Below are 57671 nucleotides of genomic sequence, written 5' to 3'. Positions count from 1 at the left end.
CTGAATTCCATCACAAATACGGCGCTTGTCTGTTTGTCTTCTGACTCATAGCGCAAAAAAGAAGGTTCATTGTAGAAGAAAGCGTTAGCACTCCCAAGCCAAAATGCACGTTTGCACAATATGAACTTTGATTTTTTTGATACGAACCGCAAGATACATACCAGTTGGATTAGTAATAGCCCTAATGCTAATATCGCTTTGCGAAAATCAGGTCTTCAAAACCCACAATTATTCCATCTGATATAAGATCAGAAAAGAAGCGGAGCTAAACATGGCGTTTCAACTTCCCGAACTTCCTTATGCCCTCGACGCCCTCGAGCCACACATCTCCAAAGAAACTTTGGAGTTCCATTACGGCAAGCATCACAACACCTACGTTGTAAAGCTGAATGGTTTGGTAGAAGGTACTGAGCTGGCCAACAAATCTCTGGAAGAGATTGTTAAAACCTCAGAAGGCGGCATCTTCAACAACGCGGCCCAGATATGGAACCACACTTTCTACTGGCACTGCCTGAGTCCAAATGGTGGCGGCAAGCCAAGTGGTGAACTGGCGGCGGCTATCGACAAAGCATTCGGTTCTTTTGATGAGTTCGTTGCCCAATTCTCCGACAAGGCCGTGAACAACTTCGGCTCTTCCTGGACCTGGCTGGTAAAAAATCCAGACGGTTCTCTGGAAATCGTCAACACCAGCAATGCGGCAACTCCGCTGACTGGCGAACAAAAGCCTCTGCTGACCTGCGACCTGTGGGAACACGCTTACTACATTGACTACCGCAATGTGCGTCCTGATTACCTGAAAGCTTTCTGGGCTTTGGCTAACTGGGAATTTGTTACCGAGAACTTTGCTGCATAAGCACTATATTGTCGGATAGCCAATTAGTTGGAAAGTAAACGATAAATAGATCCATGCTGACTGTACAATTATCAAACAATCAGTGTGGGTCTATACCAAAATCAAATATAAGGAAAGCTATATATTATTTATCTGAAAATCCATATAAGAAAGATAAATAAGCGATTGCACTTACATTGATTGACTTCTAGCCCATTCCCTCCACTTGCTTAACAGATTTTTATCCACATGTTAAGCGACCTAAACTCTCCATAAAATACAACTACCTCCAAATAAGGACTGCTAAATTAACAGGGTAAATCCAATAAAGCTGTCGTTTTGTTTTGGGGACTGGTTCGTTGAGCATTAACAATAAAGTTGGAGTTTTATCACTTTCTGCCGCCGTGATCAGTGCCATGATTGGCGGAGGAGTTTACAACCTGCCGCAAAACATGGCTCAGGAGGCTTCTGCTGGAGCTATTCTCATTGCCTGGGTCATCACCGGCGCCGGTATGTGGTTTATTGCCAATACCTTTTGTACATTAGCTGACATTCAACCTGAAATGACAGACGGAATCTATGGCTATGGTGATATAGGCTTTGGCCGTTTAACCGGCTTTTTGATGGCATGGGGCTACTGGCTTTGCAATATCTGCTCGAATATTGGCTTTGCCGTTCTAATGATGGGGGCGCTGAATTATTTCTTTCCACCCTACTTAAAGGGTGGAAACACTGTTTATGCCGTTATAGGAGGCTCCATTGTCATTTGGTGTATGCACTTTGTCGTTCTAGCCGGTATTAAAGAATCTGCACTTCTAAACAACATTGCGGTTATAGGCAAACTTGTACCTTTGTTTATTTTTATTCTCATCATGCTTTACCTGTTCGACTCTTCACTCTTTACCAGAAACTTCTGGGTGCAAGCCAACATTCCCGACGTTCAGGACAAACACCTTGGCAGTGTATTTGAGCAGATAAAAAGCACAATGATGATGACTTTATGGGTTTTCATTGGCGTGGAAGGCGCTTCGGTTATTGCCATCCGAGCTCGCTCACAGAGAGATGTTCGAAGTGCAACCTTAGTCGGATTCATCACCTGTCTGATTTTATACGCTTTGCTGTCACTACTCCCTTTAGGTGTTCTGACTCAAGAGGAAATCAGTATAATGAGAGCACCCTCAACCGGTGTAATTCTTGGAAAAACAGTTGGTTACTGGGGAGCTATTTTGATGAATACAGGCGTGCTGGTCTCTGTTCTCAGTTGCTGGCTGGTCTGGACAGTGATGCTTATATCCATGCCTTATGAAGCGGCGCTGGATGGTACCTTTCCCAAGGTATTTGCCACTGAAAATAAAAATGAAACCCCCTCATTTTCTCTTCTTGTGTCGTCTATACTAATGCAGGGATTTATGGTCATTGTCTATTTTGCAGACAATGCTTGGAACCTGATGCTGAGCATTACCGGCGTTATGGTTCTTCCCTGCTATCTGGTTTGCACATTGTATTTGTGGAAACTGTCCCGGCACCCAGAAAGCCTTCATGCAATATCACAAAAGAAAGTTCATCGAGCGATGAAAACTGGCATTCTCGGGTCAATTTACGCAGCCTGGCTGATTTATGCGGCCGGTCTCACGTATATGATGGTCGCAGCTGTGATTTATGCGCTGGGTCTTCCTTTGTTCTGGTGGGCAAGGAAAGAATCTAACGACCAAAGCCCTTTATTCATTTCATCAGAAAAGGTATGGATGGGCACAATTGGCTCTATCGCTGTAGCTGGGGCTATTTATTGCGTTAAAAACGCCCACGAATTACTCGGTTAAACCGGTAGCCAAAATGTTGAACATTGAAACTGGTAAAAACCGCATTCCATTACCAACACTAATAGCTGTCTGGTCTATTTCTGCAGTGATATCGCTCCCAGGCTTAGCAATATCCCCAATACTTGGGCATCTAGACCGTATATTTCCCCATGTTTCTGACTCCGATCTGCAAATGATGACCTCCCTGCCATCAATACTGATTATTCCTTTTATTCTACTTTCCGGACACTGGGGAAGCAGAGAAAACAAACTGATTCTTCTAGCAATTGGGCTAACGATATTTATTCTTAGTGGTGCCAGCTATTTTTACATTCAGAGCATGAATGAACTACTGTATGTCAGCTTGCTGCTGGGTGTTGGGGCAGGTCTCATCATTCCACAGTCTACCGGATTAATTAATGACTTATTCTCTGGGCCATACCGCATACATCAATTTGGTATCAGTTCATTCATAACCAATTTAACACTGGTTGTAGCAACCGCCCTGACTGGATGGGTAGCCGAATACGACTGGCACTATCCGTTCATTGTATATCTTTTCCCTGTGCTGCCATTGTCATTGCTCTACTTCCTATCAAACCAATACTTAAAAAGAAAACAAGGTGAAATCAAGGGCGAGCAACCCAATGTGAGTGAGACAGGGTCTCCATTGCATAACAAAAGAGCCTTACATAATGGCCTGTTTACTATCATGGTCGTTTACTTTTTCGCCACGGCTATAGTTTTGGTTATTCCATACAACTTACCCTTTCTTTTGCAGAATGATCATTTTAAAAGTGATATATCAGGAGCATTAATTTCGACATTTTTCACAGCAATGATGCTTCCGGGCCTAATGATTAACAGACTGATCAAATGGCTGTCCAAACAGCTAATTACCATTTGCTTTTTCGGTATAGCAATAGGACTTATTTTTCTTACTCTCAGCCGGCACTGGCTTTTTCTTGCAGCAGGTGTTGCTGTGACAGGTTTTTGTTATGGCACTATTCAGCCATTTCTCTATGAAAAAACGGTAGCTACATCAGCTAACAAGCGTGCAACTTTTTCTCTTGCTTTGATGATGTCCATGAATTATACAGCGATTGTGCTGGCTCCCTGGGTATTCAACAAAATTCCGCTATTGATGAGCAGCAGTAACGGTATCCCATTATCATTTTGGATCGCTTCGATCATGGCCTTGACAATGAGCACACTATCACTCGGCCTAAACAAACGCATAGCTTTTTGATTATAAGCATTCTCCCGCTCAGATTTTCACCAATCCATACTTGCCAAGCCAGTGCATTGAGTAAGACACTATGCAGTTCTGATCCTACATCGTAACCCTGTTGTCATGCCAAGAGCCAATACCGAAGACTTTCTCTCCCTTTTTCTGGATGACATTCCTTTAATGGATGTGAGAGCGCCCGTTGAATTTGAAAAAGGCAGCTTCCCCGGTGCCACTAACCTGCCCATTCTGGACGACCGCCAGCGGGAAGTTATTGGCACCTGTTATAAACAGGAAGGGCCGGATGCAGCAGTGGCACTTGGCTATAAGCTGGCTACAGATGACGTTCGCAAGGAGCGCTTGGAAGGTTGGCAACGCTTCGTCAAACAACACCCGGAAGGTTATCTTTTTTGTTTTCGTGGTGGGCAGCGTTCCCACATTACTCAGGAATGGCTGGGTGAGTCTGGTCACCCATACCCGCTAATCAAAGGCGGTTATAAAGCGTTAAGACGCTTTTTGATTGATGAACTTGAACGCGCCATTGAACAAGTGCCTTTTATTATCCTCAGCGGTAAAACTGGCACAGGCAAAACCTATTTAATACAACAGTTGCCCTACAGTATTGATCTGGAAGGTCTGGCAAATCATCGAGGTTCCAGCTTTGGTCGTCGCTATGGTGGTCAACCAGGGCAGATCGATTTTGAAAACCGTTTGGCCATTGCCCTATTGAAACACCACCATCGTCACCCGGGCATGCCAGTACTTTTGGAAGATGAAAGCAAGCTGATTGGCCGCTGCAGTTTGCCTCAAACCATGAAAGATAAAATGCAGGAATCACTCCTGATTCTTCTGGAAGAAACCATGGCAGAGCGAGTAAACATCGGCCTGAAAGAGTACGTTACGGAAAATCTGGCAGAGTTTGTCGATGCCTATGGTTATGAAGAAGGCTTTGAACAGTTTACCGAAGGGCTTCATGGCAGCCTTTATCGAATCCGACGCAGGCTTGGTGGCGAACGCTATCAGCAACTCACTGATATTCTTAATTCTGCCATCGAACAACATAAACAAAACGGCGTAATAGACGGCTACAGCCCATTGATCAGCGAACTGCTCAGCGGTTACTACGATCCTATGTATGACTATCAGCTGGAGCAGAAAGCGGGTGAGATTGTGTTCCGGGGCAATCGTCAGGCCATTAAGGAAAACTACACAGAATCGTTTCTGGCAACTGTAGCGAAGAAGCATATAATAGGGTCTGCTTAAAAAGAATAATGCTAAAAGGAAAGTACAGTGAGCATCGATTTCGATAATGTCATTGATCGAACCAACACGTCCAGTCTCAAGTGGGATCGCTTCGCTTCCGATGTGATTCCCCTCTGGGTGGCGGATATGGATTTCAAATCGGCTCCTGAGATTATTGAAGCACTGCATGAGCGTATTGATCACGGAGTCTTTGGTTACACCATGCCTGATGGTGAGCTGGAACAGCTGGTGGTTGAGCGCTGTCGAAACCTGTATCACTGGGATATTGAGCCAGAATGGATTGTCTGGATGCCCGGATTAGTCTCAGCCCTCAATGTTTGTGTGCGCGCCTACGCCGGGAAAAGAGAAGGCGTTATTTCGCCTATTCCCGTTTATTACCCTTTCCTGACAGCACCAAAACTCGCCAACCGAGAGCTTATTGGTGTTGAATGGATAAAGAGTGATGGTCGCTGGATGTTGGACCTTGACGGGCTGGAAAAGAAAATCAACAGTTCCACCAAATTGTTAATGCTGTGCAATCCACAAAATCCTAATGGCAGAGTCTTTACCCGGGATGAACTGAAAGCACTGGAACAGTTCTGCAAGAAGCACAATCTGATTGTCTGCTCCGATGAAGTGCATTGCGATCTGATTCTTGATCGACACGCCGAGCATATTCCCTATGCGTCGATCAGTGATTACGCACGGGATCACTCTGTCACTCTGATGTCACCATCGAAAACCTTTAACCTTGCGGGTTTTGGCTGTGCTTTCACCATTATTCCCGATGGCAAAGTACGACATCAGTTTAATGCTACCCGCTCTGGTATTGTGCCATCACCGGACAGCACATTGATCGGTTATGCCGCCACCAAAGCGGCTTATCGACACGGTGAGCCATGGCGGCAGTCGCTACTGGATTACCTCCGTGGAAATCATGATTACCTGATGGAACAAATTAACAGTATTCCCGGGCTGTCCATGGAGCCTTTACAGGCAACCTATCTTGCCTGGATAGACGTCAGTGAGCTTCAACTGGAAGATCCGCACCAGTTCTTTGAGCAAGCAGGTGTTGGGCTTTCACCAGGAAAACAATTTGGTGATGCAAACTACCTTCGACTGAACTTTGGCTGTAGTCGCTCTATACTGGAAGAAGCCATTGGTCGAATCAAAACGGCCATCATCAACAGATAACCATCCTCTTGACGTTCATCACTACCGACAATTTAGGCTGTCGATGGTGATGAGCATCTCTTCTATACAATACCCGTCGTTTTTCAAGTTGCTACTTTGTTGGCTGCGTTTATGACCTCCGGTGCTTGGTCACTCCATAATTTAAAAGCGCCATTGGTATAACTAAAAAAGTGCGATACATCATCACCAATTGATCTAACCAACCAGACCAATTCCGACTAATACTTGATTGGATAATAAGTACCTTCAGGTGTCAGTCATGAAAAGTCGTTTGTATTCACTGATAATCAGCTCTCTTATTCTCTATTCCGTGGAATCTAACGCTGAACACATGCTCAATATCAGTAACCCAGTGATTGTAAAACCGGAACGATGGCAACCAAAAACACTGCTGATATTTGGAGATAGCCTCTCAGACAGTAATGGCGATGATTTTCATTCTTCTGAAGATGCCCCTTCGACTTTTAACCTTCTACGATCACTCAAAGGGGATATCAATCCACAAACCGGTGAGCCACCCGTAGACCTTAGCCAGTTTTTTTCCCGTGCCAGTAGCATTCGCAATATTGAAGCGACATTTGACTTGTATCGAACGGAGCTTCAGGCAGAAAAACGAGAACGAAGTTTCCTTAGACGACTCATGACCGGGCTTGAAGAACGAGTGATCAACAAGCTGGAAGATTTAATTACCAGCCTTGTGGACAGCCTCAAATCCATTGAAGACCGAGTAGATAATCACCTGCTTGGTCTGATTGAGCACACTCACTACTTTATTCGCAAAATTGAGCACTCCTATCTTGCCCAGTTAATTACGCCAATCAAAACCATCACCAAGCTCCTTGGCAACAAGCTCCAGGCATTAAGCGAACTTGTGAAAGATGATCTGGTTTCTGAAATACCCGAGCTGGCTGAAGACACCCTACTGGCCACTACCCGCCGTTTTGCAGGCCAGATTCCTCTGGTACCCGACAGTCAACACTATGAAAAAGGTAAATGGACGACAGGGAAAGCCATGGATCTGATGTGGCCTGAGGTGCTGGTGAAAATGATGTCATTCCCTGAAGAAAATAAAGTTCAATTGGATAACCGTGCTATGGCCGGCAGTTGGATACTCTGTACTGAAAGTAAACTGGGTAGACCTGGTGCTTTTCTTCGCTCGGTTGGCGGTATGCTCGATGCTGTAGTCACTGCCTTTCAAGGTAGCCTACTACCACCCTGCGAAGGTTTGATTGTGCAGTCTTATCTTAATGAGCGCCGAAACGCCGTGGCTGAAACAGGTGTGGCAGAAGTAGACATCCCCCTCCGTCTAATGCCTCAGGATGCTCTGGTTATCTTTTTCAATGGTGGCAATGACTTCCTGAATAACTGGGATGACCCAGATGATATCGCCCAGGAACAAGCACAGGATATTTACAATGTCCTTCAGGCTGGAGCTCAACGAGTGATTGTCTTTTTACTGCCCGATATTACCGCAGCACCGCGGTTTCTCAATTCGCCCATGAGAAGTGAGCTTCACGAAAAATGGTTGAAATACAATGCCAGCCTGAGCATGAGGATCAATCTATTAAGGGAAGCATTTCCTGAAAACCATGGCTACCGGGTAATGAAAATCGATGGTGAAGAAGTCTTCTCAACACTAAGGAAAGATCCACAATGGGACTTCGTCCACCCTATTCTGGACATCCCGATTCCCGGCATGGATGACGCAGAAGCCGTTGAAATTGAACGCAATGCTTTCATTACTGAAAAACGTCGAGAGGCTGAAGAACAAAAGAATTTTGTCAGCCAAGAGTTGTTAAACAATGCCGCGTTCGACGACAACTGGCAACCAACTGGTGAGCGTTTCTCGCAGGTTACTCCACTGAAAACGGCATTTTACAGCGACAGTGTGCATCCAAGTGCAGAAGCCCATTACGCCATTGCTGAGGAAACCTGCGTGATGATTTCGGAGCGATTTAACATCCCCTGCGACACCGGTAATTATCCAAAAAATCAGGCGATTAAAGAGGCCTTGAAAAGAAAACCATAAAGTAAAAAGGCTCCGGTAATCGTTCGGAGCCTTTCGTCATCTTTATCGTCTGGTCATACGACGGACAAGCGCGAGTAACAGGATAGCCAGCAACAATACAACGCCCCAGCAAACCCAGACAATCGCCGTGGCATTAGCGATCAAGTCCGCCGGCTTCATGCTACTAACACTCTGCATTCTCGATGAGGTAATCCCTTCTTCAAGAACAATGTCAGAAATGCCATCGCCGTTAACATCCGGCAACTGGGCAAAGAAGTTCACCTGTGCTTGCCAGTTTTTGTATTCCTGGACGCCAGACGTCAGTGGGCCTTTATCAATAATACTGTCGTTAAAATCCACCACGGGGTTGCCATCACGATCTTTAGGAACAATGTTCACCAAACCATAACTCAAGTCAGAAATGGTCCAGGCAAAACCGCCCACATAACTGGTCGCCGAGAAACTGTACAAACGGGTTTCATCGGAGAGATCCAGTGGCTCATAACCTGTTTCCTCAGAACCCAGCTCAATAGAAGTGATACGATCCAGCGGTGGGCGCAGTGAGTTGTAGGTGAAACGCAGACCCGAAAAACGCGGGAAGTAATCATCGCCTTTTACCTGCCAGGCGAAGGACATCACTTCCATCAGGCCCCTGATTTCCTGAGCGGTCATCCAGATTTTTATCAAAGGATAGCCAGGTTGATCATCCGGCCCAACACCCAGAGGTTGGAGGCGAAAAATATCCGACACTGACTGAACACCCGATTCACCGGCCATCATATCATCACGAATCAGACTATTGGTTGTGAGCGCAATATCACTGCCGCTGGCATAACGAATGGCATCGGCCACCAGATTACCAAGCGCATGATCGGCATAATCTCTGGTCAGAGTTTCAGGGGTTTGAACCAGCGGCTGATCAAAAGAAAAATCACCAGTCATGACTTCCTGGTTGATCAATGTTTTAAACCTATCGACCTGGGCGGTCACTGCAGACTTACCAACGGTGCTGTCATCAATTTTATGAAGCTGATACTGCTTCACACGAACATCGCCAGTGTCGCTTACCACCAGATTCAACTCACCCAGAAAACGGGTATCAGAGCCGGCCTGAACAATGGCTGTGCCATTTTCCATAATGGGTTCAAACAGCGGTGTATGACTGTGGCCACCGACGATAACATCAATACCTGACACTTGACGGGCATATTCAACTTCTTCGCCACCCCAGCTGCCATCTTCCATTTTGATCACGCCACTGTGGGACATCAGAAGAACGACATCTGCCTTTTGCTCATCTCTCAAGAGCTTAACCATCTCTTTCGCCGTCGCTATCTGATCAGCAAATACCGATGGGTTGTGATCCGGAGCCAGTACTTCGGCGGCATCTCTGCCCATCAAACCAAACAGGCCAAAGCGAATGCCATTCTTTTCAATAATCTTCCATGGAAGAATGGTCCCATCTTCCTGAAGATGTTTTTGAGCTTCAGGCAACGTCAGGTTAGAAGACAGTATTGGTGGTAGCTCATCAAGGTGATTTTTAGCGGCCTCCAACATCATGGAGACACCATCGGAACGAAAATCGAACTCGTGATTGCCCAGAGTGATGGCGTCGTAACCCAACTGTTTCATCAACCGGAGTTCAGGCGCATGCTTACGGTACAGTGTATGGAACAATGTGCCCTGACTGATATCGCCACCGTCCAGCAATAGCACCGGCTGATCGCCCAATGCGTTGCGACGCTCATCAATCAGAGTGGCTAGACGTGCCACGCCGCCAATGGTTTGATCGTCATTAATCGTATTCGGGGTATATTCGGAATTGGGGCCAAAACCCAGCAGGCGAGACTGCCAATCATTGGTGTGCAATATGGAGAATTGGGTTTCTTTCGCTTTCACTTCCTGGGGCATAAGGAATGGTGATATCACCAGACTGAGAAGGAGAAGTAATCGAGTCATCATTGTCATTATTATTATCGCTTTGCGGCTGCTCAAAAATTGTTGCTGTTTGTTTCGGCAGTGTACCTTCAGAAGACCATCGTCGCAAAAGAAACAGGCATCATCAGAGAGTTGCTAATTGCCAAATCAAACGGCATGATAACGAATTCTCCAGATACACCATTCCGATTGTGAAAGAAGATATTTCCTCCAGCCAGCCTTCTGCTTTTCAGTTTGAGCCAATTGGTGTTATTCGCTCCTGTTATCGTCAGAAATTCGGTATTCCACGCCAGCCGGGTATTGTCACCGCGGCAGAAGCCACACTGGAATTGTTGCCGCCTTATAATCAGGAAAATCTGGTTCGTGGTCTGGATGGTTTTTCCCATATCTGGGTTCATTTTATTTTCCATCAAACCATGGATGAAGGCTGGCGCCCAACCATTCGGCCGCCCAGGCTCGGCGGTCGCCAGAGAATGGGGGTGTTTGCTACCCGCTCTACCCACCGTCCAAACCCCATTGGGCTTTCTGTGGTTGAGTTAAAAGGCATTGAATCCGGTAACGGCAAGCTCAAATTACATCTGGCCTCGGCAGATTTGCTGGATGGCACGCCGGTAATCGATATCAAACCCTACCTTCCTTACGCCGATGCTCTGCCCCACGCCAAAGGTGGCTTTGCGCCGATCCCCATGCAAATGGCGGATGTTGAATTTACCGATGAGGCCATGAACCAGTGTCTGCGCTATGAAAAACGCACTGGTCGAAACCTTGTGCTGTTAATCGAGCAAGTGTTAGGACAAGACCCCCGCCCGGCGTATTTGAGAGAAACCTCAGAACGCCGGCACGGCACAGCCCTTTGGGATATTAATGTGGTGTGGGAATACACGGGGCACCACTTTCTGGTGAAAGGGCTCGAGTCTCTGAACTCAAAAAAAGAGATGGATAAATAATGATTATTCCCTGGGAGATGCTGGAGCCAGAAACACTGACCAATTTGATTGAAGAATTTGTCAGTAGAGATGGAACGGATAATGGCTATGATGAATCCTTAGCCAGAAAAGTAGAGCGAGTGAAATCAGTGCTCAAATCCGGAGAGCTGGTGATTGTTTTTGATCAGGAGAGTCAGACGCCTAACCTATTACCAAAAGATCAGGCGAATCTTTTACCCAGTGAATTCGAATAACCCGCTTATACCAATGTCGTTTTTAAATTGTGGAGTGAGCAAGTTATTTTGGGCGACTGGGCAAGACGAAGCGACGAGTCATAGCCGTAGCTATGGCGAGGAACTTCAACGCAGATCCAGTCGCCCAAAATGGCTGCGCAGCCCATAATTTAAAAACAGAATTGGTATTACCACTTGGCGCCATTAATAAATCCTTTTTCTCCCTCCCTTTGAATGTAGGATTTTTCAAGGGGCGTACTTTCTCTGTTAAGCACCTCATTCCTATGGGGAAAACGACCAAACATATAAATCATTTGATAATGTTGAAATCCTTTTTCCATTGCTTTTAAAAAGGCATAAGGTGTTGATGCGTTTTCATTCAGCGCTTTCAAGTACTCAATGGATTTCACCTGTGAATCAAGGTGCTCGTGATGCATCATCGGAAAGACAACAAATAATTGCTGATATCCCGTGAAATAGTGTTTATAGAGTTTTTTCTCAAGATTTATTTCAGCAGCAACCCGCCCAAGGGCATCATGAGCATAGGCGCGCTCACTTCCTCTGAACATATTTCGACTGAGCTGGTCTGTCAAAATAATATAGGCGAGGTTATCAAAAGGGTTTTCAGAAACATTCCATTGATGCTGACCGGCAACCACCTGATCATACAAACCAAGAAAATTTTCCCGACTGGCTTGATCAACCACTTTACTACCACTGGTGCCCTCAGGGCCGTGAGGAAACCACTTTTCATTGTAACGACCCACACCACCGCGCTGAATATCCAGCTCCCATTCTTCAAACCAGAATCGCAGCACTTTAAGCGCGTCCGGGTGAGTCTGGCTCAACCAGGTCTGAGTATTTTCATTAGATGGGGAATGCTGATTCAACTGCCGTTCAGCACCAGATACCACAGCAGCTGCAAGACAGGCGGCCAGAAAGAAGTAAGTAAATGAAGGAAGCTTCACATCCTTGAAGAGTAAACCCATGAAAAACCTCAATTATTCTATTTATAAGTGGTTAGACTAATAGATTGAGGTTTAGTTCCAGATCGTACTCAGAGGTTACATTTTCGCAGCTGCTCACCATAGTTGCTGGCTCGACGCTTTACCGAGCCTGCCGTCGCCAACAACCAGGATTTCTTTTTATAACTGCCCTTACGGTAGCCATACCAGCCTTCGTGATAGTTCAGATACTGATGGTCTGCCGCCCAAAGTGACGTGCCATTCAGTTTGCGGGATTTGTTGGTGTACCAGCCAATAAAATCGATGGAATCACCAAAATCTTCACGGCTGGAGAAAAAGCCACCGGCTTCATCAACGTACTCATCCCATACAGGATCTTGCGCTTGCGGATATCCATACGCACTCGAATTTCGTGGCAATGGAATGAACAGAAACCATGGCCGGGGCGGTCGAACATCATGACGGAATGAGGATTCCTGATGCATGATGGCCATCATAATCTGAATTGGGGTACCCCAACGATCATTGGCTTTTTTGGCGTCTTTATACCAGCTGCGCTTTTCTTTGAAAATACTGCATAAATTACTGGGTTTGGCAGGCGGCCTTGTGCTGGCACAGCCTGTCAGAAAGACCACCGTTATCAGAACAATCCACCATCTGTGAGTTGCAGCTTTCACTCGCCCCATGCCTCTCGCATTTTTATAAAGTCTTCTTCGGTATACACCTTTACACCGAGCTTTTCGGCTTTTGCCAGCTTAGATCCGGCCTTTTCACCCGCTAGCAGAGCCGAGGTTTTTGCAGAAACTGAACCCGTTACCCTGGCACCCAGTCTTTGCAGGATCTCTTTCCCTTCATCCCGGGTCATAGACGTCAATGAACCAGTAAGCACCCAGATTTCACCAGACAGTGGCTGACTATTACCGTCACTGACAGGAGCCACAGTTTCCCACTCTACCCCTTTAGCCAGAAGAGATTCAATCACTTCACGATTATGTGTCTGCTGAAAGAATTTTTCGATATGCCCTGCCACAATGGGGCCAACATCATCGACGGTTTGAAGATCTTCACTGTTTGCCGCCATCAGTTTGCTCAAATCCTGATAATGACCAGCCAACCCCTGAGCCGTGGCTTCACCCACTTCGCGAATGCCAAGCGCATAAATAAAACGAGATAATGTGGTTTTTCGGGATGCTTCCAGAGCAGTAATTAAATTTTCTGCGGACTTTTTCCCCATACGCTCAAGCCCGGAGACTTCATTAACCGTCAGCGAGAAAAGATCAGCTACAGTTTTTATCAGCTGGCGATCCACTAGCTGTTCAACCAGTTTATCTCCAAGACCATCGACGTCCAAAGCCTTACGAGATGCAAAGTGTTTAATGGCTTCCTTACGCTGTGCAGAACAATAAAGTCCACCAGTACAACGCACCAAAGCTTCTTCCCTTTCCACTTCGGAATCACACACCGGACAACGAACAGGCATAACAATATCCCGAACCGTTTCGGGCCGCTGAGAATGAACCACTCTGCTGACTTTGGGGATCACATCACCGGCTCGGAGGATGACAACCTGATCACCGATTTTAATATCCAGCCGTTTGATTTCGTCCATATTATGAAGCGTGGCATTACTGACCGTCACACCACCGACAAACACCGGCTCAAGGCGAGCTACCGGAGTAATCGCCCCAGTTCTGCCCACCTGAAACTCCACATCTTTGAGTGTCGTTACTGCTTCCTGTGCAGGGAACTTACGAGCAATGGCCCAACGGGGAGCCCTTGCCACAAAACCAAGGGACTGTTGCTGAGCCAATGAATTCACTTTATAGACAATGCCGTCTATTTCATAAGGCAGGCTTTCACGTTTTTCGGCCATCGCCGTGTAATAGTCTTCACAGGCCTGAACACCGTTTACAACTTTCAGCTCTGGGCTGACTCTCAAGCCCCATGTTTTGAACCGCTCAAGAATCTCACTGTGTTTTTGTGGTAATTCACCACCTTCCACAATACCGGCACTGTAGCAATAAATAGTCAGCGGGCGTTTTGCCGTAATACGGGAATTTAACTGCCGAAGACTGCCCGCTGCCGCATTGCGTGGATTTACGAATACTTTCTCATCTTTAGCTATCGCCTGCTTATTTAGCCGTTCAAAGCCAGCTTTGGGCATATAGACTTCACCACGCACTTCCAATCTCTGAGGCCAGTCATTACCCAACAAGCGCAGTGGAATAGACTCAATAGTGCGAATATTCTGGGTGATATCTTCTCCAGTTGTGCCATCCCCACGAGTCGCTGCACGAATAAAAAGACCATTCTCGTACAACAGACTGACGGCAATACCATCCAACTTGGTTTCACAGGCGTATTCAATATCATCACTGGTTTTGAGACGCTCTTTAATACGGCGGTTGAAATCAGCCTGGTCTTCCGCATCAAAAGCATTATCAAGAGAAAGCATGGGCAGTTCATGTCGAATCTGACCAAATGCTTTTAAAGGTGCACCACCCACACGCTGCGTGGGCGAATCCGTAGTGACCAGATCCGGATAGTCCTTTTCCAACTGTTTAAGTCGGGCGAACAAACGATCATATTCGCTGTCCGGCACCTCTGGTTCATCCAGCACATAATAACGATGGTTGTGACTATTGAGCTGTTCCCGAAGCTGCTGGACTTCCTGTTCAATGGATTCGAGAGAAGGTGTATCTGAAGAAGGGGGAATACTCATGAAACTCATTTTACAGTAGGTCGGTTTTCAAAGAGAAAGCCGACAATTTTCTGATATAGATTGTCGGCTTTCCTTCGGAAAACCGACCTACGTAATCAATGGGAAGGTTGTGTCGCCAGACGCTTGCGCTCGTATTCACGAATACGCTGACGACAGTGTTCCAGTGTTTGCTGAGTCATCACACTGAACTGCTCATCCTTCAATTCACCGCCCAGGTCGAGAGCCAGACGTCTTGCGGTCTCTTCCATTAATGCAAAAGCCTGCATGGGCTTTTCAGGGCCAGGAAGGCTCATAAACATACTGAGGGCAGGCGTTTCAGTAGCTTCGAGATTATTAATATCGAACGTACCGGGTTTAACGCCATTCGCCATGCTGAAGAGAATCTTGCCTGTACCATCACTGTTGGAATAACGATGAAAGATAGACATATCGCCATAGCGCATACCCGATGAGAGCATGGCCTGCATCAGTTGCTCACCGGAGAAAAACACACCGCCACGGGAGAGCACGTTAATCACAATAACGTCACTGGCCGCTGGGCGATCTTTCAGTTTTTCCGGTTTGCTGGTTTCCAGCTTTAACTCAGTTTGTGGATGAGCAGGCCCCTCAGACACACGGTCTTTTTGCAGAGTCTCGCCATCTGCTTTTTGGGCCCTTAGGCTATCATCCGCTGAGATAGAATCTCTATTCGACACGTTTTCACTCCCTGAAATGTTCTTTGATGAGACATCCAGATTCATCAAAACAGGTGGTACAGGCTCGTCTATTTCCACAGTACTCAAATAGCCAGAATTGTCTGACGACGCTTTAAACTCTGAGCGTTCAACACGAGCTGAAGACGCATTTTGAGTAGTCGTGGGAGCCGCCTTTACCGGTGCTGGCTTTGCTGCTCTACTCTCATAGGCTCTACTCTCATAGTTCTCATCAACGCCATCATCCGCTGAAAAACCAGGCTCCATTCGCTCTCGAGTCACTTCCCTGCAGGCAAGTGAACGGGCGCCACCATTGGGTAGCTCACTGGAAAATTCATCCTCACCACCATTGACATCTTCGAGGCCAAAGTTCAGCTCAGACGACCGTTTTCTGGCCAGCCGCATCCTGCGATAGCCATCAGCGAGCACGCCGATGATTACCAGTATTCCTATCAGTATTAGCCAATCTCGCAGATCCATATACCTGCCTGTTCCATAAAGCTCTAGACAACAATGTTATTGCAATAGCATGCAATAATCTTAGCGTTGCAATATATCAATAAAAACGCAATAAATTAAGCAAAGACATTAAGGTAAATATACCCATTTATCGCCTGCACCCTTCTGCCTGAGCCCTTCTATAGTTCGGCCATTGCCGCCGCTTGTTCAACATCAACAGAGACTGGACGGGATACACCAGGCTCGTGCATGGTTACTCCGACAAGCTGACTGGCCGCCTGCATAGCGATTTTGTTATGAGTAATGTAGACGAATTGCACCTTTTCGCTCATCTCTGACACCATCCTCGCATAACGTCCCACGTTAGCATCGTCCAATGGCGCATCCACCTCATCCAGCATACAGAAAGGTGACGGGTTGAGTTGAAAGATAGCAAAGACAAGAGCAATCGCCGTCAGTGCTTTTTCACCACCGGACAGCAGATGAATAGTACTGTTCTTCTTGCCTGGGGGCTGAGCCATGATAGCGACACCGGTATCCAGTAGATCTTCACCGGTGAGTGCCAGATACGCCTGACCACCACCAAACACCCGTGGGAACAATTCCTGCAGACCAGAGTTCACCTTATCAAAGGTAGTCTTAAATCGTTGTCTGGTTTCTTTATCGATTTTTCGGATCGCGTTTTCCAGCGTATTCAGCGCAGACGTCAGATCCTCATTCTGCGCATCAAGATAACGCTTTCGTTCTGACTGAGTTTCGTATTCTTCAATAGCGGCAAGGTTGATTGCGCCCAGTCGTTCAATTCTGGAGGCGATGCGTTGCAGCTCCTCTTCCCACTGGGATTCTGAAGCCTCTTCCGGCAAATTTTCCAGAACCGTTTCCAGATCAAACTGATCCTCTTTCAACTGATCTGCCAGTGTCGTGCGACGAACCTGCATGCCCTGCCAGTCCATACGGAGCTTTTCCAATCGCTCGCGAACTTTCTGCGCTTCCTGCTCGGCTCCGTGACGAATCTTTTCTCCGGCGCGAATTTGTTGCTCAACTTCTTCCAGCGCGATCCGTGCTTGCTGCATGCGCTCTTCTTCTTCAAGACGACGGCCCAGCAATTCTTCCAGCTGCGCTTTCAACTCACCTTCGGGTGAGTTTGATTCCGACACCGACTCCAGCAGAAACTCTTTACGCTCACGAAGCTTGGTGGCTTGCTGACTCAAACGTTCAATAGCCGCTTTTAAAGACGCTATCTGAGTGTTAATAGACTGTTGTCGTAAAGCCAGCTGATGAGCACGTTCTTTATCAAACCGTGCCTGATGACGAACCTCTTCCAGCCGCTTCTGCAATGTTTCTTTCTGCTCCTGCAATACTTCCCGACGTTCAATGTCGTCTTCCATATTGTCGAGCGCTTCCTGCAGGCGCATTCGGGATTCGCCAATCACTTCCTGCTCAAGCTGATACTGTTCCCGCGCTTCCTGAAGCTCACTGTCTAATCGACGACGACGTTCGGCAAACTGTTCAAGTCGCACTTTACGGGCACCGAGGTCAGCCCTGACTTCGCCCTGAGTGCGGTTCAAACCGGACAGTTGCTTTTGCAGTTCTTCCCGCTGCCCTTCCTGTTTTTCCAGTTCTGCTCTCGCTGTCGCCAGCTGTGCTTTCAGAGATTGACTGCTGTCTTCCAGCGTGATGATTTTTTCTGCCAGCGCTTCCATCTCTTTCTGTCGCTCAAGCACACCGGCGTGACTGTCCACACCTCGGCTGACACGCAACCAGTTGGAAGATAACCAGATACCTTCCTGGGTAATGATGGATTCACCCGGTTGCAGTTTCGTCCGCAGCGACATGGCAACACTCAGGGAATTTGCAGCATACACACCTGCCAAGAGAGTCAGTGCATCCTGTCCACTTTGAATTTTCTCCGCCAGCAGCGGTAACTCACTTAATGAAGGGTTGTGCTGTTGTTGGCCTGCTGCTTCCAGCAACACCAGTGAACCCTGCTCCAAACCATTGAGTGCTTCTGACACGGGATCAAGACTGTCCACACAAACCGCCTGCAGACTGTCGCCCAACACCGTTTCAACGGAACGCTCCCAGCCACTGTCTACCTGTAATTTATCCATCAGGCGACTGTTGCCTGTCAGACCCTGCTGCTCCAGCCACTCGATCGTGCCGGTGTCTTCATTCATGGATGCCTGATGCAGCGCTTCCAATGATGCATGACGACCACGCACCATACTCAACTCATCACGGTTGCTGTCCAGCTCGGCGGTGAAGTTTTGAGATTGCTCACGGTATTTTTCCAGCGCCTCAGAACACTCTTCGATACGCATCTCGACGGTTTCGGAGGTCAATTCCAATTCTGTGAGCTTTTCGGAAAGAATCGTCAGTTCTTCGAGATCCTCATCACCACCCAGAGCTGAGGCTTCTTCTCTTAAACGGCTTTCCCGCTCCTGCAAGCGCCCCATCACTTGTTCAGCATGATTAATACGGGACTGCTCGACTTCAGCCACCCGTTTGGGCTCATGGGATTTCTGGTTAAACTGATCCCACTCCCGCTGCCAGCGCTGCATATTGTCTTCAGCCTGAGCCAATACATCGCCAGAATCCGCTTCCTGATCCTGTAACATGGCCAGCTCCGGCTCCAGCTCAATCAGCTCTTCCTGAAACGCTTCCAGTTGTTGCTGATCATCCGCCAGTTGCTCCCGGGCTTCTTCCCAGTTTTGTTCTACCTGTCGCAGGTCACTGCTTAATTCTCTGGCACGCTCTTCCCGGTGCTGCAATGTCTGCTCAACCCGGGTGACTTCATTACCGGTGGCATAATAACTGGATTGGGTTTCGTGGAATCGATCGCTCAGCTCCATCTGCTGCACACGATCATCTTCCATGGCCGCATCAGCAGAACGCTGTTGGCTGATCGCCGCTTCCAATTGAACTTCAAACTCGCGAATCGCGTGCTCCTGAGATTCGGCGCCTTCATTAATGGTTTGCCAACGCAACGCTTGCAGCTGCGCTTTTTTCAGTCGTTCTTCGGCTTTGAATTCTTTGTATTTTTCTGCAGCCTGCGCCTGTCGCTGCAGATGGCCAAGCTGACGGCCGAGTTCATCCCGAAGGTCAGTCAGACGTTCGAGATTCTCATTGGTTCGGCGAATACGGTTTTCCGTTTCCCGGCGACGCTCTTTATAGCGGGAAATACCGGCGGCCTCTTCAATAAAGACACGAAGCTCTTCCGGCTTGGATTCGATCAGGTTGGAGATAATGCCCTGTGAAATAATGGCGTAACTTCTCGGACCCAGACCGGTGCCCAGAAAGATATCCATAATGTCTTTACGGCGACATTTGCTGCCATTGAGATAATAGGTGTTTTTGGCATCGGAATTCACAGTTCGCTTAACGGAAATCTCCCGATAAGCCGCGAACTCCCCCGTCACCCGACCTTCATTGTTATCAAAAATCAGCTCTACCGCTGCCTGGTTAGCGGGCTTCCGACTATTGGAACCTTTGAAGATAACGTCGGTCATGGATTCGCCACGCAGGTGTTTGGCGGAAGACTCCCCCATTACCCAGCGTGCGGCATCGATGATATTGGATTTACCACAGCCATTCGGCCCAACAACCCCACACATATTGGAAGGGAAGTGCACAGTGGTAGGATCCACAAACGATTTGAATCCGGCCAGTTTGATGGATTTTAAACGCATCGTTTCCTTTTGCTCTTAACTGTCGGGCCCGTGTTTGACCAGTATTTGATGGTTTCCGCTATCTCTACTTGGGTAAACCAGCCATTACCGTTTTCGTTTCGGGCTCCGGTTCCTTGTTATAGCGATTCGATGTTGAATTTTATACGTTACCACAGTTAATAGAAAAGTCGCCTTTTCCGAATTTAGAAAGGCATTTTTTGTATTGGAAGTGAATAACACTTTACAGCTGCATTTCAGATAGGTTCAAGGTTTGCAGCCATAACCTGCTCATAATCCTGAATTATCCGAAATGCGGCCTGAGCTCCCAACCCCGGGCCCTGAAAGTCAGTCTCACCCTTCGCATTATGCCGTACGATACATTCTCTTGTATAATCCAGACACAGTTTGTGTAGCTCTGATTTTTGTTCAGTAAAATAATTGAAACAATACTGTTCTAGTTCTGTTTCTGGTACATACTTTGCCCTGCAGGCTTCTCCCACACCACAATGTCTGCACTCAAGTGCTTTTTGCACACTTCCTTGACCATTCACTTTCTCATATGCCTGAACATCTACAACTTCTTTGGACAGGTCAACGCCCAAGAAACGACCATTTAACATTTCCGGATAACAAAGTCCCTTTGAATTCATCAATGAAACAGCATCATCTTTATCTATTTGCAGGTTTGCTCTTAAAGATAAAAAGGATGAACCCATTGGGCGTGAATGATTATAGAGCGCCACCAACACTTTACATTTATCCCTCTTCGCAATAGACACCTTATATGAACCGAATGATGCATCTTCCCCTCTGCCGGAGGCAATAGATCCTGAATTGACTAAGTGCTCATTTGGAATCAGCTGCCCTGTACCTGTAATCATCTCAACTCCATACCTATTTATTAGCGACTACAGGTTTGACAACGATTGGGCACGATAGTTTCATTCATGAATCATATACTTCCGTAGGCTCAATCTGGCAGCTCTGTTCACCTGCCATTTATCCAGCTGGAGCGATCACCAACCTAACCGGATCAGAGTAATCAGTATTCACACCGTTCGCATGCACCTGATAATCCGGTGTCATCACATCGCCAGACAGACTTAGCCGAGCCGTAATATCCAGTTTATCCAGTGAAGACAGCGATTGCCCGCCCATCATCATGGCGCTGCTGTCATCCAGCACAATCTCGCCGGGCAAATCCGTCAATCTCATGGGAATAGCGGCCACCGGCGGTGAGCCTGGTTGATCCGATACCCTGGCAAACACAATCACCCGCGCCGTTTCTGGCAGATCTTTTAACTCATCCGAGAGAGCAACCTGCACCCTTATAGAAACCACGGTTTCACCCAGCATGGTTTTTGCCTGATTGATACCCGCAGTCAAGGATTGACGCGCCGTTGGGTTCATTTCAAGGCGAAGTGCTGTCTGCCACGCGGTAACGGCTTCCTGATATTGGCCATTGGAAAATGCATCAATGCCTTGCAAGCCCAGAGCAGTGGTGTTTTCGCCATCCTTACTCAAGGTTTGCTGATAAAGCTGACGCACCTCAGGGGTGATGACATTATTTGATGCAAGAAACAGAACCTGAGCCAGTTCCGCTGTCACCTGTGGATGACCGTTGCTGACACGCACCAGTGTACGATAGGTTTTTAACGCTTCGTCCATTTTACCGGTGCGCATATAGTGACTACCAAGCATAAACAGCGCCTGATTATTCTCCGGGCGTTTTTCCACCCAGGATTCCAGAATCTGTTCAATCTGCTCGCTGCTGTGGTCACCCTTTTCCATCACATCAATGACCGCCATTTCCGTTGAAGCCCCCAGACGGAAATAGAGCAAAATAGCCAGGGCAGGAATCAACACGGCAATCATGACAGCCACTGCCGGCTGCTTAAGTTTTGAATACCGGCTGCTGGCTTGAGCAGGGTTTTCCAACTCTTCTGCCAATTTTTTCTTTAACTCCAGCTTGAGCCGATCGCCTTCTTCTTTTGATAACAGCCCTTGATCAACCTGACTATCAAGATCTGCAATCTGCTCTTTGAAATTCAAAATATTCGCAGTTTCATCATTGATCTGCTCTTGCGGCTCAGTCACCCGACTTTTCAACAATGGCCAGGCTGCCAGCAGTACTGCAGCAGTAATCATCACCAGAGAAATTAACCAGAACGCCATCATGCCTCTTTCTCCCCGGAAGACGGATTGCCTGACTCTTCATCGGACTGGAACTGTTGCAATCGACGCTCCAACGCCTTTTCCTGCTCTTCCGTCAACGCTTCCTCAGGCATTGCGTCCTGAGTATTAACAACAGATGTCTTATGTTTTCGTGCCACCATCAGAACTACTATCAGCCCGATCAACAATAAAAAGACTGGCCCCAGCCACAAAACCAGATTCACACCGGTCCAGCGTGGTTTGTAGAGCACAAAATCGCCGTAACGAGCCAACATAAAATCAATAACGGTGTCGTTATCCGTACCATCCACTACCATCCGGTGGACTTCACGACGTAAATCCTGAGCGATGGGGGCGTTGGAATCGCCAATCGTCTGGTTCTGACACTTTGGGCAACGCAGCTCATTGGTTAATTCAAAGAACTGCTGTTCCTGTGCAGCATTATCAAACTCATAGGAATCAATGGTGGCGTAAGCGCTACCCATAAACAGTAGCGCTGTAAACGCCAAGAGAGACTGTATCAACACCTTTCTCATGATGGATCAGCCTCGCTGCTATTCTCGCCGCTATTGCTCTGCTGTGCCTGCTCAACCAGAGCCCGGTATTTAGGCTCAATATCGTTTTTCCACACATTGGCATCCACAATGCCCACGTGCTTGTAGCGAATCATGCCCTGATGATCAATCAGATAGGTTTCCGGTGCGCCGTAAACGCCAAGGTTAATCCCTAAAGAACCGTCCTGATCATTAATGCTGAAACGGTATGGGTCATGAAGCACTTTCAGCCACTTTCTGGCTTCCGGCTGATCATCTTTGTAGTTCACGCCGTAAATGGGCACACCCTTATTGGCGAGATCCACCAGATAGGGATGCTCCACCCGACAAGCCGGACACCACGTTGCCCACACATTCAGCAGCGCCACTTCTCCCAACAGATCATCACGGGTGACGGTTCTGGCAGGATTTTTCACCGTCGTTAAAGAAAACGACGGCAGCGGACTATCCAGCAATGCCGAGGGCAGTTCACCTTTGTTATCGCGAAACAGGGCGATATAAAACATCAGGCAAAGGCTCAGAAAAATCGCCAACGGCAGAAACAGCTTTAGACGACGATTCATGCATTAGCTCCTTTAAAATCCGAGCTGCCTTCACGCCCCTTGTTAAGTACTTTCGAACGCACTTTAAACCGGTAGCGACGATCAGAAATAGCCAGAATGCCACCCAATGCCATCAGTACTGAGCCCGCCCAAATCCAGCGCACAAAGGGTTTGATATGAATCCGAACCGCCCAACTGCCGTCATTCCCCAATGGTTCACCTAGAGCAACATAAAGATCGCGGGTAATGCCCGGATCCAGATCCGCTTCGGTCATGGGCATGGCCTGTGCGGTATAGACGCGTTTTTCAGGATGCAACACCGCAATTTGACGACCATGTTCGTACACGGTAATTGAGCCATAATCCGAAGTGTAATTCGGCCCTTGCACCGGGCGAACGCCATCGAAACGGAATTGATAACCGCTAATGTCTACCGTGTCGCCAGGCGCCATACGAAGGTCACGCTGACTGCTGTAGCCACTGACAATCGCCACACCCACAATAGCAACCGCCAAACCAATGTGTGCCAGTTGCATACCATAATAAGCAGGTTTTAGTCGTTTAAGTGCCACCACAACACCGGATTTCGCCCGGGCATGGCGGGTCTTGTTCAGAAGGTCTTTCCCCATGGTCAGAACAATCCAAAACACCAACCCGATCCCCAGCACTTCGCTGATCATAAAGCTGTTGCCGTATATCAGGCTGAAAGCCAAGCCGCCAATCACACTGGTCAGCAGAATCCATCGCGTCTGCTGATACAGCCATTTCACAGAGCCGGTTTTCCAGTTAAGCAACACGCCAGCACCCAGGGCAAAAGCCAGCAGCATCGCCATGGGCACAAACACCGTATTAAAGTACGGAGGGCCTACGGAAATCATGCCCATATCCAGCGATTCCAACAGCAGTGGGAACAGTGTTCCGAGCAACACCGTTGCACAACTGGCGGTGAGTATAATGTTGTTCACCAATAACAGGGTTTCCTTTGAAACCAGGGTGAACTGAACACGACTGCGGACTTCTGGAGCGCGCAGCGCAAACAGGGTTAACGAGCTACCGATGACCACCATCAGGTAAATCAGGATAAACACACCACGTTCAGGATCGTTGGCAAACGCATGAACCGACGTCAGTACACCGGAGCGAACCAAAAAGGTGCCTAACAAGCTGAGCGAGAAGGCAAAGATGGCCAGCAGCAACGTCCAGCTTTTAAACAGACCACGTTTTTCAGACACGGCCAGTGAGTGCATTAGCGCCGTTCCTACCAACCAAGGCATCAGGGACGCATTTTCAACCGGATCCCAAAACCACCAGCCGCCCCAGCCCAGTTCATAGTATGCCCACCAGCTGCCCAGAGAAATCCCGAGCGTCAGGAAAACCCAGGCCGCTGTGGTCCATGGACGCGCCCAGCGAGCCCAGGCACTGTCGAACTGTCCGCCAATCAATGCAGCAATAGCAAAAGCAAACGCAACGGCAAAACCCACGTACCCCATGTAGAGCATGGGAGGATGAACGATCATACCAAAATCCTGCAATAGCGGATTCAGGTCAGCACCGTCTTGCGGCGGAAAAGGTAAAATACGATTGAAAGGACTGGATGTGAGCAAAGTAAACAACAACAGTCCAACAGACACCATGCCCATCACCGACAACACGCGAGCCGATAATTCCGGTGGCAGTCGATAACTTTTTAAGGCAACTGCCGCCATCCAGCCCGCCAAAATCAAAACCCACAACAGCAACGAACCTTCGTGCCCGCCCCAGGTGGCTGTGATTTTATATTGCAGCGGTAACAGACTATTGGAATGTTTTGCTACGTAGTCAACGGAGAAGTCGTCAGTAACAAAAGTCCAGATCAGACAACCGAATGAAAACGCGACAAACACAAAGAATCCCCACGTCAGGGGACGCGCCTGATTCATTAAACGCAGGTTACCGTTGAAACTACCCCACAACGGTAAAACACTTAACAACAGACTAAGGCACAGAGCGATGGACAGCGCCAGCAAACCAATTTCAGCCACCATTATTCAGGCTCTCCAGTTGCTGCACTTCCAGCTCCCGTGCGGAGGTTTGAAGCGCTGGAGACGAATAGCTCGGAGATGAATAGCCTGGATGGGCATCATCAATGGCTTTCTGTACTTCCGGCGGCATGTAATTTTCATCGTGCTTCGCCAACACTTCAGAGGCGGTAAACACACCCTCTTTATTCAGCATCCCGGTTGCCACAATGCCGGAGCCTTCGACAAACAAATCTGGAAGAATACCGTCGTATAATACGGTCACCTCACCAGCGCCATCGCTGATGCGGAAACTCACCTGCAAGCTTTCAGTATCACGCTCCACCGATCCGGGCACCACCAATCCTCCACCGCGAACCCGTTGGCCTGTGGGCGCTTCACCGGATTCCATTTGTGCGGGCGAGAAGTAATGATTGATGTTTTCCTGAAGCGCAAACAGCATCAAGGTAACGGCAGCACCGACACCCAGCAGTAGCAACAATACTAGAATCAAACGCTGTTTACGGACTGCGTTCATTGCGCACCTCTGCCGTCTTGCAATAAAGAGCTTTCTGTTATTGAGGACATCTTCCCGACACCTTTCGCTAATCGTTCCTGCCGTTGGATACTGGCAATCACTTTTCGTTTGGCCATCATAGGGGATAACACATTATAAATGACCACCAGCAAGCCAACGGCATAGGCGCTCCACACATAGAAGCCATGCCCATCCATTGCCAGAAATTCAGACCAGTTTTCGAAATACAACACTGCCGATTACTCCCCCACCAGCGCTTTTACCCAGCGGGTTTTCTTTTCACGACTGAGGATTTCAACCCGCAGCCGCAGAAACATCACCAGAGTAAAGAACAGATAAAAACCAAGAATAGAAAGCAACAGCGGCCACAGCATTTCCGGTGCCATGGAAGGTTTCTCCGTCAACTTCAGGGTCGCGCCCTGATGCAGGGTGTTCCACCAGTTTACGGAATACTTAATGATCGGAATATTCACCACCCCCACCAAACTCAAAATGGCGCAGGCTTTAGCCGCCACTTCGGAGGTTTGAATGGCGCCTCGCAGGGCGATGATACCAATATAGAGGAACAACAAAATCAACATGGAGGTAAGACGTGCATCCCACACCCACCAGGTTCCCCAGGTCGGTTGCCCCCAGATCGCGCCGGTAGCGAGAGATAAAATACAGAACGAGGCACCAATGGGCGCCATCACTTTCAGCGCCATGTCCGCTAGCTTGATTCGCCAGATCAGCAAAACGGCCGCCGCCGTTGCCATCATCATATAAATAGCCTGGGCAAGGAATGACGCCGGAACGTGAATAAAAATAATTCGATAACTGTTGCCTTGAAGATAATCCGGAGGTGTGAATGCCAACCCCCAGATCAGAGCAACAACGAGGGATAACAACGACGTAATCTGCAGCCAGGGCAGCCACTTACCGCTGATATCGTAAAACCACTTGGGAGATCCCAACTTATGAAAAAAAGTCCACTTCATCATCTTGTTCTTTGTACAGATGCATACTGTCCGATATTTCCACAAAATAGAAAATACCACTGCGACACAATGCTGGAAATCCGGTGCTATTTCAACACATTGACCAAATCATGACATTATTCTCAGTCAATACATAATAGTGAGTTCACTCATTTATCACTCTTAACGCACCAGCCGCTGCCAACGGCGCCAAACACAGGCCAAGCAATAAAAATACAGACAACCATAGAAGGTGGCCGTTCCAGGGCAAAGACTCTGCTGCTGCATTGACCGCGCCAGTAGCAAAAATCAGTACCGGAATATAAAGAGGCAGAGAAAGCAAGGTCAGAAGCACACCTCCTCTCTGTATCCGAACCGTTAAGGCTGCACCAATGGCACCGGCAAGACTTAAGACAGGAGTACCTAACAACAAGGTCACGAATAAAGGCAGAATCGCATCGGCAGGCAAGTGCAACATAATGGCGAGCAACGGCGCCATAATCGTCAAACAGAAACCGCTGGTAAGCCAGTGACTGAAGACTTTGGCAAGCACGAGAAGGGGCAGCGGGTGTGGCGACATCAACAACTGATCAAGGGAGCCATCATCCTGATCACTCTTGAACAGTGAATCCAGAGACATCAGTACAGATAGCAAGGCACCAATCCAGATAATCCCTGGTGCCAATTGAGACAACACATCACGATCCGGCGCAATACCTAGTGGAAACAACGACGCCACCATCAGAAAAAACGCCATGGGATTTACAATCTGCCCGGGAGATCGAAAGGCCAGAGTCAGGTCTCGTTTTATCAGTGCCAGACACGCAGCACCGCCTCTCATGGATTGTTGCTCAGTAGTCGCCATCGAAAACCTCCAGAGCATCTCCGGCAAAGTCTTCCAGCTTTAATTTGCGCAGATTTCCTTTACGGTCTGAAAGCGGCTGATGACTGGTAATCAACACCATGCCACCGTTGGTGGCGTGCTCATCAATCAAACTTTCCAGCCATGCCACACCATCAATATCAATGGCGGTAAACGGTTCATCCAGAATCCAGAGCTTTGCTTTGCTGGCGATCAGACAAGCAAATGTCACTCGTCGTAATTGTCCGGCAGAAAGGTGACTGCAGGGAATATCTTCGTAGCCATAAAGACCAACCTGCTCAAGTGCTTCACACAGTAATGACTCAACCGGCTGGATGTTTTTCAGCTGAAGGCGCCAGTGCATATTTTCCAGAGGGGATAGATCCATTTTCACGCCGGGCTTATGTCCCAGGAAAAAACTGGCAAGACGAAAGTCCGCGTAAGCAGAAGCGAGAGGAAGGTCGTTCCAGAAAATATCACCACGGGCATGGGAAGACAGCCCCGCAATAATCCGCAGTAACGTGGTTTTGCCTGCACCGTTTCGGCCTTCGATCTGAAGAACGTCTCCGGGGGAAAGCTGGAATGAGAGATTATGGAACAGCAAACGTTCGTCTCTCTCACAGCTGAACTGGCTAACTTTTAACAATCAATCCCCCGCAAAATCAGACTCCTTTACACTGCGGCAGATTATACATAAAAAGTAAGAATGTACGTTATCCCGAGAGTAGTTCCATTATAAATGCTAAGTTTTCTTCAACACCTGCTATCCAACCAACCAAAATAATACCCACTACATCATAACCAAACACTTCTACGCTTTATCAGGATTGGCAGGCTTAATTATATTATTGCCAACATAGTTTATTATGTCAGATACCTCTGTCAGCCTAAGCTCTAAGCCTTCTTTAAGCGCGCCCTCTCTTAAGGCGCCTCTTGCTTCAGTTGCATTGACATGACTTGATAGTTTTTTGCAAAACTCCACACGATCTTTTGCAGGATTTACTTCCATATCCGACAATTCAATCGCAGCACTTAAATCCTTAAGATGCCAAGGATCGAATATTTCTTTATTTTTGAGGATAGCGTCATATATTTCCATCTTCCCAACTACTGTATTTTCTTTTTTTACAAACTCTTCCACTGTACTTTGAAAAATACCGTTGTTGAACAATCTGGGCAACAAGTTTGATAACATGTTATGCCTTTTGATCACGGCCATCTCATACTCATTCTGTAATTTTTCAAGTCCTGTTATAATATCAAAGCAAGAGTTTAGCCTTTTCACTGTTAAGCATTTCTCATTTTCCCTGATGTTATTAAAACTAGAAATAGACTCTCTCAACTTTACTAGACGCGATGTAATCTGTTGCTCTGTCAGGCTTGAAAGCTTAAGGTTAGAAAGCGCTGGTTTAATAGAATTCTTTTTGACTTCAGCGACATTAAAAGCTCTAGCCGACGAACCTGAAAAAAAAGGTCTATGGCTAGAGCGTGTTGCAATAGAGCGATCCTCATTAACGATACTATTATCATAATTGGTCAAGCTTGTAGCTATACCACCAGTCCCATTTGCGATCATCACAACTAACCCCCCACCGTCATAAAACACCCTGCACCAACACTTGCTTGCATATTGAGAGTGCAACTTAATCATCTGATCAACCGATCAAATAATAGTTCCCATCAGGGGTAGCGTATTGCCAAAAAACAACCTATCCGTTTAAGAAGATCAAGACTTATAACAAAAACCCTGCTTTTGCAGGGCTTTCGTATCAAAAATATCAAGCTTCATAGCCTGAGCTTTAGCTACTTATTTCAAATTAATAGTCAGATTGGGCTGACCATCAAGCAAAATAGCCTCTTCATCATAATTCCAACGTGAAGTAATCGTCTTAGTCTCAGTATAAAAACGCACCGCCTGCTTACCATAGGCATGCAGATCGCCCATAAACGACCCTTTCCAACCGGTGAATGAGAAAAACGGAAGAGGCACAGGAATGGGAACATTCACTCCAACCTGACCCACTTCCACTTCATACTGATACTTACGCGCAGCAGCACCGGAACTGGTATAAATAGAAGTACCATTACCGTATGGGCTGCTATTCACCACCTCAAGCGCATCGGCTAACGTATCCACTGTGATACAGCAAAGCACCGGACCAAAAATTTCTTCCTTGTAAATGGTCATATCGGTAGTGACATCAGTAAACAGTGTTGGGCCAATCCAGTTACCATCGGGCAAACCTTCAACCGTACAATCACTGCCATCCAGCAAACAGTTTGCTTCCTCTTTCCCTTTGGCGATCAAACCAAGAATTCTTTCTTTTGCAGGAACCGAAATTACCGGCCCATAGCCTGCTTCAGGATCATCCCATGCGCCCGGGCGAACCAGAGAAAACTGGTCTTTCAGTTCATTAATCCACTCTTTGCTGTCGCCCACGAACACGGCAACGCTAATCGCCATGCAACGCTGACCAGCGGCACCAACCGCAGCACCCACCAGACCATTCAACACACGACCTTTGTCCGCATCCGGCATGATGACCATGTGGTTTTTAGCGCCCGCCATGCACTGGGCACGTTTCATATTTTCGGTGGCGGTTTTGTAGATGTATTCGCCGACAGGCACCGAACCAACAAACGACACGGCTTTGGTATCAGGATGCTTTAATAGGAAATCCACCTGCTCCTTGCCACCGTGAACAATTTGCAACACGCCTTTGGGGGCGCCCGCTTCTTCGAACAGTTCCACCATGCGCATTACTGTCAGCGGAACCTGCTCAGACGGTTTCAAGATAAAGGTGTTCCCCGCAGCAATAGAAAGCGGGAACATCCACAACGGAATCATCGCCGGGAAGTTGAACGGCGCGATGCCCACGCAAACACCTAACGGCTGATGATAACTGTAGGTATCAATATTGCTCGCCACATTTTCTACCGTCTCTCCCATCATGGATGAAGGAATATTGGCAGCCTGTTCTACGACTTCAATCCCCCGCCACACATCGCCCTTGGCATCAGCAAAGGTTTTGCCCATATCCTTGGAAATCAGTTCACCCAGTTCATCATGATGCTCTTTCAACAGTGCACAGTAGCGCATCATTAAACGAGCACGCTCGGATACCGGCACCTTTCGCCAGGTTTTGAAAGCTGCTTTTGCCCCTTCAACGGCTGCGGTCATCTCGCGTTCAGAAGCAAAAGGCAGCTCCGCCAACTGCTCCTGTGTAGCCGGGTTGATTACAGGAATAGATTGCGAGCTTTCACTGGTGACAAACTCGCCATTGATAAATAGAGGGATTTTCTGGGTCATGGCACTACCTGTTTTCTTTATTATTGTTACTGATCGGATGTGCAACTGCTACAGCCTGAATGCCAGCACGGTTTAGCGTATGTTCAGAGCAAGCCGAATGAAAGAAGCTTATCAAATCACTCCGGAATGTTCATAATTTTTTACACGCTGATGCCATATTATGAACATTCGAACTTCTGCTTCCTCAAATTCTCAAGGTAGCTGGCTTAGCGTATTCACAAGCTCCGATGAGCTTTGAACTTTATCGCCACCAATATTCCAAAGCATGCTTATACCGAGGGATCGGCATAACTCAACTTCCGGCGTATTGCTGGTTTGCCGATCTCCGCCATTGGCAAAATAATCGGGTTTGAGATGCTCAAGTGCATTAATGACAGAACCATCAGAGTCATCAACGCCAACAACCCGGGAAACGCAGCCAAGCCCTCTTAATAATTCGCAACGCTCACCAAAGGGCATAAACACATAACCTTTCTTTCGCAGCAACCAATCGTCGGAGTTTACTATGACGACTAGTTCTCCATATTGCGATGCTGCCTCCATCATCCGAAGATGCCCCACATGAACGGGATCAAAGCCGCCAGACACACAGATTATTTTTGTACTCATTCCAAATCCCTGGATAACAGACTTTAAGTAGTTAACCACCTGAAATCATATTTTCTGACTCATTGATCAGGCTCTCTGACTGCGTTGCAACTCTGGTCACATAGCTCGCTATGCTCCCGACGTTGCGCCTTGCAGAGAACCTGGTCAATAAGCCAGAAATATTCGATTCCAAATGGCCAACTGCTTACTCTTTAAAGAACCATACCCTTAAACAAAAAAGCCAGCTTTTTATAAGCTGGCTTTTGGTGGTGACTCAACGGCTTTATCAAACGCTAACCGCCATAAACGTCATTAGCCGCCTTAACAGCCAGCCCCGGAGTAAAGGAGTGCCCCTGACTCAACAGCGCGGACTCCAACGCGGAAAGGCAGTTCAGAACATTCGTCTGGCTGGCTGCATAGCCCATCAAACCAATACGCCATACTTTTCCGGCAAAAGCACCGAGACCGGCACCGATTTCCAGATTGTACTCTTTCAACAACTGCTGTCGTACAGCAAGATCATCCACACCTTCAGGAATCACCACCGCATTCAACTGCGCCAGACGTTCACTTTCAGGCACCAGCATTTCCAGCCCCATGGCGGCTAAACCGGCGACCAGCGCATTATGATGCAATTGATGGCGCTGCCAGCTGTTATCCAATCCTTCATCTTGCAGCAGACACAGCGCTTCATGCAGCGCATACAACTGATTGACCGGCGCCGTATGGTGGTATGCACGCTTACCTTCACCGCCCCAATAACCCATCACCAGATTCATATCCAAAAACCAGCTTCTGACTTTGGTCTTGCGGCTTTCAATTTTCTTGATAGCCGCCTCACTAAAGCTCACCGGAGAAAGGCCTGGCACACAGGAAAGACACTTCTGGGAACCGGAATAAATAGCATCAACACCCCATTCATCCACTTCCAGCTCAGAGCCAGCCAGAGAGGTCACTGCATCAACAATGCTCAGGCAATCGTATTTTCTGGCCAGATCACAAAGCACCTTGGCATCAGAGCGAGCACCGGTGGATGTTTCCGCATGAACAAACGCCAGAATTTTCGCGTCGGCATTCGCCTTGAGGGCTTCTTCAACAGCAGTAGGATCAACCGCTCTGCCCCAGTCGGATTCAACGACCACTGCCGTACCGCCCATGCGCTCAACGTTCTCTTTCATACGACCGCCAAACACACCGTTGATACAGACAATCACTTTATCGCCTTCATCCACCAGATTGGCAAAACAAGCTTCCATCCCGGCAGAGCCCGGAGCGGAAATAGGCAACGTCAGACGGTTATTGGTTTTATAAGCAAACTGAATTAACGCTTTCAATTCATCCATCATGCGGATGAACTCAGGATCCAAATGACCGATAGTCGGGCGGGACAGCGCCTCAGTAATTCGTGGGTGAACGTCGGAAGGACCTGGGCCCATCAATGTTCTTCTGGGAGGGTGAAAGGATGTTATTGTCATAGTTGCCTGCTTTCGTTTATCTGCATGTTAACGGAGACGATTCCAGAACAGTCGCCGTACGTCTATTGTTCTATATTCTGTACCTGACAATCCCTGTCAGGCTGCGATCTGAGATCAACTTATCGGGCAGGCTTCAGTTCCACATCGGGCAATGGGTATTCATCCACCTCGACATCGCCGGAAGACGGCATAATTTCAGCCTTACCCTTCACTACTGTTTTACCGTCCTGATTAACAACGTTTGTGGATACCGTTGCACGCTGTCGTCTTTCATTGATTTCCAGCACTTCCAGTTCGACGGTTACAGTATCCCCGACTTTCACGGGGCGCAGGAATTTTAGCTCCTGTCCGAGGTAGATGCCACCGGGTCCTGGCAATCGTGTTGCCAGTGCACAGGAAATTAACGAGGCAGTCCACATACCATGGGCGATGCGCCCTTCAAACTGAGTAGTTGCCGCAAACGACTCATCCAGATGAACCGGGTTGGTGTCGCCAGAGACTTTAGCGAATAACAGCAGATCTTCTTCTGTCAGGGTTCTGGTCAGAGAAGCATCTTTTGCCCCCGCAGTGAGCTCTTCAAAAGGAATATTTTTCAGTTTGCGCATGTATGATCACTCAGCAGGATGGTTCCCAATGGCTGGGGATCTCCCAGCAACAGCTTCTTATTCTGGCACAAAATGTGAGTCTATTCCTCATCCACTTGTACTACCTGGGTATTCATCAGCACGGCATAGATACCAGGCACCACTAGCGCCATGCCCAGTACAATCAGCAACTCCTCAACGTTGGCTGACGCAAAAGCGGAAATAATGAAAACAGACGAGACCGTAACAATGAACAGGTTGGACTTGGAAATCTTCTTCTCCATCCGGTCTTGCTTGATCAGTGCCATGCCAGACCAAAAATACGGAAACAGCAACAACAGCACTGATATTGTCACCGAAACATTGAACGCTTCCGCAATATTACTGCCCATCAACATCAGCACCACTTCCATCACGGTCATGATAACGCCATTAATCACCAACCCCTTTGCCGGTATATTAAAGCGGTTCACGTGGGTATAAGCCTTGGGAAGAAAACCATTATCCGCACTGGTTTTGGCGGCACTTACGGAATTCAGCCCCCAGACAATAAAACTGGCTATACAAGCCACAGACATCACCAGAGACACAATCTGCCCAACGGACGGAGAGTGGGTGATTTTCTCCATGGACAAAGCAAAAGAGGCGGGCGCTTCCTGAATATCTTTGGCAGAAAACATGCCCTCCATCACGGTGGTGGAAAGAATGTAAAACACAGCCACCACTAAAAAACCGATAATAGTCGCAACAGGCACCACTTTATGAGGATTTTTGATTTGGGCTGCATTGGTGGCCACACTCTCTACGCCCACATAAGAAAAAATGAGAATGGCAAAACCGGCCATGATGGCAGAGCCATCCCCTTCTCCCGACACATTCCAGTTCTGTTTAAACTGCCCGGGGTTGAACTCAAACCACCCTAAGACACTGGTCAAAGCCACCGCAATTAACAACAGAGTAACGGTAATGGATACCACTTGGGAGATGATGCCGATGCCCCGCAAGGACAACGCCACAAATACCCAGATCAAAACAATAATCGTCACCCCAAGCACAATCGGATCATTCAATTCAGGGATAAACATGGCCAGGTAACCAAGCCCTGCTATAAGAATCGACACATTGGAAATCAGGTTGCCATAGACATAAAAGAACCCACACTGGGCACCAATAATCGGACTGATCGACGTTGCCAGCGCCGTCGGACTGGGATCGTCAAACCTATCCCCTGCCCGCACATAAACCAGCGTTAGAAATAATGCACCGATGGTGACCAAAATAAACGACACCAGTGTTATAGAACCGGTAAAAGCCAATTGTTGCGGTAGTGCGATCACACCGCTGCCGGCAAGGCTGGAAATGATGAGAAACGTCGCTCCGATCATCCCCAGCTTTTTCGCTTCGCTGTTTGGCTGAGCATTTTCACCAGACATAGCAATGGCCCTCCCGAGCTCAGCCGAGTTACTCTTTTACACAAAGGGTTTGAAAGTAGGATTTCCCGTTTCGTTCCACACGCTCTACACCGTGTACATCACTCTCATAACCGGGAAACAGGTTTTCAAATTGCTGTCGAGCTATCAGGTAGTCATAAATTGGGCGAGCTTTGTCGTTCATGGCTTCACCGCCCATCATAATGGGAATGCCCGGCGGGTAAGGCACAATCATGACCGCCGGCACCCGCCCCATCATGGCTTCAAGTTCGACATACTCCACTTGTTTCTTAACCACATGATGATAGGCCTCTGCAGGTTTCATTGCCGGGTCGGGGATAACCTGAAAAGCATCCTGCATTTTGTCCAATATTTCATGCTTCTTGAAATAACGGTGGATCTCATTGCAATGATCTTTTAAACCAACGCCCTGATAACGCTCCGGATAATCATTTACCAATTTTGGCAGCGCCTGCTCAAGGGGTGCATTTTCATCATAGAGCAGTTTGAATTGCAGGAGCGCCGTCAGCAAAGAACATTGTTTCGCCCGAGTAGTGCCAAGAGAATTCAACAGGAGGAAGGAGTAATAGTCGGATTTTTCACACACTATCCCGTGTTTAATGAGATAGTCCGACACAATGGATGCGGGAATGCCCTCGTCACTCAGGTTCCCTTCATCATCCAGCCCCGGTGTAATAAACGTCAGTTTAATGGGATCCAGCATGGCATAGTCGTCTTCCATTTCATGAAAGCCATGCCAGTTGTTTTTCTTACTGAATACCCACGGATGCTGGTTCGCCGCCAGGTATTCCGCTGGCACATTTTCAAACGCGGTTTCACTGCCTTCGTAATTTACGATTCTGGGCTGCCACATTTCAAAAAACCAGCTCTTCTCCAGCTTCATCTCCCGGGAAATTCGAGTGACTTTCTGACGCAGTTCAATCGCTTCCAAAATGATGTCATCCAACAATGCAAAGCCATTGTCTTCCATCATTTTGGTGGCCACATCCAGTGAGGCAATCATGCTGTATTGTGGTGAGGTCGAGCCATGCATCATGTAGGACTCGTTCATCTCATCGGGATTAATCGTCACCTTGCTGCCATTACGGATATGCAACATGGAAGCCTGAGAAAAGGCGGTCAGCAACTTGTGGGTAGAGTGAGAGCAGAATATAGGAGGGTGATCACTGTTTTTGTCATCATCCGACATACCGAAGTGATCTTTATAGATCGGATGAAACCGTGCGTAGGCATACCACGCCTCATCAAAATGCAAGTTTTCAACACTGCGCTGAAGCTGCTGTTTTATATTGATGACGTTATAACAAATACCATCATAAGTAGAGTTGGTGAGCGCCGACATTTTCACCGGTTGTTTTTTTAACTTTGCTGGTATCAACGGATTCGCCTGAATCTTTTCCTGAATAGAATCACTGGAGAACTCTGATAAACGACATGGGCCGATAATTCCTCGTTTATTACGGCGGGGCACCATATACACAGGGTAGGCATCCGTAATCACCATGGAGTAATTCAGGGATTTGTGGCAGTTTCGATCCACAAAGGCAATGTCGTCCCGCACCAGCTGACTGCGCCAGATAATCTGGTTTACGTTCGATGTACCATTCAGCACATAATAGGTGTAATCCGCACCAAAGACTCTGGCCGAGTTTTGTTCTGCATCGCCAACCACACCGGAGTGATCTAAAAGAGAGCCCAGCTCCGGCACAGAAATGGAGAGATCTGCCCGAAACACGTTCTCACCAAAAAAATTGTACATAGCATGGCCTGCCGGGCTGTGGAGAAAACCTTCCCCTCCCATATGACCCGGGGTATGCCAGGCATACTTGTACTCATGGGCATACTTCACCAGCGCACCAAAAAACGCCGGGTGTATGCTGGTGATATAATCCATGACAAAAGTATCAATTCGGCCTGCATGAAACTCCACCGTGTCGGAGTTTTTCCACAGCGTATCGGTAATGATTTCCAGCACACTGGTTGGCATACTGGCCATGGCCAATCGATCGGTCATCAATAGAATAGGAATCTGTTTGTTACGGCGTCGTATACATTCCAATAACTCTTCTGGTTTCATGGATTCGGAGGTGTCGGTAACCACCATATCCCAGTCAATAATAACGGCTGCCAAATCCGACCGTGATGCAAAAATCTCGGCACCATCTTCGTAGTTATAGGATGGGTAAACTTTCAGAGCATGAAGCTCTTTAAGCTTATCGGTCAGTTCTCTGAGCCGAACCCCCTCATCATTTTTGGCATCAAATTGATCAGAAATAATGAGCACAGGCCATGCCCGTTTGGTTAACTTCATCACTGACTCCTGGTGGATTCAGTCAACACCAGGCGGGCTGGCGAAAAACTGAAAAGCAGAAAAGAAAATGCTAGAGATCCCCATAAAAGTAGACGGCAGATACTATATATACCAGAACAACAAACTTTCGGATTCGGTGTCGTGCTAGAATCTTAAGTCGACATAAAAAGAAAAGCGGTAAAGCCTGTTGATAGTGATAGGTGCAGGAGTATGTACATGAAAACAGTGCCCCTCGACTTCCAGCTACAGAATGAAGAACAAATGCTGGATAGTGCACGAACTTTTTCTCAAAGAATCACTAAACGCCGGACGGTGAGGGAATTCTCAGATAAGCCAGTACCTCGAGAAATCATTGAAAACGCTATAAAAGCAGCGGGCTCTGCTCCCAGCGGCGCCAACAAACAACCCTGGCATTTCGTAGCCATTTCTGACCCAGAAGTGAAACGCCAAGTCCGTGAAGCCGCTGAAGAAGAAGAACGTGCATTCTATGGTGGCCGCGCTTCCGACAGCTGGTTAAAAGATCTGGAGCCTTTTGGCACCGATGCCAATAAATGTTTTCTGGAAACCGCCCCCTGGTTGGTTGCCGTTTTTCTGGAAAAGAACACCGTGGATGAAGAAGGCGTCAAGCACAAAAACTACTACATGCCAGAATCTGTGGGCATTGCCTGCGGCATGTTGCTCACCTCATTACACCTTTCCGGGCTGGCAACGCTGACCCACACGCCCAGCCCCATGAAGTTTTTACAAACTCTTTTAAAACGCCCTGACAACGAAAAACCTTACCTTTTGGTGGTGGTTGGGCATCCTGTTGAGAACGTGGAAGTACCTGATATACAGAGAAAATCTCTAGATCAGATCGCCACATTCATTGACTGAATGACAAGGGGGCGTTCCTAACTGTGCGTGCGACCAGCCGTCCATGATTTTCGCCAGGCGAGGCACGAGCTGCGCAGTGTGGTTATTCCACATAAGCAGTGAGTAACGCTGCATGGCGAAAACCATGGACGGCCCTTCGGGTTGATCACACAAGCACTCATGCCGCGTTGAACCCCTTGAACATGGAGCAACCATGTTCTGCGGGCTTCGCCTTGCCTGAGTGCTTGTGTGATCAACTGGTCGAACGAACAGTTGGGAACGCCCCCTAGCACTAATACGTAAACCGATCCGTAGTATCACGAACTGGCCTTATACCAAATAAAATTCGATATTGGAGTGGACAGCATTAACCGGTCTATGGAAGATGGTTTTCACAATGAGGGTGCGTATAAATTAAGCACACCTTCTATATAGATAGCCTACCAACAAGAAAAAATAGTCTTCTATCAGGAAACACCTATGACATCGAGCTTGCTGAACCGTTCATTTCTCAAACTTCTGGACTTCACGTCAGAAGAGATCCAGCAGCTGCTGGAACGTGCTGCGGAACTGAAAGCAGCCAAACGTGCCGGTACTGAACAGCAATTTCTGAAAGGTCGGAATATTGCTCTGATTTTTGAAAAGGCGTCCACTCGAACCCGTTGCGCCTTTGAAGTGGCCAGTTTTGATCAGGGAGCCAATGTCACCTACATCGGTGGCGGTTCCCAGATGGGCTCTAAAGAGACTGTCAAAGACACTGCTCGTGTATTAGGCAGAATGTACGACGGCATTGAGTTCCGCGGACATTTACAGCAACACGTAGAAGATCTGGCGGAGTTCTCTGGTGTGCCTGTCTGGAATGGCCTTACTGATGATTGGCACCCAACTCAGTTGCTGGCCGATTTTCTGACCATGCTGGAACACGGCAATGGTCGTAAACTCAGCGAGATGAAACTCTGCTATCTGGGTGATGGTCGAAATAATGTTGCCAACTCCCTGATGGTTGGCTCCGCCAAAATGGGTGTGGATTTTCGCATCGCCGCACCGGCGGATTATTTGCCAGACGATGGGCTGGTTCAGCAATGTCTGGCCATTGCCAGCCAAACAGGCGCGAAAATCACGGTTACCGAGTCTGTAGAAGATGCCGTTGCCGATTGCGACTTTTTGTACACCGATGTCTGGGTCTCTATGGGAGAACCAACCGCAGCGTGGGATGAGCGGGTAAAACTGATGACGCCTTATCAAGTTAATGCCGCGCTATTGAAGAAAACCGGTAACCCGAATGTGCGCTTTCTTCACTGCCTGCCCGCTTTCCATAACGATGAAACCACCATCGGTAAAGAAGTGGCCGACAAATACGGCATGAATGGGCTGGAGGTGACGGAGGACGTTTTTGAGTCTGACGCGTCCATCGTATTTGATCAGGCAGAGAACCGGATGCACACCATAAAAGCGGTGATGGTGGAGACTTTAGCGGGTAGCTCATAGCCTCGAAATACGGCGCAAAAAATGACCTGTGTCAGTTACAGCCGGGTGTGCTGACTCTACAATCGATTCTTTTTTCATATCAGGCGTCAACAGACGTCTGACATTAACTATCAAGATAGCGGCGCACCTGCAAACTGTGCGGAATTGACTACTATCTACTATGGAAAGTTTTTTAGCAGGAGGTCTGGATATAGCCGTAAGGTTCAGATCAACATCCGAAATACGACATTCGATGAATGTTATTTCTCCGATGCCTTTCTGATGCTTTTTCTACACTGTTTTAAACAACACCTGAAAAAGTAGCCTTCCTGAGCCTGATCCACGCCCCCGGGGTTGTCCATGATCATTTGCGATTAGCGAAAGCGGAGAGAAAGCTCGTCTGCTTTTCAGTTTTTGGAGGCGCATAGTGGTGCTATGCAACGAGGAAAACTGAAAAACAGGGGTGCTTTATCACCGGTTGCAGCTTGCAAAAGATCATGGACAGCCCTTCGTATTTTCCCGGCAAAATAGAGGAGCAGTAATGCCCCAGAGTCTATTGCGATACACCAACATTCTCAGCATTGTTGGTGACCTGATTCGTGTCCATGTACCGAATCTGGCTGAAGGTACTGCACAGGCCAACTACGGTGACCTGGCGCTGATTGAGCAGGATGGGCAAACCTACTCCATGGCACAGATCATCAAGATCGACCATGAAGAAGTGTCTCTGCAGGTCTTCACTGGTACCAAAGGTCTGTCCACCGGTGCTTCTGTCTGCTTCCTCGGTCAGGCCATGAAGACCACCTACTCGCCCAATGTTCTGGGTCGAATTTTCAACGGAGCCGGTGAGCCCATCGATGGCGGCCCTGCGCTGGAACAAGATCCGAAAGTCGAGATCGATGGTCCTTCTGTAAACCCGGTTCGTCGTGTATTAGCGTCCCGCATGGTGCGTACCAACGTTCCCATGATCGACGTGTTCAACACGTTGGTGGAATCCCAGAAAATCCCTATTTTCTCCGTTGCCGGTGAGCCTTATAACCGCTTCCTCGCCCGTATCGCTATCGAAGCTGAGGCGGACGTCGTCGTATTTGGCGGCATGGGTCTGATCTTCGACGATTACCACTTCTTCCGTACAACCTTTGAAGAAGCAGGCGTCTCCGCTCGTACCGTTATGTTCACCAACCTGGCCTCCGACCCGACGGTTGAACGTCTGCTGACGCCGGATATGGCGCTGGCGGTGGCAGAGCATTTTGCGGTGGAAGAATCCAAAAAAGTTCTGGTTCTGCTGACCGACATGACTTCCTACGCCGACGCCATGAAAGAGATTGGTGTCGCCATGGACAAGATCCCGGCGAACCGTGGCTATATGGGTGATCTGTATTCGCAGCTGGCTCGTCGCTACGAAAAAGCCTGCGACTTTAAAGGTGCGGGTTCCGTTACCATTCTGGCAGTAACCACCATGCCGGGTAACGACGTAACCCACCCGGTTCCGGACAACACCGGTTACATCACCGAAGGTCAGTTCTACCTTCACGAAGGTCATTTGGATCCATTCGGTTCCCTCTCCCGTCTAAAGCAGATGGTTCAGGGTAAAGAAACCCGTGAAGATCATCCGGCCATCATGAACACCATGATCCGTTTCTACTCTGATTCCGTGAACGCGGCGCAGAAGCAGGCGATGGCGTTTGAACTGTCCAACTACGACTTGAAAACCATCAAGTTCGGTAAGCTGTTCAAGCAACGCTTCATGTCTCTGGATGCCGTTATGCCTCTGGAAAAAGCACTGGATCACTGTTGGGAGACCATGGCTGAATGTTTCGGCCCTGAAGAAACTCTGATGAAGCAGAGCCTGCTGGAAAAATACTGGCCGAACTTTGATCAGCTGGCCAATGAAGATGCGACAGAAGCTGCGGCCGAGGCGTAATCATCATGGCCAAGGTAGCTCTCAACAAAAGTTCATTAAACAAAGAGAAGCGCAGTCTAAAAACGTTCAACCGTTATTTGCCGGCTCTTGAGCTCAAGCGCCAGCAGCTGATGATGGAACGCAAAAAGGCCGAAGAAGCCCTGGCAGAAACCCGGGAAGAACTCGCCGATGTGGAAAAACTGGTTAAACAACAGTTGCCCATGCTGGCACGACAAGATGTGCAGGTCGAAAATCTGGTAAAGGTCACGGACGTGCGCCTGAAACAGGAAAACATCGTCGGCACATCGGTTCCTGCGGTTGAGCATATTGAAATTGCGCTGACACCTTACAGTGATCTGGCAAAACCCCACTGGGTGGATTATCTGGTCGAGCTGTTGCAAAAAATGATTCGCCTGAAAGTTGAACTTCAGGTGCGTCAGCTGCGACATAAAGAGCTGGACAAGGCGACCCGAACCACATCACAGCGGGTAAACCTGTTCTCCAAGGTGCTGATTCCTCAGACCAGGAAGAACATCCAGAAAATCCAGATCTATATGTCTGACCAGGACAGAGCCAGCGTCATGAACGCCAAGCTCTCCAAGGGCAAGGTTCTGGCCCAGGAAGCCAAAGGAGGTCGTTCGCAGGCGAGTTAAACGACTCACACAGTGTATTCGTGGGAACTCCATGTGGGAACTCCATGATGTTACTGAACTGCGAAAGTATTGATTATGGCTATTAAACGACTTAACAAGATCACGCTTTACGGTCCCAATCACGAAAAAGATGGCATTCTGAAAGGGCTGCAAAAGCTCGGTTGTCTGCATCTGATTCCGCTGACTGAGAAGCCAGTCGAAGTGCAGGTACAGCCCGGTGAGGCCAGTGAGGCCAAGATCTGGCTGGAACGAAGCCCCAAGCAAAGACGACAGGTGCGTAATTTCCGGGAACGGAAAGAAGTGGCACAGATTGACGACATTGTTCATAAGATTCTCGACAACAAATCGAAGTTTCGTGAACAGTCCGACATCCGTGACAAACTTCAGGAGCGCATCCGTGACGTTCGCCCCTGGGGGGAATTTGCGTTTCCTGCTCTGAACGATCTGGATCATCAACGACTCTGGTTCTACGTGCTGTCTAACGGCGAACTGGCTGCGATGCAGGATGCTCTGAAAGAACATGAACTGGCCTGGGAACTGATTCATCAGACCCAGAAAGACAGTTATGTGATCGTGGTATCTGACGAAGAGCCTGACGAAACCCTGATTCCTTTTCCTCGTTCCCACGTGGGCAAGATTCCACTGTCCCGCCTCGAAGAGATGTTGGATGAAGCGGAAGATGCGATTGAAGATCTTCTGTCGGAACGGGAATCTCTGACTCGCTGGAATTATCTGTTGGATCAGGTATTGGCTGCCCGTATGGACAGTGCAGATCTGCAACAAGCCAACAACAGCACCATGGATGAAGAAGAATTCTTCCTGGTGCAAGGTTGGGTGCCGGTGTCAGAGCGGGAAGCGGTAGAAGCCTTTACTTCGGCTCATGGTGTCGCGGCGATCTTTGAAGCACCGGCAAAAGACGACAATCCACCCACGCTTCTGGACAAACCAGCCGGAACCGGTGGTGGTGCCGACGCCCTTGGCTTCTTCCAGACGCCAAACTATCGCGCCTGGGATCCGGGCAATGTGGTGTTTTACTCGTTCTCGCTGTTCTTTGCGATGATCATGAGTGATGCCATGTACTGTCTGATTTTCGCCCTGATCATCTTCCTCTGCCGAGGCAAGCTGAACCAGAGCGAAGCAGGTAAACGACTGATGAACCTTGGTTACTTCATGTCCGTCGTTGGTGTGGTCTGGGGTGTATTTATCGGCAGTTACTTTGGAGCGGCACCTTCCGAGGGCAGTTTCCTTGGACAACTGGCGTTTATCAACCTGAATGATTACAACGCGATGATGAAGTTATCGGTGATTATTGGTGTGTCCCACCTGGTGGTCGCCAACGTAATGACCGCTGTCGTCAATCGTGGCTCCAGTTATGCATTAGCCCCTCTGGGCTGGGCAACACTGATGGCCGGTGGTACCTCTATCTGGCTGGGCATGACAGATACACTTCCAGCGTCGTTCGAGACCACCATTGGTCCCGGCATGATGATTGGCGGTGCTGCACTGGTCTTCCTGTTCTCCAGCGACCGCGCCGTATCATCGTTTAAAGATCTGATTCTGAGAATGCTGGATGGCCTGAAAGCCGTCTACAACATTACCGGCGCCTTTGGTGATGTGCTCAGTTATATGCGCCTGTTTGCTCTCGGCCTGTCCGGTGCATCTCTGGCCATGACGTTTAACTCTTTGGCTATGGACGTTCTCAATTCCAGCCCCGTCACCGGTGTGCTGTTTGCGGGAGTCATTCTGCTGCTGGGCCACATTCTTAACTTTGCGCTCTGTATCATGAGCGGTGTGGTTCACGGTATGCGTCTTAACGTCATTGAATTTGTTAACTGGGGACTGTCTGACGAAGGCTACCCATTCAAAGCTTTTAGTAAACGAGAGGATTGAAAATGGAAGGTTTGATTATTGCACTGGGTTGGGTAGGTGTTTTCGCGCCGGTTGCTCTGGGTGCTGTTGGTTCAGCTATCGGCTGTTCCGTTGCAGGTCAGGCTGCCTGTGGTGCGATGCTGGATGTTGAGAGTGGTTACGGTAAGTTCGTTGGTCTTTCTGCGATGCCTTCCTCTCAGGTTATTTACGGCATTGTTATTATGTTTACTCTCAGCGCAATCGGCGTTACTGACGCCAGTGCGCCCGGTCTGTTCGGTATTGGTCTGCTGACGGGTATTGCGCTGATGTACTCTGCTATCTATCAGGGTCAGGCGGTTGCTGCAGCGATCAATGCTTCTAAAAACAAGCCGGAAGTGTTTGGTCTGTCCATCGCACCGGCTGCTATCGTTGAAGGCTTCGCAGTATTCGCCTTCGTATTCGCTTTGGTAATGGGTCAGGGCATCGTTGCCTGATGACGGGTTCTGCCACGAACTCACTACACCTCGTTCCCATGCTTCGCGTGGGAATGCATACCTGAGGTTCAAGTGGTTCCCACACAGAGCATAGGAACCAGAACAGGGTTTGTGGTCGGCCTAAAGCCCCAAAGATACAGGATTCGAATATGAGTATTGCAACCCCCGAAGGGAAAACCGTTTCCGTCGGCGTTCAGGAACTGATTGAAAAGCTGCGCAACCAGGGTGTTGACAGTGGTCGTCAGGAAGCCAGCAAAATTGTTGCGGGTGCAGAAGCCCGCGCAGCAGAATTGATTGCCGACGCCGAAAAGCGTGCCAGCGCCATCGTGGGCAAGGCCCGTGAAGAAGCCGGCTTTATCACCAAGGCTGGCACCGAAGCGCTGCAACTGGCAGAACGTAACGCCATTCTTGAGCTGAAAGATTATCTGCTGAAAACCTTCTCCAACCAGATCCGTGCGGTGGTCAGCCACTCCATGGAAGGCGATCAACTGCTGGAAAAAATGATTGTCGAAGTCGCTGGCCAGAACAACCTGCACGGCGAACAGAACATCGAAGTGATTCTGCCCAGAAAAGTCATTGGTGTGGATGAACTCCGTGACAACCCTGAGTTACTGAAAGCGGGCGGCCTGCTGGAGTTCGCCATGAAGCGCGCCAGCGATATGCTGGAAAACGGCGTGACCTTTACCACCGGTGGCGTAAGCCAGACAGGTATTTCCTTCCGCCTGAAAGACAAAGACATTCAGGTTGAGCTGACCGATGAAGCGGTTGCTGAAGTTCTGCTGAAGCACTTGCAACCACGCTTCCGTGCGCTCCTGGAAGGTATCATTAAATAATCAGTGATGTCCGTCGGTAGTCGAATTAAACGACTGCCGACTGATTCCATACTGAACTAGGAGAGTAAGATGGCAGACAATGCCTACTATACCCTGCTGACATCGCTGCCCCATATCGACTCGCTGTTTAACAGCAAGATTACGCCGATCTCTCGCATTCAGCTGGATCGTCGACTGTCCATGTTGTCGACCGCCGATCAGGAAACCCTGGTTAAGGTTGAGCAGCTGGTTCACTGGAGCCATTTGGGCGACGACGTTAAAGAAGAGTATCTGATCAATCTTGCGGAGCGTCTTCTGCAGCAGCTGGACAGCACTGACCTGAAAGAGCTGGTGAACTGGCGCCTTGATATGCGCACCATTGCCGCAGCCCTGAGACGTAAAGCCCAGGGTATTCAGGCACCGACGTCTGCTCGCTGGAGTTACGGCAGCCGCTACGCTTACATTCGTCGCAACTGGAACCACCCAACCCTTGGTTTGCAGAACGCGTTTCCCTGGATTCCCACTGCCGTGGAGTGCCTGAATAAAAAGGATTACCTCACGCTGGAAAAAACGGTCATGGAAGCGGTTTGGAACAAACTGAATGAGCTGAGCGCCCGTCATCGTTTTGATTTTGAAGCGGTCGTGATCTACTTGCTGCGCTGGAATCTGGTGGCACGGTGGACATCCTATAACGGCGATGAAGCAGTGGTTCGATTTAATGACCTGACTCAGCAAGCACTGGGCACATTTGCTCACCAGCTACCAGGTTCTCCGAATTAAAACGAAATTCGACGAAATACGACAACGGTTATACACATGACTGAAACAAATGATCTGATGCAACAGGCCACTGCCCGAGTGGTCGCGGTGATGGGTGATATCATCACCATTGAAAGCATCGCAACCGGCATCGGCCAGGGCGAAGCACGCAAGCCCCTGGTAAAGAACGAGGTAGTCTACGTACTACCAAGCCGCCGTTCCAATGAAGCGGTGGAAGAACAGCTGATGGCTGAAATCCTCCGGGTAAAAGGCAACACCGCAGACATTCAGGTATTCGAAGAAACCCGTGGCGTTGCCGTGGGTGACCTGATTCTCCAGACCGGAAAAATGCTTTCTCTGGATCTGGGTCCAGGTATTCTCAGCATGATCTACGATGGTCTGCAGAACCCACTGGAACAGCTGGCCAATTTACACGGCAGCTTCCTGCAGCGTGGTGTGCAGGTTCAGTCTCTGGATCATACACGCACATGGGCGTTTACTGCCGTTGCCAAAATTGGCGATAAGCTCCACGCCGGTGAAACATTTGGTACCGTACCGGAAGGTCGCTTTACCCACAAAATCATGATCCCATTTGAAACTGTGGGCGAAGTGGAAGTGGTGTGGATGCAGGAAGGCAACTTCACGGTGGACACCGTGGTTGCTCGCGTTAAAAACCAGAAGGGCGAAGAAATTGCTCTGACGATGTATCAGAAATGGCCGGTTCGTAAATCCATTGCTGAAACACTGGCCGCTAAAGGTAAGACTCACCGTCTTTACCCAACAGAGCCACTGATCACCACCACACGTATTGTGGATACTTTCTTCCCAATCGCCCGTGGTGGTACTGGCTGCATTCCTGGTCCATTCGGTTCTGGTAAAACCGTGTTGCAGCACGGCTTCTCCCGTTATTGCGACGCGGACATCGTCATCGTCACCGCCTGTGGCGAACGTGCCGGTGAGGTGGTGGAAACCATCGAAGAATTCCCACACCTGCAGGATCCAAAAACCGGCGGTGCATTGATTGATCGAACGGTGATTATCTGTAATACGTCGTCCATGCCGGTAGCTGCTCGTGAAGCGTCTATCTACACGGGTCTGACCCTTGGCGAATACTACCGCCAGATGGGTTACAACGTACTGGCGTTGGCAGACTCCACCTCTCGCTGGGCGCAGGCCATGCGTGAAACCTCTAACCGTTTGGAAGAAATCCCGGGCGAAGAAGGTTTCCCAGCTTATATGGACTCCGCCATTAAAGGTGTATACGAGCGTTGCGGTGTCGTTTGCAACGAAGATGGTGATCAGGGTTCCCTGACCATGATCGGTTCCGTATCCCCTGCTGGCGGTAACTTTGAAGAGCCTGTGACTCAGGCGACACTGAGTACGGTAAAAGCGTTCCTCGGCCTGTCTTATGATCGCGCTTACAAACGCTTCTACCCAGCGATTGACCCACTGATCTCCTGGTCACGTTATCTGGATCAGCTGGAAGGTTGGTACAACAAGAACCTGTCGCCTGATTGGGTTTCCAACGTTAAGGAGATGCAGGAACTGCTGGTTCGTGGCGACAGCATCAACCAGATGATGCAGGTAACCGGTGAAGAAGGTATTACCCTGGAAGACTATGTGACCTTCCAGAAATCCTTCCTGCTGGACATGGTTTATCTGCAACAGGACGCCTTTGACGATGTAGACGCCTCCTGTCCGATTCATCGTCAGCAGGAAAACTTCAACCTGATCGTCAGCCTGATTCGTCAGCAGTACAACTTTGCTGATAAAGAAGAAGTGCGTGATTACTTTGTGAAGCTGACCGGCATGTTTAAAAACATGCACTACGCGCATCACGCTTCTCCGGAATACAACAGCTATATGAGCCGTATTCAGGAGTTGCGTAATCAATTTGCGGTTGGCGCGATGGCTGCCTGATAAGAGTTATTCCTCTGTCCATCCGGTTGATATCCAATCAACCGGATGTGACTCCAAAACCATCTGTTAACGCCCGCCACCAATAACATAAAGTATCACTGACCAGCCAACAACTACTGACTACTGCCTCACGAGGAATTTCAACAGGTATTTTACCTCTGTACTTGGTGGGATACTCTAAGGGCATTTCTTTTGCCGGTGTGGCACAGGGACAAATTCCTTTTGGTTGTTTCGGACAGTTTGCAGTATCAATAATAAATGGCTTGCTGCCTATAGAGCGCATGATCAAATAATTAAAAAGCACTCTAAAGATATTCATGTAGATTTCTTTCTTTTTCAAACGCTCAGATTCTTTTCCCTGCAAGTATGGGATCAGATCAATACATTCTTTTATTTTTCCCCAGGCAAACCATCCTCCATTAATATTGCTATATACGTGAAGTAAGGCTGCACATAGAAAAGGAGGGATTTCTGAATAGTTTATTTGTGGAATCAAACCAGGGTTTGATAAGTAAAATGATAACCGGGAAACTAGCTCTGGCGTCAACGTTATGACTAACTCCGCTCCATTTAGGCAATATAGACAAAGTGTCGCCCCCGACATGACAAATAACGCAGTGACCGCAATAGACGTCATATTTAAGTGGCGTTGCCCACCCTCACCTTTTGGAAGGTACATCTGTAATACTCCGGACCCAAGCTTCATAACGCCTCGACACCAAACTCTCCCTACTTCTGCATCAAAATCTACTCTTGGGTCTATCTTGGTTTGAGCAACACCACTGATAGTTGGTGATTCATCTACTGACAAGCTTGTCGGATTTAAATTACCCCCAGAGCTTGCGCTTGCCGCACCTCCGAATAACTGCATAATAAATACTTATCCTGATACTGGTAGCTCCTCAAGGGGCCTGATTTATTTAGGTGTCATCAGACAATATAAGACAGCAAAGGAAAACGCACATTAAAAACTAGATTCTCACTCCTATTTAAAAAATAATTCTAGTTATATTACTTTCTAAACTTCAGTTCCTTGCGCATTAAGGGATAAAGTCCAACCTTTAACGGTTATCATCCTTCCAGTGCTATCAGCGCCAAAAAGGCTCCATTTACCATCACGCGCACTGCCGTCTAGTGTTTTGGTAAAATGAAAAATTAGATCACTGTCATTCTGTTCCCTGGTAAAACTGTCCTTTTCAGTATCCGAACCATCATACAATGAGATATGTTGATTATCTGGCGTGATCAATGCCAGTTTAAAGGTAGAGAGCTCATCGCTATCAACACTGTCGAACCCACCTAGAGTCACATCAACCGTTACTTCTCCTTTAGCAAAGTAAGGGGCTACAATGTAATTGCTGACAGGGGTAATCTTTATGCAATTAGCTTCCTTATTAGTACGCACTCTGTGTGTTGGAAACTCATCGCTGTTATATGTACCAGTCGGGAACCATGCGCTGACATACTCCAGACACCCATTTTTTTTGGGATCATCAAGAACTAACCTCCAATCACCATGTTGTTGGTCTTTATCTAATTGAAAATTGAAGTCACAAGACAGTACGCCATTAGATCCTACTGGAGCACAGTGTTTAGAATTGTCTACTTCTCTGTTTAGTGCGTAATCAATACCTATATCTTTTGATAAAATCGTTCGATTACCTTCTGTACTAATCAGAGTAAGTGACATGCCATTAAAATCTTCAGCCCTTCTATTTAAAGACCTTCCCATAGTTGTCAGCTCTGCTACAACCCGAACGGTCCCTACTCGGGTCGGTTCATAGTTATGCACATGACTTTCAGCATGATACGTGAATAGAAGTTTTGGTTTATCCTTGGTAAATACCATCTTTCTATACCACTGTTGTACATCAGTTTTAGTCTCGGTAGCCGACAGTTGTCCATCTGAAATTCCAGAGTATGCATTAGGGTCATCGCCCTGCATCATATTTTCATCCTCATCAGCAGGCTTATCAATATTTTCCATGCTTTCTACCTCACCCACCTTGCTGCTATTTTTCTTAGATTGAGAAAAATTATTCTGACCTACAATGTCAGATTGCGAAGCATCCCTTCCAGCGCCCTCCTTCTGCTCGTTGACGACCTTAGCAGTAGAGCTCGTTTTTTCCGTTGTAGTTGTCACCGGTGTTGAGGCTGTAGAAGAAACAGTTTTTACATCAGCATCCGCTTCCTTTTCATGGTTACGTAGCGAGGGGGTTAACATTGAATTACCGGGCTGGCCTGATTGTATTAAAGGAGAGAGCATGGAGTTACCAGAACTCGAGCTAGTGACATTGAGACCTGTCACATTCCGATCTGACAGAACAGCTTCAAGCATATTTCCACTATCACCAGATTGAGTACCAAGATAAATCGCTGCAAAAGTCGCCCCTACGAATAGGCATCCGCCAACAACAGCTATTACAACTTTCCTAGGCCCCCAACCACAACTGTTCTCGCCGGACGCCTGCTTACTGCCTTCAACATCACCATTGCACACATTTAGCAGGGCTGTTTCATCGGAAGGATTTTTTGTAATATAACTAGTTGCAGAATCGGATTCAGATACACCATTGTTCATTTTAAACACCTCAAACCAAGCATCAATAACTGCCATTAGATCTAATGGCTACTGAATTTGACATTCAGACAGTCACAATGGTTCAAGGCTGCATATAATACTTTATTTATCAAAAGCCATTTAAAATGCTATTCACTCATAATTACAAAAACGACATAAAATCACACTTTAAATAATAGGAAAATCCAATTCATATCAAAACTGATCACGTTGCACCCAGCGTTTACATATCCATTTTCTGAATCAACAACAAAGGTAGATATTGATTTACCATTTATAAATTTCAAGTCAAGAAGTTACGAAACTGCGTCTCAGTTAATCACCGATTTATTGCGCTGGCAATACACAACAGAGTATGTACAATGCGAACTGTTTCCTCGTAGAACTATTTTATTACGAGGTGTAGCAGACACGGAACAGTCAGCAAGATAATAAAGATAATCGGCATCGGATAAACAGGAGATCCGGCTGCTTTAAGGAGTAATAATGAAAAGAATAACCACCCTGCTGGCATTCTTGCTGGCATTCAGCTCTTCGCTGTTCGCCTCTTATAATCAAATCTGGGAAGAATCCACCCTGAACCAAATCATGGAGCGTAAAGTTCTGCGTATTGGTTTGGATGCAGGTTATATGCCTTTCGAGATGACCAACAAGCAAGGCAAGATCGTTGGCTTTGATGTAGACGTCGCTCGTCAAATGGCTAAAGCCATGGGCGTTAAGCTGGAAATTGTGAACACTGCATGGGACGGTATCATTCCTGCACTGATGACGGACAAGTTCGACATCATCATGGCCGGCATGACTCTGACTTCTCAGCGTAACCTGCAGATCAACTTTGCCAATCCTTACATTGTCATTGGTCAAAGTGTACTGGTTCGTGAAGGCCTTGAAGATGAAATCAAATCTTATAAAGATCTGAACGACCCTAAGTACATTGTTGCATCCAAGCTGGGCACCACTGGCGATATCGCCGCTAAGCGTTACTTGAGCAAAGCCAAGTTGAGATTATTTGAAACTGAATCCGATGGCGCTATCGAGGTTCTCAACGGCAAAGCAGACGCTTTTGTATATGACTTCCCATTCAATGCTATTTACGCAAGCCAAAACCCTGGCAAACTGGTTCACCTGGACTCACCATTTACCTATGAGCCTCTGGCTTGGGGTGTGCGTAAAGGCGACCCGGACTTCATCAACTGGCTGAACAACTTCCTGACCCAAATTCAGGGTGACGGTACTTACGATAAAATCTACGCTAAATGGTTCGAAAGTTCCGAATGGCAGAAGACGTTGAAGTAACGCCTGGTGATGAACGGTAAACCCGTTAAAGGCCAGCCATTGCAAATGGAAAAGCAGCCTAACCAGGTTCTCTGGAACCTGGTCTTCGCTGCCTTATTGCTGCTGTTGGGTCTGGGTATCTACAAATCAAGTCAGGCTATTGACTACATCTGGCGCTGGGACCGAATCCCCCAGTACATTCTTTATCAGGCTCCGGAAGAACTCCGGGCTGAATTCGACGGCAACATTGAGGTAGACGATAAAGGACAACTGACACTGGTGAATGAGTATGACAGTAGTGAACAAGTGTCTTTTACTGATTATCAGGAGATTGCCGTTTTTGAAGGAGACCTGATTTTTGAAGGTGACCTTCTGGCGACCAATTATCAATGGCAACCCGGGCCTATTGCTACCGGCCTATGGATGACCATTAAGTTATCACTGGTCTCCATTGTTTTTGCCATTGTGCTTGGGGCATTAGCAGGGCTTGCCCGTATTTCACCCAATCCGGCACTGCGGCATATGGCAACCGTGTATGTTGAGTTGGTTCGCGGTACGCCATTGCTGGTTCAAATCTTTATTGTCTACTTCTTTATTGGGACGGTATTGGATCTGGAGCGGTTTACCGCTGGCGTTGTGGCGCTGTCAGTCTTCACCGGCGCCTATGTTGCAGAAATCATTCGTGCAGGCATTGAGTCCATCAGCCGAGGGCAGATGGAAGCAGGAAGAAGCCTTGGCATGAGTCGCTCCATGACCATGCGCTACATTATTCTGCCACAGGCGTTTAAGCGGGTATTGCCACCTTTAGCTGGCCAGTTTATCAACCTGATAAAAGACTCTTCGCTGGTATCCGTCATATCGTTAACCGATCTGACCAAAGCGGGTCGAGAAGTAGTCAGTGTGACCTTCAGCCCCTTTGAAGTGTGGTTCAGCATTGCACTGCTGTATTTACTGTTAACGGGCACCCTGTCCTGGCTGGTGCGTCGTATGGAGGTGAAGTATGCCGTCAGAGACTGAAGTCATCATCCAGGCGACTGGGGTAGAAAAGATCTACCCCAATGGGGTTCATGCGCTGCGTAATGTTTCCCAAACCATTTATGAACAAGAAGTGGTGGTAGTAATTGGCCCCAGCGGCTCAGGCAAATCCACTTTTCTTAGAACCCTGAATCAGCTGGAAACCATTAACGACGGTGAAATTGTCGTTGATGGTATCTCCCTGACCACCCCCGGAGACGTCAATAAACTCCGGGAAGAAGTGGGCATGGTGTTTCAGTCATTCAACCTGTTCCCGCATTTATCGGTGATGGACAACATCTGTCTTGCACCTATGAAGGTCCGAGGAATCAGTCGTGCCGAAGCGCAAGAGCGCTCTAGAACACTGCTGCAAAAAGTCGGCCTTTCAGATAAAGCAGACAGTTTCCCCGCGCAATTATCCGGCGGCCAACAACAACGAGTCGCAATCGCCAGAGCATTGGCAATGCAACCTCGCATCATGCTGTTTGATGAGCCCACCAGCGCACTGGACCCGGAGATGGTCGGCGAAGTGCTGGATGTTATGAAACAGCTGGCAAAAGAAGGTATGACCATGGTTGTGGTTACCCATGAAATGGGCTTTGCCCGGGAAATGGCCGACCGGGTGTTGTTTATGGATGCTGGCGAACTGCTGGTAGACAGTGAGCCCAATGCGTTTTTTGATGCTCCGAAAAACGAGCGCTTGAAAACCTTTCTTAGCCAAGTTATATAACCCTCCTCTCTCTTATTGGTTGATGATTTACGTCTCAACCAATAAGTTTCCTTCCTGATTTTTTCAACCCTTTAGCCATCAACACTGGAAATAAGCTGGCCCTTAGTTTACGTTTACGTAAAGGGAATCTATACTCTGCATTATATAAGCGCACAAATTATCAGGGTTGCCTCCGATATGCCTGAAACGACGTTTACCATCTCAGAGCTGGCTCGAGAGTTTGATATCACCCCTCGAACCATACGCTTCTACGAAGATGAGGGATTACTAAACCCTGCCCGCAAAGGCATGCAGCGCGTGTACAGCAAAAAAGACCGTGTGCACCTTAAGCTGATCGTCAGAGGTAAGCGGCTGGGCTTCAGCCTGGCTGAATCAAAGGCTTTGATCGAAATGTACGACCCAAGCTCACAGAATACCGACCAGCTTCAAGCTTTACTGGATGCTATAGACCTCTCCAGTGAGCGTCTTGCACAACAGTTGGCGGATATCCAGATTATGAAAGATGAATTAGCCAACGCCAAAAAGCGTTGCCAGAAAGCGATGCGAGACAATAAAAAGTAAATACCCACAATCCTGAATTAATAAAAATAAAAGTGAGGATTACCCATGAGCCAGTACAGCCAACTCAATTACAACCTCGGAGAAACCAATGACCTGTTAAGAAATCAGGTCAGGCAGTTTGCTAAAAAAGAAATCGCCCCCCGGGCAGCGGAGATCGATCAGAGCAACCAGTTCCCCTCAGATTTGTGGCAAAAAATGGGCGACATGGGATTACTGGGGATTACCGTCAATGAACAATTGGGCGGTTCTGATATGGGCTATCTTGCCCATGTTATCGCCATGGAAGAGATCAGTCGTGCATCGGCCTCTGTGGGGCTGAGCTACGGAGCACATTCCAACCTCTGTGTTAACCAGATTCATCGCATGGGAACCGAAGCACAGAAAGATAAATATCTACCTGACCTGATTAGCGGAAAAGCAGTTGGTGCTCTCGCCATGAGCGAACCCGGTGCCGGTTCTGATGTGGTCAGCATGAAACTCAGAGCGGAAAAAAAAGGCGACAAATTCATTCTGAATGGCAACAAGATGTGGATCACCAATGGTCCCGACGCTGCCACTTATGTGATCTATGCAAAAACAGAACCGGAAAAGAAATCCAGAGGGATAACAGCCTTTATTGTTGAGCGGGATTTCCCCGGTTTTTCCAGAGCACAAAAACTGGACAAGCTGGGCATGCGAGGTTCTAACACCTGCGAACTGGTCTTCGAAGATTGTGAAGTGCCGGAAGACAATATTCTCGGTGCCTACAACGGTGGCGTTGAAGTATTGATGAGTGGGCTGGATTACGAACGGGTTGTTTTATCCGGCGGTCCAACCGGCATTATGCAAGCCTGTATGGATGTGGTGGTGCCCTATATTCATGATCGCCAGCAGTTTGGTAAGGCCATTGGTGAGTTCCAGCTGATTCAGGGCAAAGTAGCGGATATGTACACCCGAATGAATGCCAGTAAGGCTTATCTTTATACGGTCGCTGCCGCCTGTGATCGTGGTGAGACAACTCGAAAAGATGCCGCTGGCACGATTCTCTATTGCGCAGAACAGGCAACCTCTCTGGCACTGGATGCCATTCAGATTCTGGGAGGGAATGGCTATATCAATGATTATCCAACGGGTCGCCTGTTAAGAGATGCCAAGCTTTATGAAATTGGTGCTGGTACTTCTGAAATTCGTCGTATGTTAATTGGTCGGGAGTTGTTTCAGGAAACCGGCAACTAATTGATGGATCAAGGAGTTTCTTATGGTTGCGCTTACCACCAACATTAATATCGACAGTGCCAGCTTCAGTGACAACCGTCGTCAGATGCAGTCACTGGTTGATGAGCTGAATAAAACTTCTGAGCGCCTGAAACAAGGGGGTTCAGAGAAAGCCCGGCAAAAGCACACCAGCAAAGGTAAATTGCTCCCTCGGGATCGCATTGCCATGCTTATCGATCCCGGTTCACCCTTTCTCGAAGTGGGGCTGCTGGCCGCTGAAAATGTCTACGAAGATTATGTGCCCTGCGCCGGTGTAGTGGCTGGTATTGGACGAATTTCTGGCCGTGGCTGCATGATTGTAGCCAATGACGCAACGGTAAAAGGTGGGAGCTATTTTCCCCTGACAGTTAAAAAGCATTTGCGGGCACAAACCATTGCCGAACAGAACCATTTACCCTGCATTTATCTGGTGGATTCTGGTGGCGCCAATCTACCACGGCAGGATGAAGTCTTTCCCGATAAACACCATTTTGGCCGAATCTTCTTTAATCAGGCCAACTTATCCGCCAAAGGCATTCCACAGATTGCTGCTGTGATGGGTTCCTGCACTGCCGGCGGAGCTTACGTGCCCGCCATGGCCGACGAAAGCATTATTGTACGACAGCAAGGCACTATTTTTCTGGCTGGTCCTCCCCTGGTAAAAGCAGCGACTGGGGAAGAAATCAGTGCCGAAGCATTGGGTGGTGCCGATGTTCACTGTCGTCAATCCGGGGTTGCTGATCATTACGCCAATAACGATGCCCATGCTATTCAACTGATTCGCCAATCTGTCTCCCGGCTAAACACCGTGAAAAAGGCAGAGTTAGATTTGAAACCGAGCCGTGAACCTTTGTACGACATCAGTGAACTCTACGGCGTTGTGCCAACGGACTTGCGTCAACCCTACGATGTGCGGGAAGTGATTGCCCGAATCGTCGATGATTCCGACTTTGATGAATTCAAAGCCTTATTTGGCGAAACATTAGTCTGTGGGTTCGCAAGGATTCACGGCTATCCGGTAGGCATTCTTGCCAATAATGGCATTCTGTTTTCAGAGTCGGCTCAGAAAGGCGCACACTTTATTGAATTATGCTGTCAGCGTCGTATTCCACTGGTGTTTCTGCAAAACACCACCGGCTATATGGTGGGTTCACAGGCAGAATCCGGTGGCATTGCACGCCACGGTGCAAAAATGGTGAACGCTGTCGCTTGCGCGAAAGTGCCCAAATTCACAGTCATTATTGGCGGTAGCTTTGGTGCCGGTAACTACGGCATGTGTGGGCGCGCTTACGATCCACGATTTCTCTGGAGCTGGCCAAACGCCCGTATTTCCGTCATGGGCGCAGAACAAGCGGCTGGTGTTCTTGTTCAGGTCAAACGGGATGCCATGGACAAGCAAGGCACGCCATTAACGGAAGAACAGGAAACAGCCATCCGTCAGCCCATTCTTGATAGCTATGAGCATCAGGGAAACCCTTACTACGCCAGTGCACGGCTCTGGGATGATGGGGTCATAGATCCGTTAGAGACGAGAACGGTCTTAGGGCTTGGTCTTTCAACCGCCATGAACGCACCGATTGAAGACACCCGGTTTGGCATATTTAGAATGTAACAGGACTCATTACCATGACCGCTTCGAATAATAATAATCTGGTGCTGGATGTAGAGCCCCTTAAAAACGGCAGTGGTGTTATAGCCACGCTGTGTTTAAACCGACCTGAAATGGGCAATGCGCTCAATGAAGCTCTGATTGCGGAGTTTCACCGAGCATTGGATGAGCTCGACCAACTGCCTGTTCGATTGTTGATACTGAAATCCAGTGGCAAGCACTTCTGCACCGGCGCTGATCTCAACTGGATGCGCCAGTCAAAAGATCTCAGCCAAGAAGACAATTTCAAAGACGCGCAACAATTAGCTCAACTGATACAACGTCTGGATCTTTTCCCTGCCCCCACACTCGCCTTAATTCAAGGTGCCGCTTATGGCGGTGCGCTGGGGTTAATCACCGCCTGTGATATGACCATTGCAACAGAGTCTGCCCGCTTCTGTTTAAGTGAAGTGAAGCTTGGGTTAATGCCAGCGGTCATCAGCCCCTATGTGGTTCGCGCGATGGGCGAGCGTCAGGCCAGACGGTACTTCCTCTCCGCTGAAACCATCAATTGCTGGCAGGCTCAACAATTGAACATTATTCACGAACGTTGTCGTGAAGATGAGTTAGCTGCAACTGCACAGGCGATTGCAGAACAACTTTTGCAAAATGCTCCCATTGCCATGGCCGAAGCAAAACAGCTGATCCGTACGGTGAGCAACCAAACTA

49 protein-coding genes (1 of these 49 running past the window's edge) are annotated in these 57671 nt (G+C 48.2%); 24 read left to right on the top strand and 25 right to left on the bottom strand.

Annotated features, from left to right (window positions below; translation table 11 throughout):
• Positions 1-271: 271 nt before the first annotated feature.
• From sodB to Q1B11_RS01455, 6 genes are all read left to right on the top strand, one after another.
• Positions 272-853, top strand: a complete 582-nt coding sequence (gene sodB / locus Q1B11_RS01480) for a superoxide dismutase [Fe] (protein ID WP_299726255.1) — start codon at positions 272-274, stop codon at positions 851-853.
• Positions 854-1191: 338 nt separating this feature from the next.
• Positions 1192-2652, top strand: coding sequence for a basic amino acid/polyamine antiporter (locus tag Q1B11_RS01475; protein WP_299726252.1), 1461 nt, complete (start codon positions 1192-1194; stop codon positions 2650-2652).
• A 13-nt stretch (positions 2653-2665) separates the two neighbouring features.
• On the top strand, positions 2666-3880 hold the full coding sequence (locus tag Q1B11_RS01470) for an MFS transporter (RefSeq protein WP_299726249.1): 1215 nt from the start codon (positions 2666-2668) through the stop codon (positions 3878-3880).
• Positions 3881-3985: 105 nt separating this feature from the next.
• A complete protein-coding gene (mnmH, locus tag Q1B11_RS01465; RefSeq protein WP_299726246.1) occupies positions 3986-5122 on the top strand; it encodes a tRNA 2-selenouridine(34) synthase MnmH in 1137 nt (378 codons plus the stop codon).
• Between the two features lie 27 nt (positions 5123-5149).
• Positions 5150-6295 (top strand): PatB family C-S lyase, encoded by a 1146-nt coding sequence (locus Q1B11_RS01460; RefSeq protein ID WP_299726243.1) that lies wholly within the window; start codon positions 5150-5152, stop codon positions 6293-6295.
• A gap of 259 nt (positions 6296-6554) precedes the next feature.
• Positions 6555-8324 carry an SGNH/GDSL hydrolase family protein gene (locus tag Q1B11_RS01455; RefSeq protein WP_299726240.1) on the top strand — a complete coding sequence of 590 codons (1770 nt, stop codon included), beginning with the start codon at positions 6555-6557 and terminating at the stop codon, positions 8322-8324.
• A 42-nt stretch (positions 8325-8366) separates the two neighbouring features.
• Here the strand turns inward: Q1B11_RS01455 and Q1B11_RS01450 are convergent, their stop codons facing one another.
• Positions 8367-10271 (bottom strand): bifunctional UDP-sugar hydrolase/5'-nucleotidase, encoded by a 1905-nt coding sequence (locus Q1B11_RS01450; protein WP_299726237.1) that lies wholly within the window; start codon positions 10269-10271, stop codon positions 8367-8369.
• On the opposite strand from Q1B11_RS01450, the gene tsaA reads away from it, so the two are divergent.
• A complete protein-coding gene (gene tsaA, locus Q1B11_RS01445) occupies positions 10265-11188 on the top strand; it encodes a tRNA (N6-threonylcarbamoyladenosine(37)-N6)-methyltransferase TrmO (RefSeq protein ID WP_299726234.1) in 924 nt (307 codons plus the stop codon). The two genes, Q1B11_RS01450 and tsaA, sit on opposite strands and share 7 nt — an antisense overlap.
• A complete protein-coding gene (locus tag Q1B11_RS01440) occupies positions 11188-11421 on the top strand; it encodes a YheU family protein (protein ID WP_067519171.1) in 234 nt (77 codons plus the stop codon). Before tsaA ends, Q1B11_RS01440 begins: the two co-directional genes overlap by 1 nt.
• A 167-nt stretch (positions 11422-11588) precedes the next feature.
• On the opposite strand, the gene Q1B11_RS01435 is transcribed toward Q1B11_RS01440, so the two are convergent.
• The 22 genes from Q1B11_RS01435 to Q1B11_RS01330 all read right to left on the bottom strand — a co-directional run bounded on the left by Q1B11_RS01435 (position 11589) and on the right by Q1B11_RS01330 (position 37249).
• Entirely contained in the window at positions 11589-12389 is an 801-nt protein-coding gene (locus Q1B11_RS01435; protein WP_299726225.1) for a DUF924 family protein, read from the bottom strand.
• A 68-nt stretch (positions 12390-12457) separates the two neighbouring features.
• On the bottom strand, positions 12458-13051 hold the full coding sequence (locus Q1B11_RS01430) for a hypothetical protein (RefSeq protein WP_299726222.1): 594 nt from the start codon (positions 13049-13051) through the stop codon (positions 12458-12460).
• The gene (ligA, locus tag Q1B11_RS01425; protein ID WP_299726220.1) at positions 13039-15087 is read right to left on the bottom strand and encodes an NAD-dependent DNA ligase LigA; all 2049 of its coding nucleotides are present in this window, start codon (positions 15085-15087) and stop codon (positions 13039-13041) included. Before ligA ends, Q1B11_RS01430 begins: the two co-directional genes overlap by 13 nt.
• 95 nt (positions 15088-15182) lie before the next feature.
• On the bottom strand, positions 15183-16259 hold the full coding sequence (gene zipA, locus Q1B11_RS01420; RefSeq protein ID WP_299726218.1) for a cell division protein ZipA: 1077 nt from the start codon (positions 16257-16259) through the stop codon (positions 15183-15185).
• A 158-nt stretch (positions 16260-16417) separates the two neighbouring features.
• The gene (smc, locus tag Q1B11_RS01415; RefSeq protein WP_299726216.1) at positions 16418-19927 is read right to left on the bottom strand and encodes a chromosome segregation protein SMC; all 3510 of its coding nucleotides are present in this window, start codon (positions 19925-19927) and stop codon (positions 16418-16420) included.
• 233 nt (positions 19928-20160) lie between these two features.
• Positions 20161-20787: a hypothetical protein gene (locus Q1B11_RS01410; protein WP_299726214.1), complete on the bottom strand. Its 627-nt coding sequence runs from the start codon at positions 20785-20787 to the stop codon at positions 20161-20163.
• A 118-nt stretch (positions 20788-20905) separates the two neighbouring features.
• On the bottom strand, positions 20906-22084 hold the full coding sequence (gene ccmI / locus Q1B11_RS01405; protein ID WP_299726212.1) for a c-type cytochrome biogenesis protein CcmI: 1179 nt from the start codon (positions 22082-22084) through the stop codon (positions 20906-20908).
• Positions 22081-22617 (bottom strand): cytochrome c-type biogenesis protein, encoded by a 537-nt coding sequence (locus Q1B11_RS01400; protein ID WP_299726210.1) that lies wholly within the window; start codon positions 22615-22617, stop codon positions 22081-22083. Before Q1B11_RS01400 ends, ccmI begins: the two co-directional genes overlap by 4 nt.
• Positions 22614-23198 carry a DsbE family thiol:disulfide interchange protein gene (locus Q1B11_RS01395; protein ID WP_299726208.1) on the bottom strand — a complete coding sequence of 195 codons (585 nt, stop codon included), beginning with the start codon at positions 23196-23198 and terminating at the stop codon, positions 22614-22616. Before Q1B11_RS01395 ends, Q1B11_RS01400 begins: the two co-directional genes overlap by 4 nt.
• Positions 23195-25201 carry a heme lyase CcmF/NrfE family subunit gene (locus tag Q1B11_RS01390; protein WP_299726206.1) on the bottom strand — a complete coding sequence of 669 codons (2007 nt, stop codon included), beginning with the start codon at positions 25199-25201 and terminating at the stop codon, positions 23195-23197. Before Q1B11_RS01390 ends, Q1B11_RS01395 begins: the two co-directional genes overlap by 4 nt.
• Positions 25191-25712: a cytochrome c maturation protein CcmE gene (gene ccmE / locus Q1B11_RS01385; protein ID WP_299726204.1), complete on the bottom strand. Its 522-nt coding sequence runs from the start codon at positions 25710-25712 to the stop codon at positions 25191-25193. Before ccmE ends, Q1B11_RS01390 begins: the two co-directional genes overlap by 11 nt.
• The gene (gene ccmD / locus Q1B11_RS01380) at positions 25709-25945 is read right to left on the bottom strand and encodes a heme exporter protein CcmD (RefSeq protein ID WP_299726202.1); all 237 of its coding nucleotides are present in this window, start codon (positions 25943-25945) and stop codon (positions 25709-25711) included. The genes ccmE and ccmD overlap by 4 nt, the downstream gene beginning before the upstream one ends.
• Before the next feature lie 6 nt (positions 25946-25951).
• A complete protein-coding gene (locus Q1B11_RS01375) occupies positions 25952-26689 on the bottom strand; it encodes a heme ABC transporter permease (protein WP_366139426.1) in 738 nt (245 codons plus the stop codon).
• 145 nt (positions 26690-26834) lie between these two features.
• Positions 26835-27533, bottom strand: coding sequence for a heme exporter protein CcmB (ccmB, locus tag Q1B11_RS01370; RefSeq protein WP_299726200.1), 699 nt, complete (start codon positions 27531-27533; stop codon positions 26835-26837).
• Complete coding sequence (gene ccmA, locus Q1B11_RS01365) at positions 27520-28176, bottom strand: cytochrome c biogenesis heme-transporting ATPase CcmA (RefSeq protein ID WP_299726198.1); 657 nt, start codon at positions 28174-28176, stop codon at positions 27520-27522. Before ccmA ends, ccmB begins: the two co-directional genes overlap by 14 nt.
• Before the next feature lie 165 nt (positions 28177-28341).
• Positions 28342-29181 (bottom strand): hypothetical protein, encoded by an 840-nt coding sequence (locus Q1B11_RS01360; RefSeq protein WP_299726196.1) that lies wholly within the window; start codon positions 29179-29181, stop codon positions 28342-28344.
• A gap of 156 nt (positions 29182-29337) precedes the next feature.
• Positions 29338-30840, bottom strand: a complete 1503-nt coding sequence (locus Q1B11_RS01355) for a CoA-acylating methylmalonate-semialdehyde dehydrogenase (protein WP_299726194.1) — start codon at positions 30838-30840, stop codon at positions 29338-29340.
• Positions 30841-31032: 192 nt separating this feature from the next.
• Positions 31033-31449 carry an adenylyltransferase/cytidyltransferase family protein gene (locus Q1B11_RS01350; protein WP_299726192.1) on the bottom strand — a complete coding sequence of 139 codons (417 nt, stop codon included), beginning with the start codon at positions 31447-31449 and terminating at the stop codon, positions 31033-31035.
• Between the two features lie 272 nt (positions 31450-31721).
• Positions 31722-32903, bottom strand: coding sequence for an alanine--glyoxylate aminotransferase family protein (locus Q1B11_RS01345; RefSeq protein ID WP_299726190.1), 1182 nt, complete (start codon positions 32901-32903; stop codon positions 31722-31724).
• Positions 32904-33022: 119 nt separating this feature from the next.
• Entirely contained in the window at positions 33023-33508 is a 486-nt protein-coding gene (locus Q1B11_RS01340; RefSeq protein WP_299726188.1) for a MaoC family dehydratase, read from the bottom strand.
• Positions 33509-33588: 80 nt separating this feature from the next.
• On the bottom strand, positions 33589-34920 hold the full coding sequence (locus Q1B11_RS01335) for an amino acid permease (RefSeq protein WP_299726186.1): 1332 nt from the start codon (positions 34918-34920) through the stop codon (positions 33589-33591).
• 28 nt (positions 34921-34948) lie between these two features.
• Positions 34949-37249, bottom strand: a complete 2301-nt coding sequence (locus tag Q1B11_RS01330; RefSeq protein WP_299726184.1) for an Orn/Lys/Arg decarboxylase N-terminal domain-containing protein — start codon at positions 37247-37249, stop codon at positions 34949-34951.
• 216 nt (positions 37250-37465) lie between these two features.
• Here Q1B11_RS01330 and Q1B11_RS01325 point away from each other — a divergent pair, with 216 nt between their 5' ends.
• The 9 genes from Q1B11_RS01325 to Q1B11_RS01285 all read left to right on the top strand — a co-directional run bounded on the left by Q1B11_RS01325 (position 37466) and on the right by Q1B11_RS01285 (position 47960).
• On the top strand, positions 37466-38125 hold the full coding sequence (locus tag Q1B11_RS01325; RefSeq protein WP_299726182.1) for a nitroreductase family protein: 660 nt from the start codon (positions 37466-37468) through the stop codon (positions 38123-38125).
• Positions 38126-38584: 459 nt separating this feature from the next.
• Positions 38585-39592, top strand: coding sequence for an ornithine carbamoyltransferase (gene argF / locus Q1B11_RS01320; RefSeq protein WP_299726180.1), 1008 nt, complete (start codon positions 38585-38587; stop codon positions 39590-39592).
• 520 nt (positions 39593-40112) lie between these two features.
• A complete protein-coding gene (locus Q1B11_RS01315) occupies positions 40113-41495 on the top strand; it encodes a V-type ATP synthase subunit B (RefSeq protein ID WP_299726178.1) in 1383 nt (460 codons plus the stop codon).
• Positions 41496-41500: 5 nt separating this feature from the next.
• Positions 41501-42127 (top strand): V-type ATP synthase subunit D, encoded by a 627-nt coding sequence (locus tag Q1B11_RS01310; RefSeq protein WP_299726176.1) that lies wholly within the window; start codon positions 41501-41503, stop codon positions 42125-42127.
• Between the two features lie 75 nt (positions 42128-42202).
• Positions 42203-44017: a V-type ATP synthase subunit I gene (locus Q1B11_RS01305; RefSeq protein WP_299726173.1), complete on the top strand. Its 1815-nt coding sequence runs from the start codon at positions 42203-42205 to the stop codon at positions 44015-44017.
• Positions 44018-44019: 2 nt separating this feature from the next.
• A complete protein-coding gene (locus Q1B11_RS01300; RefSeq protein ID WP_067514342.1) occupies positions 44020-44469 on the top strand; it encodes an ATP synthase subunit C in 450 nt (149 codons plus the stop codon).
• Positions 44470-44618: 149 nt separating this feature from the next.
• The gene (locus Q1B11_RS01295; protein WP_299726164.1) at positions 44619-45302 is read left to right on the top strand and encodes an ATPase; all 684 of its coding nucleotides are present in this window, start codon (positions 44619-44621) and stop codon (positions 45300-45302) included.
• 69 nt (positions 45303-45371) lie between these two features.
• The gene (locus tag Q1B11_RS01290; protein ID WP_299726161.1) at positions 45372-46061 is read left to right on the top strand and encodes a DUF2764 family protein; all 690 of its coding nucleotides are present in this window, start codon (positions 45372-45374) and stop codon (positions 46059-46061) included.
• Positions 46062-46097: 36 nt separating this feature from the next.
• Positions 46098-47960, top strand: a complete 1863-nt coding sequence (locus tag Q1B11_RS01285; protein WP_299726158.1) for a V-type ATP synthase subunit A — start codon at positions 46098-46100, stop codon at positions 47958-47960.
• A 37-nt stretch (positions 47961-47997) separates the two neighbouring features.
• On the opposite strand, the gene Q1B11_RS01280 is transcribed toward Q1B11_RS01285, so the two are convergent.
• Positions 47998-48831, bottom strand: a complete 834-nt coding sequence (locus Q1B11_RS01280; RefSeq protein ID WP_299726155.1) for a hypothetical protein — start codon at positions 48829-48831, stop codon at positions 47998-48000.
• Between the two features lie 147 nt (positions 48832-48978).
• Positions 48979-50577 (bottom strand): hypothetical protein, encoded by a 1599-nt coding sequence (locus Q1B11_RS01275; RefSeq protein ID WP_299726153.1) that lies wholly within the window; start codon positions 50575-50577, stop codon positions 48979-48981.
• Between the two features lie 450 nt (positions 50578-51027).
• Between Q1B11_RS01275 and Q1B11_RS01270 the strand changes: the two genes are divergently transcribed.
• The 7 genes from Q1B11_RS01270 to Q1B11_RS01240 all read left to right on the top strand — a co-directional run.
• Entirely contained in the window at positions 51028-51837 is an 810-nt protein-coding gene (locus Q1B11_RS01270; RefSeq protein ID WP_299726150.1) for a transporter substrate-binding domain-containing protein, read from the top strand.
• A 9-nt stretch (positions 51838-51846) separates the two neighbouring features.
• Positions 51847-52833, top strand: a complete 987-nt coding sequence (locus Q1B11_RS01265) for an amino acid ABC transporter permease (protein WP_299726147.1) — start codon at positions 51847-51849, stop codon at positions 52831-52833.
• A complete protein-coding gene (locus Q1B11_RS01260) occupies positions 52817-53560 on the top strand; it encodes an amino acid ABC transporter ATP-binding protein (protein WP_299726144.1) in 744 nt (247 codons plus the stop codon). Before Q1B11_RS01265 ends, Q1B11_RS01260 begins: the two co-directional genes overlap by 17 nt.
• A gap of 177 nt (positions 53561-53737) precedes the next feature.
• A complete protein-coding gene (locus Q1B11_RS01255) occupies positions 53738-54121 on the top strand; it encodes a MerR family DNA-binding transcriptional regulator (protein WP_299726141.1) in 384 nt (127 codons plus the stop codon).
• Between the two features lie 45 nt (positions 54122-54166).
• Positions 54167-55336, top strand: coding sequence for an isovaleryl-CoA dehydrogenase (locus tag Q1B11_RS01250; RefSeq protein ID WP_299726138.1), 1170 nt, complete (start codon positions 54167-54169; stop codon positions 55334-55336).
• A 22-nt stretch (positions 55337-55358) separates the two neighbouring features.
• Positions 55359-56966, top strand: coding sequence for a carboxyl transferase domain-containing protein (locus tag Q1B11_RS01245; protein ID WP_299726135.1), 1608 nt, complete (start codon positions 55359-55361; stop codon positions 56964-56966).
• 14 nt (positions 56967-56980) lie between these two features.
• Positions 56981-57671, top strand: partial view of an enoyl-CoA hydratase-related protein gene (locus Q1B11_RS01240; RefSeq protein WP_299726132.1) — the 5' portion only. 131 nt of this gene lie beyond the right edge of the window; only the first 691 of its 822 coding nucleotides appear in the window; the start codon lies at positions 56981-56983; the stop codon falls past the right edge of the window.

Source organism: uncultured Endozoicomonas sp. (genome assembly GCF_947495845.1).
GTDB lineage: Bacteria > Pseudomonadota > Gammaproteobacteria > Pseudomonadales > Endozoicomonadaceae > Endozoicomonas.
The sequence above is the reverse complement of the archived record's forward strand: the minus strand, read 5'-3'. Positions and strand labels throughout refer to the sequence as shown.

What these genes read in the sequence shown, in the direction of transcription:
- Q1B11_RS01395 (WP_299726208.1), bottom strand. Translation starts at nt 23,198, where the DNA reads ATGAATCGTCGTCTAAAGCTGTTTCTGCCGTTGGCGATTTTTCTGAGC.
- Q1B11_RS01345 (WP_299726190.1), bottom strand. Translation starts at nt 32,903, where the DNA reads ATGACAATAACATCCTTTCACCCTCCCAGAAGAACATTGATGGGCCCA.
- ligA (WP_299726220.1), bottom strand. Translation starts at nt 15,087, where the DNA reads ATGAGTATTCCCCCTTCTTCAGATACACCTTCTCTCGAATCCATTGAA.
- Q1B11_RS01260 (WP_299726144.1), top strand. Translation starts at nt 52,817, where the DNA reads ATGCCGTCAGAGACTGAAGTCATCATCCAGGCGACTGGGGTAGAAAAG.
- Q1B11_RS01440 (WP_067519171.1), top strand. Translation starts at nt 11,188, where the DNA reads ATGATTATTCCCTGGGAGATGCTGGAGCCAGAAACACTGACCAATTTG.
- ccmB (WP_299726200.1), bottom strand. Translation starts at nt 27,533, where the DNA reads ATGGCGACTACTGAGCAACAATCCATGAGAGGCGGTGCTGCGTGTCTG.
- Q1B11_RS01285 (WP_299726158.1), top strand. Translation starts at nt 46,098, where the DNA reads ATGACTGAAACAAATGATCTGATGCAACAGGCCACTGCCCGAGTGGTC.
- smc (WP_299726216.1), bottom strand. Translation starts at nt 19,927, where the DNA reads ATGCGTTTAAAATCCATCAAACTGGCCGGATTCAAATCGTTTGTGGAT.
- Q1B11_RS01275 (WP_299726153.1), bottom strand. Translation starts at nt 50,577, where the DNA reads ATGGCAGTTATTGATGCTTGGTTTGAGGTGTTTAAAATGAACAATGGT.
- Q1B11_RS01390 (WP_299726206.1), bottom strand. Translation starts at nt 25,201, where the DNA reads ATGGTGGCTGAAATTGGTTTGCTGGCGCTGTCCATCGCTCTGTGCCTT.
- Q1B11_RS01430 (WP_299726222.1), bottom strand. Translation starts at nt 13,051, where the DNA reads ATGGGGCGAGTGAAAGCTGCAACTCACAGATGGTGGATTGTTCTGATA.
- zipA (WP_299726218.1), bottom strand. Translation starts at nt 16,259, where the DNA reads ATGGATCTGCGAGATTGGCTAATACTGATAGGAATACTGGTAATCATC.
- Q1B11_RS01265 (WP_299726147.1), top strand. Translation starts at nt 51,847, where the DNA reads ATGAACGGTAAACCCGTTAAAGGCCAGCCATTGCAAATGGAAAAGCAG.
- Q1B11_RS01470 (WP_299726249.1), top strand. Translation starts at nt 2,666, where the DNA reads ATGTTGAACATTGAAACTGGTAAAAACCGCATTCCATTACCAACACTA.
- Q1B11_RS01360 (WP_299726196.1), bottom strand. Translation starts at nt 29,181, where the DNA reads ATGATTAAGTTGCACTCTCAATATGCAAGCAAGTGTTGGTGCAGGGTG.
- Q1B11_RS01270 (WP_299726150.1), top strand. Translation starts at nt 51,028, where the DNA reads ATGAAAAGAATAACCACCCTGCTGGCATTCTTGCTGGCATTCAGCTCT.
- Q1B11_RS01245 (WP_299726135.1), top strand. Translation starts at nt 55,359, where the DNA reads ATGGTTGCGCTTACCACCAACATTAATATCGACAGTGCCAGCTTCAGT.
- Q1B11_RS01280 (WP_299726155.1), bottom strand. Translation starts at nt 48,831, where the DNA reads ATGCAGTTATTCGGAGGTGCGGCAAGCGCAAGCTCTGGGGGTAATTTA.
- Q1B11_RS01335 (WP_299726186.1), bottom strand. Translation starts at nt 34,920, where the DNA reads ATGTCTGGTGAAAATGCTCAGCCAAACAGCGAAGCGAAAAAGCTGGGG.
- Q1B11_RS01455 (WP_299726240.1), top strand. Translation starts at nt 6,555, where the DNA reads ATGAAAAGTCGTTTGTATTCACTGATAATCAGCTCTCTTATTCTCTAT.
- Q1B11_RS01310 (WP_299726176.1), top strand. Translation starts at nt 41,501, where the DNA reads ATGGCCAAGGTAGCTCTCAACAAAAGTTCATTAAACAAAGAGAAGCGC.
- argF (WP_299726180.1), top strand. Translation starts at nt 38,585, where the DNA reads ATGACATCGAGCTTGCTGAACCGTTCATTTCTCAAACTTCTGGACTTC.
- Q1B11_RS01255 (WP_299726141.1), top strand. Translation starts at nt 53,738, where the DNA reads ATGCCTGAAACGACGTTTACCATCTCAGAGCTGGCTCGAGAGTTTGAT.
- ccmE (WP_299726204.1), bottom strand. Translation starts at nt 25,712, where the DNA reads ATGAACGCAGTCCGTAAACAGCGTTTGATTCTAGTATTGTTGCTACTG.
- Q1B11_RS01330 (WP_299726184.1), bottom strand. Translation starts at nt 37,249, where the DNA reads ATGAAGTTAACCAAACGGGCATGGCCTGTGCTCATTATTTCTGATCAA.
- Q1B11_RS01435 (WP_299726225.1), bottom strand. Translation starts at nt 12,389, where the DNA reads ATGGGTTTACTCTTCAAGGATGTGAAGCTTCCTTCATTTACTTACTTC.
- Q1B11_RS01355 (WP_299726194.1), bottom strand. Translation starts at nt 30,840, where the DNA reads ATGACCCAGAAAATCCCTCTATTTATCAATGGCGAGTTTGTCACCAGT.
- Q1B11_RS01250 (WP_299726138.1), top strand. Translation starts at nt 54,167, where the DNA reads ATGAGCCAGTACAGCCAACTCAATTACAACCTCGGAGAAACCAATGAC.
- Q1B11_RS01325 (WP_299726182.1), top strand. Translation starts at nt 37,466, where the DNA reads ATGAAAACAGTGCCCCTCGACTTCCAGCTACAGAATGAAGAACAAATG.
- Q1B11_RS01350 (WP_299726192.1), bottom strand. Translation starts at nt 31,449, where the DNA reads ATGAGTACAAAAATAATCTGTGTGTCTGGCGGCTTTGATCCCGTTCAT.
- Q1B11_RS01410 (WP_299726214.1), bottom strand. Translation starts at nt 20,787, where the DNA reads ATGATTACAGGTACAGGGCAGCTGATTCCAAATGAGCACTTAGTCAAT.
- Q1B11_RS01340 (WP_299726188.1), bottom strand. Translation starts at nt 33,508, where the DNA reads ATGCGCAAACTGAAAAATATTCCTTTTGAAGAGCTCACTGCGGGGGCA.
- ccmI (WP_299726212.1), bottom strand. Translation starts at nt 22,084, where the DNA reads ATGATGGCGTTCTGGTTAATTTCTCTGGTGATGATTACTGCTGCAGTA.
- Q1B11_RS01450 (WP_299726237.1), bottom strand. Translation starts at nt 10,271, where the DNA reads ATGACAATGATGACTCGATTACTTCTCCTTCTCAGTCTGGTGATATCA.
- Q1B11_RS01305 (WP_299726173.1), top strand. Translation starts at nt 42,203, where the DNA reads ATGGCTATTAAACGACTTAACAAGATCACGCTTTACGGTCCCAATCAC.
- Q1B11_RS01295 (WP_299726164.1), top strand. Translation starts at nt 44,619, where the DNA reads ATGAGTATTGCAACCCCCGAAGGGAAAACCGTTTCCGTCGGCGTTCAG.
- Q1B11_RS01375 (WP_366139426.1), bottom strand. Translation starts at nt 26,689, where the DNA reads ATGAAGTGGACTTTTTTTCATAAGTTGGGATCTCCCAAGTGGTTTTAC.
- Q1B11_RS01315 (WP_299726178.1), top strand. Translation starts at nt 40,113, where the DNA reads ATGCCCCAGAGTCTATTGCGATACACCAACATTCTCAGCATTGTTGGT.
- Q1B11_RS01400 (WP_299726210.1), bottom strand. Translation starts at nt 22,617, where the DNA reads ATGAGAAAGGTGTTGATACAGTCTCTCTTGGCGTTTACAGCGCTACTG.
- sodB (WP_299726255.1), top strand. Translation starts at nt 272, where the DNA reads ATGGCGTTTCAACTTCCCGAACTTCCTTATGCCCTCGACGCCCTCGAG.
- Q1B11_RS01300 (WP_067514342.1), top strand. Translation starts at nt 44,020, where the DNA reads ATGGAAGGTTTGATTATTGCACTGGGTTGGGTAGGTGTTTTCGCGCCG.
- Q1B11_RS01290 (WP_299726161.1), top strand. Translation starts at nt 45,372, where the DNA reads ATGGCAGACAATGCCTACTATACCCTGCTGACATCGCTGCCCCATATC.
- mnmH (WP_299726246.1), top strand. Translation starts at nt 3,986, where the DNA reads ATGCCAAGAGCCAATACCGAAGACTTTCTCTCCCTTTTTCTGGATGAC.